The sequence below is a fragment of the Pseudoalteromonas aurantia genome (genome assembly GCF_005886875.1).
GTDB classification, from domain to species: domain Bacteria; phylum Pseudomonadota; class Gammaproteobacteria; order Enterobacterales; family Alteromonadaceae; genus Pseudoalteromonas; species Pseudoalteromonas aurantia_A.
This window is the reverse complement of the sequence record NZ_PNBY01000015.1, coordinates 1-57671: the sequence shown is the minus strand read 5'-3', so window position 1 is coordinate 57671 and position 57671 is coordinate 1. Positions and strand designations below refer to the sequence as shown.

Annotated in this window: 46 protein-coding genes and 1 tRNA gene (1 of these 47 running past the window's edge); 15 read left to right on the top strand and 32 right to left on the bottom strand. The window is 41.6% G+C overall.

What is annotated here, in order from left to right:
- Window positions 1–273, bottom strand: partial view of an efflux RND transporter permease subunit gene (locus CWC18_RS03620; RefSeq protein WP_138674726.1) — the 5' end (the start) only. 2868 nt of this gene lie to the left of the window's left edge; the window shows 273 of its 3141 coding nt (coding positions 1–273); it begins with the start codon at window positions 271–273; its stop codon lies off the left edge, out of view.
- 1 nt (window position 274) lies between these two features.
- The gene (locus tag CWC18_RS03615) at window positions 275–1462 is read right to left on the bottom strand and encodes an efflux RND transporter periplasmic adaptor subunit (RefSeq protein ID WP_138592768.1); all 1188 of its coding nucleotides are present in this window, start codon (window positions 1460–1462) and stop codon (window positions 275–277) included.
- Between the two features lie 118 nt (window positions 1463–1580).
- Between CWC18_RS03615 and CWC18_RS03610 the strand changes: the two genes are divergently transcribed.
- Window positions 1581–2552, top strand: a complete 972-nt coding sequence (locus tag CWC18_RS03610) for a LysR family transcriptional regulator (protein ID WP_138592767.1) — start codon at window positions 1581–1583, stop codon at window positions 2550–2552.
- Between the two features lie 460 nt (window positions 2553–3012).
- On the opposite strand, the gene CWC18_RS03605 is transcribed toward CWC18_RS03610, so the two are convergent.
- The 3 genes from CWC18_RS03605 to glk all read right to left on the bottom strand — a co-directional run bounded on the left by CWC18_RS03605 (window position 3013) and on the right by glk (window position 7177).
- Window positions 3013–4617: a putative bifunctional diguanylate cyclase/phosphodiesterase gene (locus tag CWC18_RS03605; RefSeq protein ID WP_171041025.1), complete on the bottom strand. Its 1605-nt coding sequence runs from the start codon at window positions 4615–4617 to the stop codon at window positions 3013–3015.
- A 535-nt stretch (window positions 4618–5152) separates the two neighbouring features.
- On the bottom strand, window positions 5153–6163 hold the full coding sequence (locus CWC18_RS03595) for a LacI family DNA-binding transcriptional regulator (protein WP_138592766.1): 1011 nt from the start codon (window positions 6161–6163) through the stop codon (window positions 5153–5155).
- A gap of 12 nt (window positions 6164–6175) precedes the next feature.
- Window positions 6176–7177, bottom strand: a complete 1002-nt coding sequence (gene glk / locus CWC18_RS03590; protein ID WP_138674725.1) for a glucokinase — start codon at window positions 7175–7177, stop codon at window positions 6176–6178.
- A gap of 297 nt (window positions 7178–7474) precedes the next feature.
- On the opposite strand from glk, the gene CWC18_RS03585 reads away from it, so the two are divergent.
- A complete protein-coding gene (locus tag CWC18_RS03585) occupies window positions 7475–8500 on the top strand; it encodes a LacI family DNA-binding transcriptional regulator (protein WP_138674724.1) in 1026 nt (341 codons plus the stop codon).
- A gap of 69 nt (window positions 8501–8569) precedes the next feature.
- On the opposite strand, the gene CWC18_RS03580 is transcribed toward CWC18_RS03585, so the two are convergent.
- The 6 genes from CWC18_RS03580 to CWC18_RS03555 all read right to left on the bottom strand — a co-directional run bounded on the left by CWC18_RS03580 (window position 8570) and on the right by CWC18_RS03555 (window position 20839).
- Entirely contained in the window at window positions 8570–10219 is a 1650-nt protein-coding gene (locus CWC18_RS03580) for a tannase/feruloyl esterase family alpha/beta hydrolase (RefSeq protein WP_138674723.1), read from the bottom strand.
- A 255-nt stretch (window positions 10220–10474) separates the two neighbouring features.
- Window positions 10475–12919, bottom strand: a complete 2445-nt coding sequence (locus CWC18_RS03575; RefSeq protein ID WP_138674722.1) for a glycoside hydrolase family 15 protein — start codon at window positions 12917–12919, stop codon at window positions 10475–10477.
- Window positions 12920–12928: 9 nt separating this feature from the next.
- The gene (locus tag CWC18_RS03570) at window positions 12929–14422 is read right to left on the bottom strand and encodes an MFS transporter (protein ID WP_138674721.1); all 1494 of its coding nucleotides are present in this window, start codon (window positions 14420–14422) and stop codon (window positions 12929–12931) included.
- A 2-nt stretch (window positions 14423–14424) separates the two neighbouring features.
- Window positions 14425–16299: an alpha-amylase family glycosyl hydrolase gene (locus CWC18_RS03565; protein WP_434059911.1), complete on the bottom strand. Its 1875-nt coding sequence runs from the start codon at window positions 16297–16299 to the stop codon at window positions 14425–14427.
- A gap of 150 nt (window positions 16300–16449) precedes the next feature.
- On the bottom strand, window positions 16450–17943 hold the full coding sequence (locus CWC18_RS03560) for a tryptophan halogenase family protein (RefSeq protein WP_138591466.1): 1494 nt from the start codon (window positions 17941–17943) through the stop codon (window positions 16450–16452).
- Window positions 17944–18046: 103 nt separating this feature from the next.
- On the bottom strand, window positions 18047–20839 hold the full coding sequence (locus CWC18_RS03555) for a TonB-dependent receptor (RefSeq protein ID WP_138674720.1): 2793 nt from the start codon (window positions 20837–20839) through the stop codon (window positions 18047–18049).
- Window positions 20840–21496: 657 nt separating this feature from the next.
- On the opposite strand from CWC18_RS03555, the gene CWC18_RS03550 reads away from it, so the two are divergent.
- Window positions 21497–23116: an alpha-glucosidase family protein gene (locus tag CWC18_RS03550; protein WP_138591468.1), complete on the top strand. Its 1620-nt coding sequence runs from the start codon at window positions 21497–21499 to the stop codon at window positions 23114–23116.
- Window positions 23117–23235: 119 nt separating this feature from the next.
- Here the strand turns inward: CWC18_RS03550 and CWC18_RS03545 are convergent, their stop codons facing one another.
- The 3 genes from CWC18_RS03545 to CWC18_RS21690 all read right to left on the bottom strand — a co-directional run bounded on the left by CWC18_RS03545 (window position 23236) and on the right by CWC18_RS21690 (window position 26048).
- A complete protein-coding gene (locus tag CWC18_RS03545; protein ID WP_138591469.1) occupies window positions 23236–23649 on the bottom strand; it encodes a GNAT family N-acetyltransferase in 414 nt (137 codons plus the stop codon).
- A gap of 119 nt (window positions 23650–23768) precedes the next feature.
- Window positions 23769–25427: an EAL domain-containing protein gene (locus tag CWC18_RS03540; RefSeq protein ID WP_249348276.1), complete on the bottom strand. Its 1659-nt coding sequence runs from the start codon at window positions 25425–25427 to the stop codon at window positions 23769–23771.
- Between the two features lie 492 nt (window positions 25428–25919).
- Window positions 25920–26048 carry a hypothetical protein gene (locus tag CWC18_RS21690; protein ID WP_283235313.1) on the bottom strand — a complete coding sequence of 43 codons (129 nt, stop codon included), beginning with the start codon at window positions 26046–26048 and terminating at the stop codon, window positions 25920–25922.
- A 67-nt stretch (window positions 26049–26115) separates the two neighbouring features.
- Between CWC18_RS21690 and ftnA the strand changes: the two genes are divergently transcribed.
- The 3 genes from ftnA (at window position 26116) to CWC18_RS03525 (ending at window position 27352) form a co-directional block, all read left to right on the top strand.
- Window positions 26116–26640, top strand: a complete 525-nt coding sequence (gene ftnA / locus CWC18_RS03535) for a non-heme ferritin (protein WP_138591470.1) — start codon at window positions 26116–26118, stop codon at window positions 26638–26640.
- A gap of 319 nt (window positions 26641–26959) precedes the next feature.
- Window positions 26960–27145 carry a hypothetical protein gene (locus tag CWC18_RS03530; RefSeq protein WP_138674719.1) on the top strand — a complete coding sequence of 62 codons (186 nt, stop codon included), beginning with the start codon at window positions 26960–26962 and terminating at the stop codon, window positions 27143–27145.
- A 12-nt stretch (window positions 27146–27157) separates the two neighbouring features.
- Window positions 27158–27352 (top strand): hypothetical protein, encoded by a 195-nt coding sequence (locus tag CWC18_RS03525; protein ID WP_138674718.1) that lies wholly within the window; start codon window positions 27158–27160, stop codon window positions 27350–27352.
- A gap of 210 nt (window positions 27353–27562) precedes the next feature.
- Here the strand turns inward: CWC18_RS03525 and CWC18_RS03520 are convergent, their stop codons facing one another.
- From CWC18_RS03520 to CWC18_RS03475, 10 genes are all read right to left on the bottom strand, one after another.
- Window positions 27563–27922, bottom strand: a complete 360-nt coding sequence (locus CWC18_RS03520; protein ID WP_138591472.1) for a ribonuclease E inhibitor RraB — start codon at window positions 27920–27922, stop codon at window positions 27563–27565.
- Between the two features lie 258 nt (window positions 27923–28180).
- Window positions 28181–29428: a glutamate-5-semialdehyde dehydrogenase gene (locus CWC18_RS03515; RefSeq protein WP_138591473.1), complete on the bottom strand. Its 1248-nt coding sequence runs from the start codon at window positions 29426–29428 to the stop codon at window positions 28181–28183.
- 2 nt (window positions 29429–29430) lie between these two features.
- Window positions 29431–30543: a glutamate 5-kinase gene (proB, locus tag CWC18_RS03510; protein ID WP_138591474.1), complete on the bottom strand. Its 1113-nt coding sequence runs from the start codon at window positions 30541–30543 to the stop codon at window positions 29431–29433.
- Between the two features lie 692 nt (window positions 30544–31235).
- Window positions 31236–32102, bottom strand: a complete 867-nt coding sequence (locus CWC18_RS03505) for a PhzF family phenazine biosynthesis protein (RefSeq protein WP_249348277.1) — start codon at window positions 32100–32102, stop codon at window positions 31236–31238.
- A gap of 527 nt (window positions 32103–32629) precedes the next feature.
- A complete protein-coding gene (gene ihfA, locus CWC18_RS03500) occupies window positions 32630–32929 on the bottom strand; it encodes an integration host factor subunit alpha (protein ID WP_010362644.1) in 300 nt (99 codons plus the stop codon).
- 2 nt (window positions 32930–32931) lie between these two features.
- Entirely contained in the window at window positions 32932–35319 is a 2388-nt protein-coding gene (gene pheT / locus CWC18_RS03495; protein ID WP_138674716.1) for a phenylalanine--tRNA ligase subunit beta, read from the bottom strand.
- Window positions 35320–35332: 13 nt separating this feature from the next.
- A complete protein-coding gene (gene pheS, locus CWC18_RS03490; protein ID WP_119861948.1) occupies window positions 35333–36313 on the bottom strand; it encodes a phenylalanine--tRNA ligase subunit alpha in 981 nt (326 codons plus the stop codon).
- Window positions 36314–36514: 201 nt separating this feature from the next.
- Window positions 36515–37225, bottom strand: coding sequence for a DnaA inactivator Hda (gene hda / locus CWC18_RS03485; RefSeq protein ID WP_138591476.1), 711 nt, complete (start codon window positions 37223–37225; stop codon window positions 36515–36517).
- Window positions 37222–38283, bottom strand: coding sequence for a DUF2066 domain-containing protein (locus CWC18_RS03480; protein WP_138674715.1), 1062 nt, complete (start codon window positions 38281–38283; stop codon window positions 37222–37224). The genes hda and CWC18_RS03480 overlap by 4 nt, the downstream gene beginning before the upstream one ends.
- A gap of 65 nt (window positions 38284–38348) precedes the next feature.
- Window positions 38349–39533, bottom strand: a complete 1185-nt coding sequence (locus CWC18_RS03475; RefSeq protein WP_138591478.1) for a sensor domain-containing diguanylate cyclase — start codon at window positions 39531–39533, stop codon at window positions 38349–38351.
- Between the two features lie 752 nt (window positions 39534–40285).
- Between CWC18_RS03475 and CWC18_RS21375 the strand changes: the two genes are divergently transcribed.
- The 4 genes from CWC18_RS21375 to CWC18_RS03455 all read left to right on the top strand — a co-directional run bounded on the left by CWC18_RS21375 (window position 40286) and on the right by CWC18_RS03455 (window position 44393).
- Complete coding sequence (locus CWC18_RS21375; protein ID WP_249348278.1) at window positions 40286–41215, top strand: ethylbenzene dehydrogenase-related protein; 930 nt, start codon at window positions 40286–40288, stop codon at window positions 41213–41215.
- On the top strand, window positions 41212–41910 hold the full coding sequence (locus CWC18_RS03465) for a DUF1566 domain-containing protein (protein WP_138591480.1): 699 nt from the start codon (window positions 41212–41214) through the stop codon (window positions 41908–41910). Before CWC18_RS21375 ends, CWC18_RS03465 begins: the two co-directional genes overlap by 4 nt.
- Complete coding sequence (locus CWC18_RS03460; protein WP_138674714.1) at window positions 41907–43874, top strand: pre-peptidase C-terminal domain-containing protein; 1968 nt, start codon at window positions 41907–41909, stop codon at window positions 43872–43874. Before CWC18_RS03465 ends, CWC18_RS03460 begins: the two co-directional genes overlap by 4 nt.
- A gap of 78 nt (window positions 43875–43952) precedes the next feature.
- Window positions 43953–44393 carry a VOC family protein gene (locus CWC18_RS03455; RefSeq protein ID WP_138591482.1) on the top strand — a complete coding sequence of 147 codons (441 nt, stop codon included), beginning with the start codon at window positions 43953–43955 and terminating at the stop codon, window positions 44391–44393.
- Between the two features lie 64 nt (window positions 44394–44457).
- Here the strand turns inward: CWC18_RS03455 and CWC18_RS03450 are convergent, their stop codons facing one another.
- The 6 genes from CWC18_RS03450 to cysB form a co-directional block, all read right to left on the bottom strand.
- Entirely contained in the window at window positions 44458–45273 is an 816-nt protein-coding gene (locus CWC18_RS03450; protein ID WP_138591483.1) for an HvfC/BufC N-terminal domain-containing protein, read from the bottom strand.
- A gap of 1 nt (window position 45274) precedes the next feature.
- Window positions 45275–46096 (bottom strand): MNIO family bufferin maturase, encoded by an 822-nt coding sequence (bufB, locus tag CWC18_RS03445; RefSeq protein ID WP_119861939.1) that lies wholly within the window; start codon window positions 46094–46096, stop codon window positions 45275–45277.
- A gap of 69 nt (window positions 46097–46165) precedes the next feature.
- Entirely contained in the window at window positions 46166–46636 is a 471-nt protein-coding gene (gene bufA2 / locus CWC18_RS03440; RefSeq protein ID WP_138591484.1) for a BufA2 family periplasmic bufferin-type metallophore, read from the bottom strand.
- Between the two features lie 156 nt (window positions 46637–46792).
- The gene (locus tag CWC18_RS03435; protein WP_138591485.1) at window positions 46793–49570 is read right to left on the bottom strand and encodes a collagenase; all 2778 of its coding nucleotides are present in this window, start codon (window positions 49568–49570) and stop codon (window positions 46793–46795) included.
- Window positions 49571–49893: 323 nt separating this feature from the next.
- Window positions 49894–51357: an amidohydrolase family protein gene (locus CWC18_RS03430; protein ID WP_138674713.1), complete on the bottom strand. Its 1464-nt coding sequence runs from the start codon at window positions 51355–51357 to the stop codon at window positions 49894–49896.
- A 206-nt stretch (window positions 51358–51563) separates the two neighbouring features.
- Window positions 51564–52541 (bottom strand): HTH-type transcriptional regulator CysB, encoded by a 978-nt coding sequence (gene cysB, locus CWC18_RS03425; protein WP_138591487.1) that lies wholly within the window; start codon window positions 52539–52541, stop codon window positions 51564–51566.
- 281 nt (window positions 52542–52822) lie between these two features.
- On the opposite strand from cysB, the gene CWC18_RS03420 reads away from it, so the two are divergent.
- Window positions 52823–53584 (top strand): hypothetical protein, encoded by a 762-nt coding sequence (locus CWC18_RS03420; protein ID WP_138591488.1) that lies wholly within the window; start codon window positions 52823–52825, stop codon window positions 53582–53584.
- 31 nt (window positions 53585–53615) lie between these two features.
- Here the strand turns inward: CWC18_RS03420 and CWC18_RS03415 are convergent, their stop codons facing one another.
- Entirely contained in the window at window positions 53616–54905 is a 1290-nt protein-coding gene (locus CWC18_RS03415) for an NCS2 family permease (protein WP_138674712.1), read from the bottom strand.
- A gap of 121 nt (window positions 54906–55026) precedes the next feature.
- Between CWC18_RS03415 and CWC18_RS03410 the strand changes: the two genes are divergently transcribed.
- From CWC18_RS03410 to CWC18_RS03400, 3 genes are all read left to right on the top strand, one after another.
- Window positions 55027–55479 carry a sel1 repeat family protein gene (locus tag CWC18_RS03410; RefSeq protein WP_138591490.1) on the top strand — a complete coding sequence of 151 codons (453 nt, stop codon included), beginning with the start codon at window positions 55027–55029 and terminating at the stop codon, window positions 55477–55479.
- Window positions 55480–55969: 490 nt separating this feature from the next.
- The gene (locus CWC18_RS03405) at window positions 55970–56404 is read left to right on the top strand and encodes a hypothetical protein (RefSeq protein WP_138591491.1); all 435 of its coding nucleotides are present in this window, start codon (window positions 55970–55972) and stop codon (window positions 56402–56404) included.
- Window positions 56405–56418: 14 nt separating this feature from the next.
- Complete coding sequence (locus CWC18_RS03400) at window positions 56419–56874, top strand: YchJ family protein (RefSeq protein WP_249348279.1); 456 nt, start codon at window positions 56419–56421, stop codon at window positions 56872–56874.
- Window positions 56875–56910: 36 nt separating this feature from the next.
- Here the strand turns inward: CWC18_RS03400 and CWC18_RS03395 are convergent, their stop codons facing one another.
- Entirely contained in the window at window positions 56911–57432 is a 522-nt protein-coding gene (locus tag CWC18_RS03395; protein WP_138674711.1) for a VC2046/SO_2500 family protein, read from the bottom strand.
- A 112-nt stretch (window positions 57433–57544) separates the two neighbouring features.
- On the opposite strand from CWC18_RS03395, the gene CWC18_RS03390 reads away from it, so the two are divergent.
- A tRNA-Tyr gene (locus CWC18_RS03390) sits at window positions 57545–57629 on the top strand.
- Window positions 57630–57671 lie beyond the last annotated feature (42 nt).

The following is a 57671-nucleotide window of genomic DNA, read 5'->3' as shown; positions in this document are numbered from 1 at the left end:
TGTCATACGGCCGTCACTTGTTGCCTGTGAAAACATATAAAGCATGTTTTCTGTGCCATTGATCTCTTGCTCTAATGGCGTTGCCACTGTTTCAGCAATAACCTTAGGGTTTGCACCCGGATAATTTGCCGTAACCACAACAGTCGGAGGCACAACTTCAGGGTATTCACTCACAGGGAGTTGGAACAAACTGATTGCACCTGCAATGAGTATGACCAACGATAACATGGCAGCAAAAATAGGCCGTTTAATAAAAAAGTGAGAAAAAGACATGCTATTCACCTTGCTGCATTGTGATCACAGGGACCGTATATTTTGTTGTATCAAGTACTAACAACTGCCCTTGTGTATCTATTTCAACCATTTTAGGTGCAATCGGCATCCCAGGTCCAACCCTAGCAGGCCCATTAACGGCTACTTTGTCGCCAACCGATAAACCAGATACAACACTTCGCAATGAGCCATAGCGTTCGCCCAACGTCACTAGCCTATACTGCAAAATATCATGCTCATCAGTGACCAATACAAACCTATTTTTAAGATCTGTACCAATTGACTTTTCAGGAATTAAAATTTGCGGCTTAGCCTCACTAGAAGCGAGACGAATACGAGTAAATGCGCCAGGTTTTAAGCTATTTTCAGCATCAAATACGGCACGCACTCTGAGTGTACCTGTCTGAGCATTAATGGTGTTGTCTATAAAGTCGATAGCTCCTTGATATGAAAACGTGGACTGGCCAGTGAGCTGCATTAGTACTTGCGTCTTTTTATCGCCACGAAGATCAGAAAACTTACGCTGCCACGTGCGCTCGTTAATATCAAAGTAAGCGTATAGATGAGAGTCAGAGACAATTTTAGTTAATTCACTTTGTCCTGCTTGAACGGTGTTTCCGGCCGTGATCTGCGCACGTGAAACAATGCCATTAATCGGTGCTTTAACCTCTGTAAAGTTTAAATCAAGTTGCGCGGCATCTAATTTTGCTTGCATTGCTAATACATCAGCTCGACGTTGTGCTAATACTGAACGGCGACTTTCGAGTTGCTCTTGTGCTATCGAATCGCTATTCGATAAACGTTCTGCTCGCTTAGACGCATTTTTAGCTTGCGCTAGTGCGGCATTCGCACTAGCTAATTGAGCAGTAAGCTCTGATACTTTTGCTTTAAAAGGTCGTTGATCCAAAATAAACAGAGTATCTCCCGCATTTACCTGCTGGCCTTCTTTAAAGTTTAATGACTCAACAACACCCGAAACCCTAGGACGTAAGTGTACTGTTTCTACAGCTTCTAACCGGCTGGTATAGGTAAACCATGATTGCACTGGGTAGCTCTGAACTTGTGCAACGTCAATGGGCTGCTTAAAAGCTTGCACTGCAGGTTGTTCACCTTGCGCTTGCAACTCTGTACAACCTGAGAGGTAAGCTAACCCTGCTAAAATTGATAGAACGATAAATGGTTTTTTCATTTTGGACCCCTTTCTCATAATACGGTACAGTGTAACTATGAGATAAGAGACAAAAAAGCATCGATTTTTAAATTCATTAGTGCCAAAATAACACCAATAACATTATATAGAGAAAAGAATGGATATTAGTACCCGTTTACTTATGTTTTTAGATGTCGTGGAACGCGGATCATTTGCCAAAGCGGCTCAAATCAGAAATATTGACCGATCAGTGATATCAAAACAAATTGGTAGACTGGAGGATGAACTGAGCGTACGCCTACTTAACAGAACAACCCGCTCATTTTCACTCACCGCCGCGGGTGCAGAAATGGTAAAAAAAGCACAAGAATTACGTAAATTACTGAGTGAAACTCAATTGTTAGCTGAGAACTACCACACAGAGCCCAAGGGGTTACTGCGTATTACCAGCTCCACCATTGTTGGGCGCCGCTATGTGCAGCCCGTTATAAATGAATTCCAAAAGCGCTTCCCACAAGTGGAAGTTGAGCTGCGCTTAGAAGATCGACTGGTCGACATTGTGGGTGAAGGGTTTGATTTGGCCTTTCGTGTTGGCGAACCAAAAGACTCCTCTTTAATTGCACGAAAAATCGCGAGAAATAGATTACTTATGCTTGCCACTCCGCAATTTTTGGCCACCTATGGCACACCTAAGTCAATTGATGAACTCACTAACATGCCGGCAGCAACGTATGCCAGTGATGGCTTGCGCTTTAATGGGGTAAGTTACTTCAATACCAGTGGCATCACCCAAGAAGTGCCCATTAAAAGTGTATTCCGCTCAAACGATGGAGAGCTCATCCTCCTTAAAGTACTTTCAGATACGGCTTTTTGTGTCGTGCCTGCATTTTTAGTCGACCAAGAGGTTAAACGCGGAGAATTGATCCCTTTTCTAACCGATGTAAAACTTATGGATTACAGTGCCATGTATGCCGTATACCCACACAGAGACTTACCCGTAAGAACACGGTTATTCTTTGACGCCATAAGAGAATACATTGGAAAAGATACCCCTATATGGGAAAATAACATTCCCAACTTTTCAAGCATGTATGGCTTTAAAGCCCCTACCGCCATACCACGCTTTTAGCGACAAAGTCTTAAAAAGTATGTGTATATACACCGCCATAAATATTGAGAGGTGTATGATGCATTCATGGTTTTAGTTTTTCGTTGTGACTACGCGCGTCGCTCTGCAGCCGCATTTTCGACAAGTGCATAGCGCGCTCTTTCACTCGGTGTCATCGGGTTGATGTTTACATTAGATGCTTTTATTTATGCGCCAACTCGGCTTCACTGAACCACACATTCATGTGCTCTCATCTTATACTCATATTGAATAAGACCTGAGGATGTAATATTCACTTTAACATATGATCACAATAATACGAGTGACAGCAGTATTGACTGTGTTTTACGTTAACTCCATTAGATCAAGGCGGGCCATGAGACATTGTTAGACAAGGCTAGGTTTGCTTGACACGAGTGACAGAAAGACACCATAACTGAGTCTCTTGCCTTGTTCTGATAAAGCCCCCTTCCCACTCACTTTAATATTTGCGAAGTACAGTTTTAACCATACCAGAAGACTCTATCCAATTAATACATGCCGTTAAGGGTAACGCCTCGCTTATTTTAAATCCTTGGAAATAATCACAGTTAAGAGAATTTAAATACTCTATCACCCGATCACTATCGACTCCTTCTGCTACAACACTACACCCTAACCTTTTAGCTAAAAACACAGCGGTTTCCACAATAACGCGATCTTTTTCGTTGCTAATACACTCATCGATAAATGATCGGTCTATTTTGATTTGCGCTATCGACAATTCTTTAAGTAGTGAAAATGAGGAAAAGCCCGTACCAAAATCGTCAATACTGACTGCAAAACCCATTTCTATTAACGTTTCCACCAAGTCATGTGCCTGTGCTAAATCAGTCATCATCATGCTTTCTGTTAGCTCGAACATAACATGGCGTGCATCTACTTGTGCATTGTTAACATGAGAGGCGAGTAACCTGATTAAATCTTTTCCTAAGAAATCTTGGCTTGATAAATTCACGTGCACAATCAAGCAAGGGTCAGCTAGCAGCAATCGAGGTAAATCTTGAAACACCCGATTGATCACAAATAAACTCACCTGACGGATCATATTATTGTTCTCTGCAATGCCGATAAAACTCTCTGGCATGATCACTGAACCATCTTTCTGCGGCCACCTCAATAACGCTTCTGCGCCATGGATTTCTCCTGACTGTGCACACACAATTGGTTGATAATAAACCGTCAGTTCCCCACCATTTAACGCGGTTTTCAATCGGCTAATTAAATGAAATTCTTCGTCTGAATCTTGATGTAAATACTCATCAAAAATAACTAAGCTTTGTTTGGTACGTTTGGCACTGTACATGGCAATATCGGCTTGTTTGAGAAGGTCAATGGCATCTTTTGGCTCCTCACAGTTATAAATACTCGTACCCGCACTGTAATGAATGTCTACGCTAAGTTCATCAACTACTAAAGGTGTATGGAGCTCACTCAGCAGTGCATTATTTTGCCCATAAATATCGCTTTCTCGGTTGCCGTTTATAACGATAATAAATTCATCACCTCCCATTCGATACAAACTGTTATGTGGTAAAAGCGCACGCGAAAACCGTTCTGCCAAATGAATTAAAATTTTATCACCAAACAAATGTCCAATAGCATCATTCATCTGCTTAAAATTATTTAAATCAATCAACATAACTGAAAAATCGGTATTTGAATTTTGTAATGCCGAGATTTTTGCCATGCATTGCTGGCGATTTTCGAGCTGAGTTAAAAAGTCATGATGCGCATTAAAACGCTCTTTTTCAACAACTTGAGAAAGCTCAACCAAGCTATCTTTACTCATATTAATAATAATAATAACAAATACAGCGCCAAAAAATAGAATGAGCGACACACCTAAATCAAGCATGTTATCCACGTTTTTATCGAGCAGATAGGTAGCAAAAGCAACGTAACCAATTACAAAGAAAAGAATTAAAATTAACAGGACACGCCAACCCAAACGTGGTGAAATTTGGCACAGTTTAATCGCAGGCTTAAGTGATACACATAGACCTAAGGCACCCAATAAAACAAGAACTAATGCGAGTACATTCACAAACCATACCTATGCTTTCAATATGCATTGAGTATAGTTTAAATTTATCAAATTGCTGCTTACGTACTTAACTCAGAAGGCCTTTACAAGATAACCTCATTAAGGTCCTGCAAACTTGTTTAAGCTATTTCACATTAGCTGTTGCAAAGAATATGGTAGAGCTGATTTTTTTAATTATAGTTGTTACTTTTTAAGTGATTCCAAATAAGCATCTAAAGTATTTTCGATGCTATCTTCTACCCGTATCACCGCATGATCAATGATCATCATCAAGCAAGCGCACAAAATAGCGGTCATTCATTTTTAGCGTATGAATTTTATCTTTAAATTCAGATAATTATTTAGCGATGCTATGACATTCTATATTCATTCTGATGTCCTATTATTTCGTTTTAAGAATACCAGTTTGGTTAGCTGGCCACTCACTTCATCTTACGTAAGATGAGAGCAGACAAGTTGATCTAGAGCGGATTAAAGGCTCAAAAATCAATCATTGAGCCACTCATAGAATGTGTGAAATACACGGTAATAAGCGCTACGGTTTAGAGGTTGATTCTCTGGTGATGAGCTTAGCTTCGAGGGTCGTTTGCCTAACTTGCGCCTGTGTACCACCAATTTGTTCGATTAGTAAGTCTACCGCTTGACGCGTCATTTCTTCCACAGGCTGAGCAATGGTCGTTAACCCAGGCCAAATATGACGTGCAATTGGCGCATTATCAAAACCCGCGATTGAAATGTCCTCTGGTACTTTTAGTTGTCGTTGTGTCGCCAACTTTAATACCGCTGCGGCCATGTAATCATTTGAGGCAAACACTGCACTTGGTCGCGGATTAATATCCAAAATGGCCTTGGCGCTATCAGCTCCAGAATGGTAACTAAAGTTACCTTCAGCCACTAATTTATCGTCAAAAGTTAAGTTATGAGTGCTCAACGCGCGTTGATACCCTGAAAAACGTTGCTCCGTGGCACTGTGATCGGGGTGACCTTTAATAAAGGCAATATGGCTGTGGCCCAATTCAATTAAATGCTCCGTGATCTCAAATGCGCCCTGCTCATCGTTACTTCTTACTGAAATCGACTCGTCACCTTCAATTGCAGAGGCCACACGTGCATAATTAACATTCTTTTTCTTCAAAAATTCAATCAATTCAAGCGAGTCTGAAAACGGGGGCGTTAACACCAAGCCATCAAGTCGAGAGGTCATTAATAAATTTTCTATATTTGCGATTAATGCGTCGCCTCGTAACTCACATGGGTGGATCAAAAGATTATAATTGTGCTTATGACACGCTTCTAGCGCACCACTTTGAACTCGAGTGATATAACTCTTACTCGGATTATCGTACAAACACCCAATAATAAAGCTACGATTGCGGGCTAACCCTCTTGCGATTGGATTTGGCGTATAGTCGAGCTCTTTAAAGACTTTAAGTACTTTTTCACGTGTTGCCGGACTCACATTGGGTTCGTTATTGAGTACGCGAGAAACGGTCTTTTTAGACACTCCTGCATACGTGGCAACACTGTTAATCGTAACTTTTTTCATTCGGTCTAAGTCCTAGCCCTGATAACGCTCATGAATGCAGGCTGCTGCACCAATCAGAGGTATATTGTCTTGTACTACTAATGTCACCGGAATCTGTCCGGCATATTGCGACATCAGTCCTTTTTCGGTAAATCTTTCAACAAAGCGACTTGATAGTAATCTATCTGACATGCGCGGTAAAATACCCCCGCCAATAAATACGCCGCCCAATGCGCCAAAAGTAAGCGCTAAATCGCCTGAAACGCTACCAATCCAATCACAAAAATGATTGAGCGTTGCATCACAAATATCACACTCATCAGCCATTTCACTGACTTGTGCTGCGGTCAGGTTTTGTGGCGTAACCCCTCTCACTTTTGCCATTGTGCGATAAAGCCGTGCTAAACCTCGGCCTGAAAATACATCTTCAATTGACACATGCTTTAGCTCTGTACGCATTTCATCAATAAGCGCTTGATCTAAATCTGTCACTGAAGCCAACGAAATATGACCGGCTTCACAACTCATCACCGCACATCCGCCGGCATCTCTTACCAAACAGGCAGCACCAAACCCCGTACCAGGACCCATTACTGCAATATTCGCGGTTTGCTCTGCCTGCCCTGACTTAATAATAATATTTTGCTCAGGATCTAAATAAGGTGCAGCGTACGCAAACGCAGCAAAATCATTAATCACCGATAATTCATCAAAGCGCATTAAATCTTTCAACTCTTGAGAGTTAAAGTGCCACCCTAAATTTGTCAGATACACTTGATTTGCTTTAATTGGCCCAGCTACGGCTAAACAGGCACGTTTCGGTGTGTCTATCGTCAGCTGTTCTAAATAACAGTGTAAAGCAGCTTCAAATGATTGAAATTGGGCGCTATGAAAAGTCGCTTGATAAGATATGCTAAATTGATTGGTGTTTACGTCATAGTCCGTGATCACGGCAAAACGTGCATTTGTTCCCCCGATATCGGCAACGATGATGGGATCAAAATGAGTAAGTTGAAAGCTTGTTGTCTGGCTCATGTCGTTTTCTCTTTTGTCATTGCGCTGTAGCGCTTTGTTATTATGCCCAGAGCTATCACTCTCTAAACACTTTATTCCATTCGTCATTCAGTTAATTTTGCACGTTAACCGGCGTAAAAAAATGCTGCCCACACTCATGTGGACAGCGAATACGTTTTGACAACAAAATGATAAAACGGTGACATTATGACACCGGTGTCACAGATCATCAATAAAAATTTAGTAGAATAACGAAATTGGTTGAAATATTTATGTAATCCCCGACAATGTCTGAGTTACGTTGATTTGAGACCCAGAATGAAAAACAAAGCCAAAGCTACTTCTTTTGATATTGCACATTATGCAGGTGTATCACAATCAACCGTTTCGCGGGCCTTACGAAATAGTCCATTAGTTAATGATGAAACAAAACGTCGCGTGCATGAAATTGCTGAGCAACTCAATTATAAAGTAGACAAAAATGCCAGTAATTTACGCACCCAACAAAGTAGCACCTTGGCATTATTACTGTTTGAAGACCCAACCACAGACGAGTCACAAATAAACCCCTTCTTTTTAAGTATGCTCGGGAGCATTACCCGCGCCTGTGCAAAAGAAGGCTATGATTTATTGGTTTCTTTTCAATCAAGTAGTTCAGATTGGCGTGCAGATTACGAAGACAGCCATCGAGCTGATGGTATCATTTTATTAGGCTATGGTGATTATTTAGATTACCAAGCCCGATTACAAGAGCTACTTGACCAAGACACTAAGTTTGTCTGCTGGGGTGCCACAGTAGATAACCACCCCGATCTCACCGTTAGCTGCGATAATTACGGTGGCGGACAACTCGCCGCAGAGCACCTTTTTGCCTTAAATCGCACAGACTGCGCATTTATAGGCGACGCATCCAATCATAGCCCTGAATTTTTTGCGCGTTATAAAGGATTTAAAGACGCTTTTGAAGCGCGAGGTGTGACCCTTAATGACAGAAAAATAGCCAATGCAATTTCAACTGAAGACTCTGGGTACCACGCCACAAAATCTCTCATTGCCAATAACATCTCGTTTGACGCATTATTTGCAGCCAGTGATTTAATTGCCATTGGGGCAATTCGTGCATTATTAGAAGCGGGTATTAACGTGCCGGAAAATGTTCATGTTGTCGGCTTTGACGATATTCCTGCCGCCAGTTATGTGTCACCCACACTCACCACAGTGCAACAAAACACCACGTTAGCTGGGCAAATGTTAGTTAAAAACCTACTCTCATTAATTAAAAATGAGCCTGTAGAATCTACCTTGCTTCCCCCGTCATTGATTGTGAGAGGGTCATCCGATTAAAGTGCTGACCTTGTTCAATCAGCACGAGTCATTATGTCTCAATAACACATAGGTTTTGGCACATATAAATTAATCATCATCCGCATAAAAACTGCTGGCTTTATTAATATCTCCTTTACCATCATATTTCACGGTAAGCGGATAAGGAAAAACAGGTCGAGTACGAATAACCGTACCAGTTTGATCTTCCTTTTTGGTAAGTAAACTGTCTGGCGTCACTCCCCCGACAACCCAGTTTTCTAGTGCGGCCAACGCATCAAACGTGCTCGGCCCGGGTCCTTCAATTCCACAGTGCACAACCCCTGGCAATAAAAAGAGTCGAGCAAAATCTCTTACATTTTCTTTATTCTGCGCCATGAACTCTTCGACTTTCTCATACCAATCAATGGTCGCGTAAGCAGGAATTGCGGCATCAGACCAACCGTGTAAGATCAGCATTTTTCCGCCAGCTTGTTTAAATGCACGTAAATCAGGGTCATCTGCATTCATAAACTGACTCACTTCAGCCAAATTATCCTGCTCATTTTCATAAGAGAAATCACGCCAATCATAATTTATATCGAGCGCTTTAGGGTAAGCAATATACTTCAAATACTCTGTCGCAGCATAATAGTGGAACGGTTTAAGCGCCGATATTTGCGGCGCTACCCACCCCACCCACTCAGCCTCTGAGCCATAAGGTAGCCCGCCATAAATTACATCACCCTGACTGTTCAACGAAGCCGCATATAATGCTTCAACAGCGGCGACTTTGCCTTCAGATAAACACCCCTGTGTTTTGCCAGCTTCACACTGCAATGAAGTAGGCTTGAACGCACAAACACGCGGATCGCCAATCACGCCATCAATAATGCCATCTGTACCATCACATTCACGCATCACCTCTTCTGAAATCATCGCCACATCAAGCGGATTTAAAATGGGTTGGTCATTGTGGTCTAAAATGGCTTTGGCGTTATCCATACAATTCACTAAGTTGACGTCGGTATAGTTAATCGTTGGGCCTCGTGCAATTACCCCATCAAAGTCGTTCGGGTATCGCTTAGCCGCCATCAACCCCGCATGCCCACCTTTTGAGCACCCAGTAATAAACGAGTATTGCGCCTTAGTGTGGCAATACTTTTCCATAATGTCTTTGGCAACCACCGCCACAACATGGTTAGCACGATACGCAAAATCAACTTTCAGCTGTTCATTGTTCCTTGCCCATTTTCCATCAAACCCATAAGCAGTATGACCCCCATCATGACTCATCGTCGCATATTCTCGAAGAATGCCCGCCATGGTCGGGTAAGGGCTTACCTCACCACAAAACCCCATACATGCATTCAGCAGGTATTTTTGGTTCCATAGCGCCCTTGCGGGTAGCCTCAACTGAAAACGAATTGTGGGCGATACATAGCCCTCAACTAGACAATGGCTGGGTAAGTCTTTTATCGATTTGTCGACTGGCGCCCCCATTAAGCGGCTATATTTATACGCCCAATCAGCTTCTTCATCACTCATTGTATGGTTTTGTACAAACCGTGCCTTAATCACATTTGCCGCCGCTTCCCCTTCTTCTAGTTTAGAAAAATCAGCAAATTGTAAAGCGGCACATGCGCGTATTTCAGCTTGGTTAACGCCAGAAGCAGCCTGTGAAAATGGGGTGTAAGCTAATGCTGCCAAAACCGCTACAGACATAAAGCTATACACACCTTTATGTAACGAATTCATCATATCCCTTTATCTCCTTTAAATATGGGAAAAGTCATAACCGATAACTCAGTTATAGTGATATGACGATAATGAAAAAGTTTACTTTAATGGGTTATAGTAAGAAATAAGAATGGGTAACTTAGAGTGAATCGCCACGGATACGGAATCCCATTCATTTATCAATTCCACGGGTCCTTAGCCTTTTTCACCCGTCCCAAAAGTAAACACTTAGCCATATAAAAAAGCCCCTAAATAGGGGCCTATTACTTCTATATTCTAGTGACTTAACTCTTTCTCAACCACAGGATAATGATCCCATACTTGTTTATCTGCCAACGAGCGTACTAACTTGATGTATTCAGCATGTGTCCACGCTAATGGCGTAGCAGAGTTAGTGCCTTCACCAAATTTATAACCGTGTGGGTTAACCCCTACATTGTCCCAAACTTGTTCTGGCAGCATCATGCCTTCATTGGCAAATAGCTCCATGCCTTTGACATACGTGTGCTTGATTTTATCGGCTGTTTTAGCGTTCAAAGTATTATTTTGCGCTGCTCGCGCAATATCATAGTGACCACGTTCACCTGTAAAGAATGGCCAAACTCGACCGCGTTGTCCGGCGCTGTTTTTGCCGCCTTCCGCATAGTTTGTACCGCTGACTTTATCTTCGCCGTAGCCATCATTACCATAGCGACGATAGCCTGGATAAGTGCCCGACTCACCTTCAAAGGTAAAACTGTATTTTACTCTCAGCTCATCGGTCATGGTTTCATCATCATATTCAGGCAGTGTTGCTATGATACTCGGGGCATCTGCGCCACGCACACCATAACGAACTAACTCTAAAAATCCGCCATCAATAATGGCTTTTTTATTCATGCCCACTCGGCCGTTATTGCTGTTTACTGTGCTGTTACTACTGGGGTTTGAATCTTGCCCAATACGGAAGAAGTACTGCCCATCGCTCACTTGGCTGCCAGCTTGCTCAGCTAATACACCGTCACGGGTGAACATGAGCGCCTCAACTTGCATGTCGTATTTTTTTGCAGTCTCTAAATAGCGCTTTGCTGCGACACTATCACCGCTGTGCTTGGCGATATCCGCAGCAGTCACTAAACCTGAAATAACCGCTGCGGTAGTCGAAGGAGAATAACCGTTTTGCTCTTCCCAACGCTCTTGCTGTGTAGCCGGCGGCGTGATCTGCGTGTCATTCCATAGTATTTTTGCTTTACCACCATCAACTAAGAATTCAGCCGCCGGTTTCAGCATTTTTTTATACCAATACTGTAACTCTTGATCGCTCAGCACCTTCGCTTGATGCAGCTTCCACGCGAGCATAATCGGCATCGCGGTTTGGTCAAGCTGTACGCCAACCCACTCAAGTACGCCATCTACATGCGTTTTTTGTAAAAACCACCCTGTGTCACCTTGGTTGCCCGGTGTTTGCTTACTCACCTGCACTTTTTCTAAATATTCAAATGCGGTTTTAGCCGTAGCTGTATCGCCCATGGCCATAAATGCCATGGCAACTTGGTAAAAGTCCCTTACCCATACCGCTTTATAACCAGTATGACCTTTAATCGCAGGTACGGTATCGCCCCATGGATTCGATAACGAAGCAATAAGGGCACCTGCATGGGTTTTATCTTCTTGTGCTTTTAACACCAAGGCACTGGTAAATAATAACTTACCGCTGTCGGCACTGTGTTCAGATAGCTGCTCAATGGGCGCAAGTGAAGCGATATAATCTTCCCAACCAATGGCTTCGCCTTTGCCATTGTAGGCATCTAAAACCGCTTGATATCCTCTTGATAACGTCTGCTTCGCCTGCGCTGCACTGGTGGTTTGTGTATCAGCAAAGCTCAACACTACGTCAAAAGTGGCTGACTTTTCTACCTTACCTAACTCAGCTAGCAAGCTCACATTGCCATTACTTGTGCCTGTCGATGTATACTTTTGTGCTATTTTTTGCTGCTGTTGCAGTGCCACTAAGTTATCACTTTGCCCCGTAAAACCAACCGATGCCGCACTGAAGCCATTGTTGGCTTGCAGGGTTAAATAGTTATCACCTTCAAACGCCACTAACCCTTGCTCGGTCACTTTGGCACTGTCTCCTACACCATTGTTATTGATGTACGGATTAGCAGACACATACGTATTTAAGGTCGGCACATTTGATTTAACAACAGCGCGCACAAACAAACTTTGCCCGTCAGGGTCGGTAAATACGTGCTTTTCGAGACTAAAACGCCCTTGCTTGTCTTTACTGGTAATTTTATAAGCCAATGACAATGGCCTACCCTGCGCGTCTTTATGAAGATAATCTACAGAGACATCGAGTTCTTCAACATTACTTTCTTGTACGGTAAACCCAACACCTGAGCTATCCACTCCTGCCACAATAAATTGCATGTCTTTTAGTTGTGCTTGATGAATTAAACCAAACATGGTTTCAGTGATCATCCCCTGCGCGATAGAGAACCACACTTTTGATACGTCTTTTGTGCTCGCGTCGTCGCGATACTTACCCTCTAAATAAGCTTCATAAGAGGTGCCAATGCCGGTTTTTCCTGCAAAGGCCCAATAGGGGGAATCACCTGGTGCACCGGGCGCGATAGTGTCTGTCTTATTTTGCATATCGGCATGTTGACAACCTGCCAGCGACGCAGCCAATACGGTGCCTGTCATACTAGCAATCAGACGCTTACTAAAGTGTTTCATGATATTCCTCTAAGCAGTTGTTGTTTTTATACGCAGCACAGATACAGCAGCCAATAAGAATGACACACCACCAATCACTAATGCATAAATTGGTTGGTTCTCAAATAAATGGCGTAAAATCAGCCCTAAAATGCTGGCTGCAAGTAGCTGGGGTATTACAATAAAAAAGTTAAATATGCCCATAAACACGCCCATTTTATGACTCGGGATTGAATTACTTAACATGGCATATGGAAGCGATAAAATAGATGCCCAAGCAAAGCCAATACCCACCATAGGCAGCCATAACAAAGCAGGATCTGTAATAAATAAAAAGCTAATTAGTGCAATTGCACCCAAGACCAAGTTAAGCCCATGAGCGCCTTTTAAACCAATGCGCTTAACCATAACCGGAATGCATATCGCTGCTAAGGCTGCAAAACCATTATAAGCAGCAAACAATATCCCCACCCAATCAGCGCCATTGTTGTATGCTTGGCTGGTTGGATCGGTTGTACCATAGTGAAAGCTCGTCACGGCTGATGTGGTGTAAATCCACATCGCAAACAGTGAAAACCAACTAAAAAACTGTACAACGGCCAATTGGCGCATGGTATTTGGCATGGTAAATACATCATAAATGACTTCGTAAAATCCACCCGTAACCTGCTGATTATTTTGCAATACGCCCGCCACAAGCTGCACAACCGCAAAGCTCAATAGCAACCCAGCCAACAAATAGAGTTCTTTTTCTAGTGTAAAAGTCATAACACACCCAAGCAGGCTACCGCCGATGATGCCAAAAATGAGCGCGCCTTTAGCAAAGTTAATCGTTTTTAATGGCGCACGCTCTCTTAAATCGGCTGCATGTGCATTATCAAACTGCGCAAGTTCGTGTGGGCTATATTCTTTGGTTTTGAGAATGGTCCACATCACTGCAATAAATAAAATACCTCCCCCAAAATAGAACGCATATTTTACTGACTCAGGTATTTCTCCCGCCGCAGCGGTATTACTAACATCAAACCAATTTGTCATCATCCAAGGTAGTGCAGAAGCCACAACCGCCCCAACCCCAATGAAAAAGCTTTGCATTGAGTACCCTGTAGCACGTTGTTTTTCATTAAGATTATCGCCTACTAAAGCACGAAACGGTTCCATGGTGACATTAATGGACGCATCCATGATCCATAACACCCCCGCAGCAATCCAAAGCGTCGGTGAGTTTGGCATTATAAATAAGCACAATGTGGTAAAGAGTGCGCCATATAAAAAGAACGGCCTACGTCGACCAAGCTTGCCCCATGTTTTATCACTCCAATAGCCGATGATGGGCTGTACAATTAAACCAGTGAGAGGTGCCGCAACCCATAGGATCGGAATATCATCCACCGAGGCACCGAGCGTTTGAAAAATACGGCTCACATTGCCGTTTTGCAGTGCAAAACCAAATTGGATCCCTAAAAATCCAAAACACATATTCCAGATCTGCCAAAAGCTTAAATTGGGTTTTTGTTGTTGCATGGCTACTTCTCTTTTTGATAAACCACGCTTTCACGCGGGGCTAGCGTTAAGGTGATAGACCCTGAGGCATCTATCTGATGATTAGCTCTGGTATGAAGCAAATCTGTGACGGTAACGCCTGAATGACTGTGCCAGCTTTTTGGGAGTTTCAGAGTCACTGTATGACTTTGCTTTGCATCAAAGTTACTCACCACCAGCAATTGCTGCTGAGTATGCTCTCTAGTAAAAGCGATTATACGCTGCTTTGCAGGTTCTGAAGCACTATGTAATTTAAGTTCAGTAAGCTGTCCATAAGCAACCGCGGGAGCATTGTTTAATGGCATAAGCGTTTCATAAAATGCGCGTAATGAGCGCTGCTCTTGCGATAATAGTCCGCCATCAAAGGCACCATGATTCATCCACGCTTGGTGTGCGGGAACACCGATATAATCAAAAATACTGGTTCTACTCGGTTGGCCAAAACCAGCGTTTTCTGAACCATCTTCACCAACAGTTTGACCAAAGTACAGCATACTGGGCGATTGGCTGATTAAATGTGACACGACCATCGCCGGTTTTCCCATTCGCGCATCACCCACAAATTCAGGACTCGCTATGCGCTGCTCGTCGTGGTTTTCTAAAAAATGCAGCATATGAGGGGCGATATCTTGTACGCTGCGATGTGCAGACATCACTTGTTTTGCACTGCCAGTTTGTTGCATCAGCGCCTTTAAACTGTCATAAAAACCTACTTTATCATACAGATAATCCATTTTACCTTGGTGAATATAAGGTCGGTATAAACTTGGGTTATATACCTCAGCTAACAAAAAGGCATGGGAGTTTTTGGTCTTGATTGAGGAATTTAAAAAACTCCAGAATTCAACTGGCACCATTTCTGCCATATCGTAGCGAAACCCATCAACCCCTTTATCTAACCAAAAATAAACAATTTCTCTAAATTTATACCAACTATTGGGTAAATTCTGCTGCTGCCAAAAAGCATAGTGCTCGCTAACCTCTTTATCTGCAAAATTTGCGGGGAGCCTTGGAAAGTCATAACTGCCATCGGGTTTAACGCCATAGTTTACTTTTACAGTTTCATACCAATCATCAATGCTCGGCTGCGCTGCACGAGCGCCATTGCCCGTCCATTTCGCTGGAAATTCAGAAAAATTGCCATCTGATAAATAATGAGGTTGCCCGCCTAAGGGCTGATAATTATCACTTTTTGGCACCGAGAAGGCTTTGTCTGTCACATAATAAAAGTTATTGTCTCGTGCGTATTCAACAGCGACATTATCTCCTTCACCAAAATTTGTAACGCCGTCAGGGGGTGAGATAGAGTGATAATTACGTGCCACATGGTTAGGCACAATATCGATAATCACTTTCATACCAGCTTGATGAGTACGCGTGATCAACTGGGAAAACTCATTCAAACGCTGCTGTGGATTAAGCGCCAAATCAGGGTTTACATTGTAATAGTCTTTAATCGCATACGGCGAACCCGCACGGCCTTTTACCACATCGGGATCATCACTTTGCATCTCAGTTAACTTATTTTGAGATACCATGGCGTGGTGTAAGACACCGGTATACCACATATGTGTTACGCCTAGCTTTTTAATCTCTGTAAGGGCCTTTGGTGTGAAGTCTTTAAACTTACCTACGCCATTTTGAGTGACGCTGCCCCAAGGAATATTAGCAGTTTGCGTATTTCCGAATAAACGGGTGAATACTTGATACACAACAGGTTTCCCGTCTAAAGGTGATGTAGCATTAACAGCATGCGTATTCGCCTGTTGCTTTTTTTCCTCAAATTCAGATGTATAGTGAGTACATGCACCCAGCAGTAAACACGTCATCATGCCAGATACCAAACGCCTTCTTTTCATCACGCTTACGTGCATACTTGTTGTCATAATTGTTTCATTGTTATTAATTATCTATTTCAGTCTACCTTGGCATACCCACCGGACTGAACCGCCTGCATACGTATTCAGCCGACTAATTCATTGTTAACACATACTTTAAATGGCACATTTTTATAATGAAGCCAAAAATACCCCATGTTTTGGTAACGCCGATGCCGTTTTATCAATTAAGAGTCTAAGGCTACTAAGTAACTCCTCACGCTGCTCTGCAGTTAACGTGTCAACTAAAGGATGTTGCTGCTGCGGGTTCACACCTTGACCTAGCATCACCTGCTGCCAAGCAACTGAACTAAATAAGTCTGTTACCTCGCTATGGATGACTCCGGTTCCTTTGAATAACGCAATTTTACGCTTGAGGCTGTCTGGAATAGGCATAGTGTGACACAAACGCCAAAAGTCACTATCGGCACGGTCATTGAGCTTATAATGCAAAATAACAAAGTCACGTATCTGTTCAAGTTCTTGTTGAGTTTCTCTATTAAATATATCTCTGCTTTGTTGTGTTATGTCATTTTGTGGAAATAGCTTTAATAAACGCACCGCCGCAGTTTGAATAAGGTGAATGCTGGTTGACTCTAAAGGTTCTAAAAAACCGCTAGATAGCCCAATAGCCACGACATTTTTACACCAAGGTGTAAGCCGTCTACCAGTACGAAAACGTAGATGCTTTGGTTTGCCTAATGTATCGCCAGATAGACCGGCTAAGAGGATCGCTTGGGCCGCTTCGTCACTCATGTGTTTACTTGAATACACAAGGCCATTGCCAATGCGGTGTTGTAATGGAATTTCCCACCGCCAACCCGCCGGATGTGTTATAGAACGTGTGAAAGGTGCAATATCATCACTTAACGGGTTGCTTTGTACCGCAATCGCTCTGTCACATGGCAACCAATGCGACCAGTCTTCAAAACCACAATTCAGTGCTTTTTCGATTAATAGCCCGTGCATGCCGGTACAGTCAATAAATAAGTTTCCTGAAACCCGTTGGCCGTCGGCTAAGTCTAGTTGCTCAATAAATCCACTCTCTTCATTCACACGCACTGAACTTACCGTACCCGCTATACGTCTTACCCCCAAGGTTTGCGCATGCTGACTTAAAAATACCGCATATTGCTGCGCATCAAAATGATAGGCATAAGCAAGGCCTTTGAGCTGTGTATTAGGAATAGTGTGCAGTTTGGCGAACTTATGCTGCTTGGCAGCTTGATAATTTAATGAAAAATCCCAAAAGTTGCTTTGATCACCCTGTGATTTAGCCGCTAGCCAATGATGGTAAAATTCACAAAAAGGAAAGTCTTTACCGATTGTGCCAAAGGCATGCATATAACTGGGTACGTCTTTACTCCAGCCTTCAAACTGGATCCCTAACTTTATCGTGGCGCTTGTAGCCTTAATAAATGCTTTTTCATCGATACCCAGTGCACCATTGAACGGTAAAATCGGTGGGATCGTTGCTTCACCGACTCCTACCGTCGCAATATCGTCTGATTCAATAAGCGTAATATTTAACTGTTTCCCCATGACTTTGGCAAACAATGAGGCTGTTAACCACCCTGCGGTGCCTCCGCCAACAATGGTGAGGTTTTTTATTCTTTGCTCTGCCATGTGTGCCTCCTGTGATCCACTCTCGAGCTTGCAAAAAACACAAAAGCCCTTGCTGCATATACAACAAGGGCTTTGTTAGTGTGAACGATTCATCGGTTAATCACTAAAACTTATAGCTAAAACCCAATAAATACGTGCGGCCGTAGTCTTGGTAATCTCGTACCTGTAACGGATTGTCACCCGACAATGCTGTGAAAGGCTCTTCTGTGATATTCTGCACCTGAAGACTCATCGATAATCCTGCGAGTTGATCAAATCCACCTTCAGCGAAATCATATCCTAACTGAGCATCCCAAATGGTTTCACCTAAAATATCCACTTGCACAGTATCAAAGCCTAGACCATAAACATCACCTTTAAATGCACTGCGTTTGCGCATACTTGCTCTGGCTTGAAAACCATTATTTTCATAATATAGTGTAAAGCTTTGAATGCGATCAGATAACCCTGGTAAGTCGTATTCATTGCCATTTTGATCTTCAATATCTGATTTAACACTGGTATGGCTCGCCATCAAGCCAACACCCTCTAAGCTGTCATGAAACATGTTAAATGGCAGTGTTAATGCCACCTCATAGCCCCAAAGATCTCCACCACCGCCATTGACTTTACCTGAACCACTTCCGGTTGAATTTGGAGGAAGCTCTCCTGAGATTGGATCAACGACGCCTGTCATATCAATTTCGTAAGTACCATCAAAAACCCATTGTTTCAGGTCTTTTTGAAACACAGCGACCGAGAAATACCCTTCCGCACTAAAGTAATTCTCATACGTTAAATCTAACCCTACAGACTCTTTCGGCTCCAGTGTTGGATTACCACCATTAACTTCCCAGTAGTTACCATTTTCATCAGGTCGTTGATTATAGGTGGCGTTTATTGATGCATTCATTTCATCCAAACGCGGACGAGAAATCGTTTTAGCAACCCCGAAACGTATCGTTTGAGTTTCATCAAGCGCAATTGATAAATTTAAACTTGGTAATACATGTGAATAATCGTGCTCAACCATCGTTGGTGAAGTAACAACTTTGCCGTCAACACTATTAAATGCGTTGCCTTTACCCGTTTGTTTTGTTTTTACATACCGCAAACCAGCGTTACCCGTTAACGGTAACCCTGCAATATCAGCATCGATATTCGCTTGAATATATGCAGCAGTCACTTCTTCATCAACAGACCAAGACTTGGTGGCATGACTTGGATTAGTGAGACTTTCGGCTAACAAATCAAACTTTCCGTCAGCAACCATGCGCCTTGAATCATAGGCTATCATGTTACCCATACCGATAAAGTCGAGATTTGCGCTACCTAAACGATACTCTTCAGGCACCATCATCATCCCCGGATTATTCGGATACGAGAATTCTCCTGATGTCATAAAGTACCCTTCTGATACTTTCGTTTTTTCTCGCTCTCGGCGAGAAATACCAAACTCAATACTGTCTACAAAATCATTCTCTAGTGCTTGCTTTGCTGCCAGCTTTATTGCATTTAGTTCATCATCTATAGTTGGGGCATTAATAAAACCATCTTGCAATTGGTTTTCGTAATCAGTGCCTACTACACCATATTTTTCATTGAGCGCGGAGCTCCAGCCCCAAGACAGCGGACCACCAATTTGAATTAAATTATAATCACTGTAATCTAGCTGGTGAGAAAATTGTGCCCCAGTATTACTGTCTAAAAACGTATACCCTAAGTTATCAGCAACGCCACGCGCATCCCCTCGCCCTGTCCCTGAGTAACTTTCTAAACTCCATACTTTTCTGTCGACACTGGAATGACTCACATCTAATTCAACTGAGAGCGTTTCACTCACATTATAATTTGCGTTAAAGCCAAATGATGTGAGCTCTGCATCGCGATCTTCATAATCATTACGCACCACAACGCGTTGCCCCTGCGTGACTGCACTGCTGATAAACCCAGATTCAGAGTCGATCGTCGCACTAGACGCGGCAATAGCGCCTTGCCCCCATGCAAATGGAATTTCAATCCCTCTTAGGATCTTTTCATCTTTAAAATCAACATAAAGTGCATCAAATACCATAGATAGTTGATCATTTGGTGACGCTTCTAATACCAGCATAGCTGAGTCACGTTCAAGCGTTGAAGAGCGCACAAAAGGTTTAGCACCACCCAAAATTGAATACTGTTTACCGTCAGAACCTTCAAACTCTGGGTAACCCCACGAATTCCAGCGTTTTTCTTGGTTCGGCGATGTCATCGTTGACAGAGCAACCGCCACCCCTATGGTGTCATCAGCAAATTTATCTATATACGAAACCGTGCCGCGAAAGCCGTCATCATTGCCATCAGGGTTTAACTTGTCAAAGCTTGTTTGCTCATATTGGCCATTCACTTGCACAACACGGTCATCCACACTCAATGGCTTGACTGTTTGCATATCAATGACACCCGCTATCCCTTCAGCTTCTAAACTGGCACTCGGCGTTTTGTACACCGTAACGCCACTCATGATCTCTGACGGATACAAATCAAATTCCACACCCCGGTTGTCTGAAATAGACACCTGCTCACGGCCGTTAAATGTAGTGGCACTTTCGTTTTCACCAAAGCCGCGAATACTGACTTTACTAGCACGACCATCAAGACGCTGTGCTGTTAAACCTGGTAACCGCGCTATTGATTCTGCAATAGAAGAATCAGGTAATTTCCCTATGTCTTCAGCTGAAATAGATTCAACAACTTCAGAAGAAAAGCGTTTGGTATTGATAGATTCAATCACGCTTGCTCTAAAGCCTTTAACTTCGATAACTTCGACTTTCTTGTCTGAATCGACTTTCTTTTCTTGTGCTGCATAAGCAGTATGAGAACTAACGCCGGCTCCGATTAGAGCAAGTGTTAACATACTTGGTTTGAACATAGACATAGTGTTTTATCCCAATTACCCAATTTTTATTGCCAGAGTATATGTCGTGATAGGCGCTTGTTTGGCACAAGCAGACGTATCTCTAACTTCTTTTGTTGTCAGGATGAATAGTAGCGCCCTCTTAATTTCATAAACAACTTTATGCATACGTATTCAACACCTATTACACCTTAAAATATTTACATCCTACTCACAGCAAAAACCACTAAGCTCATGTATTATATTGAAATATTAAATAATACATGGGGGATTATATTATTACAGCAATTTTTCGATTCCTTACTAAAAAATTAACTTCAATCTAATATAAACGGTCCAACAGGTGTTCTTCACATACTTAACCTACATCACAGCACCCAAAAGTGTAAATTGGTCTTACCAAAATTACATAGGTAACCCTTACTAATTATGGCGCCTTTACTTTACTAAACCCCATGCCTACAAAAATTGGTTAACTTAACTGACAATATACAATCGTGCGCAATAACCCATGATCGCAACAGGTTAAGTATGGCTATTTTTGCTGCATACGTATGCAACCTTTTTACAGCTTTTAGCGCATCACGTATGCTTTTAACCATTATTGCACTGCACTTACATCACCTTTACTGAGTTCTTGTGAGTAAGCTGCATCGAGCACAAATTTGGAGAAAGTGCATGGCTCAACATCCGTGGTGGCAAGGGGCGGTGATTTATCAGATCTACCCTCGCAGTTTTCAAGATACAAATGGTGATGGTATTGGTGATCTAAAAGGGATCATTAACAAGTTAGATTACATTCAGTCTTTAGGCATAGACGCAATTTGGATCTCTCCTTTTTTCAAATCTCCCATGAAAGACTTTGGCTATGACATTAGTGACTATCGAGATATCGACCCCATGTTTGGGAGCCTGGACGACTTTGATACTTTAATAGCACAAGCACACCAACGTGATATAAAAGTCATTATTGACCAAGTACTCAGTCACACGTCTAACGAACATGACTGGTTTAATGAAAGTCGTACTGATAAAAACAACAATAAAGCAGATTGGTACGTATGGGCAGATGCTGAACCAGATGGCAGTGCACCAAATAATTGGCTGTCTATTTTTGGCGGTTCAGCGTGGCAATGGGAACCAAGACGTTGCCAGTACTACTTGCATAACTTCTTGACTGAACAACCCGATCTGAACTTTCATAATCCAGAAGTACGACAAGCGGTATTAGACAATGTGGAGTTTTGGTTAAAAAGAGGGGTAGATGGCTTCCGCCTTGATGCCATTAACTTTTGTTATCATGATGCGCAACTGAGAGACAACCCAGCAAAGCCAAAAGAATTACGCCAAGGCCGCGGGTTCAGTGAAGATAACCCATATGCATTCCAGTATCACCACTATAATAATACCCAACCTGAAAATTTAGCATTTATGCAAGAAATTCGTCAGTTACTTGACCGCTACCCAGGCGCTGTTAGCTTAGGAGAAATTTCTTCTGAAGATTCGCTAAAGACCATGGCAGAGTATACCTCAGGTGGGAACAAGTTGCATATGGGCTATAGTTTTGAGCTGCTTACAAATGACTACAGCGCAGCCTACATTCGTGAAACCGTCACCAAGCTTGAGCAAGAAATGACACAAGGCTGGCCTTGCTGGGCTTTTAGCAATCACGATGTAGAGCGTGTTGCGAGTCGTTGGAGCCTGAATGATACAACCGACCCAAAACAAGCAGCAATGTTGTCTGCGTTACTCGCATCACTGCGCGGCAGTATTTGTGTATATCAAGGAGAAGAGCTTGGCCTTGGTGAGGCTGATGTTGCATTTGATGATTTACAAGACCCTTATGGTATTACCTTTTGGCCTACCTTTAAAGGCCGTGACGGGTGTCGTACTCCCATGCCTTGGCGTAACAATGGCGAGTTTGCAGGATTTAGCACACATACGCCTTGGCTACCTCTTTGCCAAGAACACGCGGCTTATTCAGTTGAACAACAGCTCGCAGAGCCCGATTCAACTTTACAGTTATTTAGCCATTTTATGGCATGGCGAAAAACAATGCCGACTTTATTGTTTGGTAATATTGAATTTATAGACACGCAAGAACCCATACTGGCATTTTATCGCCGCTATCAAAGCGAGCGCACTCTGTGCGTATTTAACCTCAGTGATCAAGCCCAGTTACTCAGGTTAACACTCACAGCGCCGAGTAAACACACTGAGTTACGCCACAATGTGGGTCACTATGACGACGGTAGTATTACACTTGAAAGCCACGGCTGTTTTATCGCGAATGTATAGTGTATAGCTACATTCAAACAATGACTTTACAATAGCAGTGGTTTTTTTAAGAAAAAAGGTGCCTTAATGGCACCTTTTTCAATCGTGGCTTAACATAAGCTTCCAGCCTAACGTAACGTTTATCTATTTTCGGCTTTAAATTTTTTCGTCATGCCTTGGCTTGCGGGAGAAACCAATCTATATCCCAACTTTTCATAAAAGACAGGCTCATCAGCTATCATTGAAACGTAAGAGCCTTCTAACGCAACGGATGCTAGATAATCATCAATGTAATTCATAATTTTTCGACCAAGTCCCTGCCCTTGATAGCCCGGGTCGACTGCAATATCAACCACTTCAAAGTTACAGGCGCCATCACCTATCACTCGGCCCATACCAATCAGCTCTAAACCATCTCTCACAGAGACAGCATACAAGGAATTTGGCAACCCGATTTTTGCTGCTTCTAATGATTTTGCAGACAAGCCTGCCGTAACGCGAAGCGCGCAAAACTCGTCTGGTGAGGGGGGTTTTTCTTCAAACGTATAGGTCATTGTGTATTCTCCCATGTTTATATGCGGGTAGAATACACAAAACAACTGTATATAAAAACAGATTTCCGGTTGTTCACGCATTGCAAAATAGAAGACACTCTGCAAAGTTGGTATGCTCATTACCCAGCTTGACGTTGAACTGATGAAAATTGGCTATGATCTGAGAGTAACTCAAACAGCGAGTCGATTTTTTGTGCCTTTTCATATAGCCAGCCCTGATGAATAGTGACGCCATGCGCAATCAGGTAATTTGCTTGGGTTTGAGTTTCGACACCTTCTGCAATCAACTTCTTATTGAGATTGCCTGCCATGTCAATCATTGCGTTTAAAACTGGCGACTGGAGGTTATCTAAACCTATTGATGCAACAAAGCTCTGATCAATTTTCAATAAATCAATGGAAAAGCTTTGTAAGTAATGCAGGCCACTGTAGCCTGTACCAAAATCATCAATGGCCACTTCTACACCCCATGTTTTAATATTTTCAAGTATGCTTTTCACCTCAGACTGTGAAAGCACATCTCTTTCGGTGAGCTCTATGGTGAGGTTTTGGATCTCTTGACTGGCTAAATGCAGTATACCTAAATAACCGCTATTGCTAAGAAGCTGCCCATTTACATTAAAAGAAACTTTAAACAATGGGTTTGTTACTAAGATGGGCGCGAGTTCCCGTAACGCTTGTTTTATTTGTGCTATCGAAATCTGTACGATCGCCCCACTACGCTCAGCTTCAGGAATAAACAACGCAGGGTTCAATTCGCCTTCAACGGGGTGTAACCATCGGATCAACACTTCAACACCCACAACATTCCGCGTTGTCGCGTCGATGAGTGGCTGATAAACATTAAATAACTCATGCTGCGATATAGCGCGTCTTAATTGCGACTTTAGCCCCATTTGTCTTTTGTCGTAATAATTTAGAAGAATACATAGCATCAACCACGACAGGGTATAAAACACTGTTATGACTATTAAAAGTTGCGTATCAAGCTTAAATAAATCCGTGTTGTTACTCGCCACTAAAAGCGAAATTTGCGGAAGAGCGGTGAGTGGTTTCGCAAAAATATATTTATTGCGGCCGTCATCGAATAACCCCGAACCTTTGTACTCTTCCTGCAATGGAAACAGCGAAGTGTCTAATGGTAAACTGTACTGCCCCTTTAGAATGATAGGGACTCCCGTTAACGAGTCAACCAATGCCACAAAATCCAAATATGAATACTGTGCTAGATTGAGTGATCCGCGCAACCATGTAGATGGCAATAAAACGTTAATCTCATATCCATCAGTCCGTGTTCTCGCTAATACAAACGCCGACATTTCTAAATAGTCGCTAATTATCGGGCCATGATACCTTAGCCCAGCCGCCTTGATAGGCTCTGTGGTTTGAATCGCAGGCACCACTGCACCAAATGAGTTACACGCCAGTAGCCCAGATGAATTAACAATACCAATTTCACTGACCGCTGGGTTTTTAAATACTTGTTGTCGTAATAGCTTTAAGGTACTCGAGTTACATGCTGTCTGTATTGTCTCTGCCTCACGTAAAAACTGATCAACAAGGTGTATTTGTGAGTTAAGCTCAAGCTGAATTTTATGCGCTATATGCTGTAAGTGCTGTTTAGAAGACTGCTTTTTTTGAATGTAAAGAACTGAAGAAATAACCCCAAAAACAAAGCTACACGCTAACCAAGCATAAAATATATTTTTGATCTGCTTGTTCAATGCACGTTTACCTTTTTTTGGCATGGCTATTTCTTCTCCGCTGACCTCTTTCATTAGCTGAGTCAGTGTAAGTCACAAATGAGTCATTTAGATGACTAACAATCCTAAAAGAGGACAGCGCTAAAAACAGATTTATGAAGGCAGTACAGATCCATAAAACTCTTGTATCCATAGTCAGGTAGCGCTTTCCATCTTTCCCACATGATAATTATCAGTCGACGAGCCAAATCAGAAACCACGCATAACCAGTTCTTCCACCAGATCACAAATTAAAGTACTGGAATTCTTAAAACATTTAAGTAAAAATGCAGACCAAGCACGAGATGCTAATAATGCTAATTTGTATTTAATGAATTTTGGTAAGTTGTATGAGCAAAACCCTGTGTGAATGGAAACGAAAAGACATCGAGAGTAAAGCGTCTCAACTCGTTGAAATTCTCTCACCGAGTCGTTTCTTTTGTAAAAAGTGTGTGCGTTCCGCCAGCGATAAAAAGTACCTATGTAAAGGGACTAAACTAAAATAATCATTCGTATTTGCACTTAAATTTATACCTGCGCCATCGTTAACGCAAAAATATAGCCGGTAAGCTTTAATGAGAGTGATTGCGCTTTTTGCTTCAGGCAAAAACCACTACTTTTTTCATCTAAAGCATTATTTTTCTTTGATTTTTTCACTTAGCTACTTGTATTTACAAGCAGATTAAAGAACAATGCATACATAATTTTTTTGAGGAGTTTCCCGATGCTAGCCGCAGAAATGGTAGAAAAGTTAAACGAACAAATTAACCTAGAGTTTTATTCTTCAAACCTTTATTTGCAGATGAGTGCATGGTGTGAAGATCGTGGTTTTGAAGGTGCCGCTGAGTTCTTAAGAAAACATGCTATTGAAGAAATGGAACACATGAATCGCCTTTTCACCTACGTGAGTGAAACGGGTGCATTGCCAATTTTAGGCGCAATTGACGCACCTCCTCACAATTTTGAGTCTCTAGGTGATATTTTCCGTAATACATATGAGCACGAATGCTTAATTACAAAGCGCATTAATGCATTAACACACGTTGCATTTACAACACATGACTATTCAACATTTAATTTTTTACAGTGGTACGTTGCTGAGCAGCATGAAGAAGAAAAACTGTTCAAAGGTATTTTAGATAAGCTTGAATTAGTTGGTGAAGACGGTAAGTCATTATTCTGGATTGACAAAGATCTTGCTGAACTGGCTAAGACTGGCAGCACATCTATAATGGAAAGTGGTGCATAATAAGTCCAACCGACTTGTACTGAAAAAGGTAGCCATATTCGCTACCTTTTTTGTGTGCTGCGATCTGTAAATCAAATCCAACTCAGTACATAGTAGTTATACAAGTTTCCGCAAGCTTGACTACGATCCACATTAAAAGTTAGGGCCTATTGGTAAACGACAATTTAATTGTAATTTACACACCACATGAAAAACCAGATATCTTGATAGTCAGCCTCCCTTTCAAAAGATAAAAACGAGTATCTATCGCCAAAAAATGATCTCAGTGTTGCATTAAATTACAATTTGATGGATGTAACCTTTCAAGTAAGAAGCGGATATGAATAAAGTAATATTTTTTGCTGTGATTACATTTGTGATTGCTGCGATAGCCTTAAACAATAATTTTACCTCTATACATCATAGCGAAGCCTCATTTGTATATGATGCTTCAAGTATTGATGAAACCGTAGCACAACAAGTACACCAACATTTGATAGATGAAAACGTGTATGCAGGTAAATGAGGTGAAGTGTTAATGCTCAAAAAGACGCAAGAAGGTGTATGGGTCGTGAAGTTCCCTGTTTATCAAGGTGGCGATGTCCCTTCCAAACTACTTCAAGAATTAGAGAAAATGAGTTTGAATTTACAAAAAGCAGTTTTAAATAGCGAATCTCTTGAGGTACATATCACCAATGCTGGCTATCAAAGCGTACAGTTTTTTCGAGTCTAGTACCGAAATACACAAACACGATAACACGTATTTCGTGCGAATAATGTGTCAAACACAACTATATACACCAACTCTGGGACGCGCTTAAATTTCGAAGCAGCGTCCGCAAATATCTACCTTACTAACTGATCTTTCACTAATTATGTAGTCATCAATTATCTCGAACATAAAAGATGATGAATTTCCCTAACACTCCTGCTTGATTGGCGCTTATCCTCCACACGGGCTAAGCACACCCCATGAGTTACAAAAACCACCTATGTCAGAAAAAAGCTCACCTAGCCTTTCTTGCTCTTGAGTTATAAACTCATAAGTCACTTTGCTTTTTACTGAAAATGATACATAACCAGACTCATCTCCTTCTGCAATCGAGTCTTCATCTGGGTCTACAAAGTTAGCATCAGGCAACTGTGTTAAAACTATCTCTCGCTGCTCTTTGTTTAGTGGCCAAGATTGAAAGTCAATATTAAACTCGACATTGTGCTCAACATTAAAATCAAAACTTCTTTCCTCTAATAAACGTAATACATCACCGTCAGAGTCGGTTGGCCAACTATTTTTTTCTGTCATCAATTGGTTCTCTTTTTTACTGTGCAAATTCACTAATGCAAATATACATGAAAACAATTACCATTAACAACAATAAGCATTTACACCTATTCCCCTTTTAATCTAAAAGTTCAAAAGCGTGTTTTATTATTCAAAGCAACAGTATATGGAGCAAAGGCTATTCAGATAACAACAAAGCATTGCTTACCCCGTAATATCGAGAGCAACCGGAAAGCGAAGGGGGAGCCCCACACTTTCTCGATCGACTAGTAGCAACCTTTAATCCCTCACCTGCCCTGTGCCATTGACTAAGTACTTCTCAGTCGTCAGCGACTCTAATCCCATAGGCCCATAAGCGTGTAATTTTGTTGTCGCAATGCCAATTTCTGCACCTAGCCCTAATTGACCGCCATCGCTAAACCTTGATGAGGCATTTACCATCACCACAGACGCATCGACACTTCGTTGAAACAAGACGCCCGTCTCTGCGTTAGTTGTACAGATCACCTCGGTGTGGTGGCTGCCAAATTGGTCAATATGCTCAATAGCCCCCGAAAAATCACTCACAATGCGGATCGCTATTTCTAGAGCTAAATATTCTTCACCAAATTCATCCTCGTTTAACACGGTCACGTCGTCAAAATACGGAGCTGCGTGTTGGCAACAATTCACTTTGACGTTTGCAGCGCGAAAAATAGGCGCTATTTGATTTAAAAAGTTATGAGCAACGTCTTTATGGACAATCAAGCCTTCAAGCGCATTACAAACGCCTGTGCGCTGAGTTTTACCATTTAATAAAAGTAATTCAGCAACTTTTAAGTCTGCATCTTTATCAACATATAAATGGCAAACGCCTTTGAAGTGCTGGATCACAGGCACTGTGCTATTTTCAGTCACAAAATTAATAAGCCCTTCTCCACCTCGAGGAATGATCAGATCAATGTATTCTTTTTGCTGCATTAACTCCATCATAAGTGCCCTATCAGGGTCAGGGACAACCGAAATAAGCGCCTCGGGTAAATTAAACTCAGTTAACACCTGATGTAGTACGTTAGCTATGGCCATTGAACTGGCCAACGCTTCTTTACCGCCACGTAATATTACGCCATTGCCCGATTTGAAGCACAGTGCGCCAGCATCGGCTGTTACATTTGGTCTGGCTTCGTAGATCATGCACACCACACCCAGTGGCACTCGCATTTTATTGATTTCAATGCCATTTGGCCGAACTCCCAGTGAACGAGTTTGGCCGACAGGGTCCGCCAACGAAACAATCGTCTCTATCCCTTGTGCCATATCTTCAATACGCGCAGTGGTTAGCGTAAGACGATCAATCATGGCAGGGCTTAAACTATGCAGCTGAGCGTTGGCCAAGTCTTCTTTATTCGCATGTAGGATGTGCTCTGTTTGCGCTCGTAATGCATCAGCCATAGCCTGTAACACTTGGTTTTTTTGTTCCGTTGACAATAATGCCAACACTTTTGCCGCTTTCGCTGCATTTTTAGATAGGTTGGTAATTAATCCCATAATTATTTTTTCTCCAGCACAGCAATGTCGTTATTAGAAATAATGGGGCCCATGCTCCGTTGCATTTGACTCGTATTGACGCCCACTGTATTTTGGGTCACAAAGTGCAACAAGCAACTACTATAATTGCTACTGGCTTTAGCCAAACGCTGCCCTTTAGTATTTTTTATAAGTACGGTTTCACCGGCTGAAAACTCACCTTCAATTGATAAAATCTCTTTACAATTGAGTTCGTCAGTTTTATCTATACGCTCTGATTCAACCACTAATTCACCATACTCAGCGGCAGTATGTGTCATCCAATGTTGCGATTCTTCCATTGGTTTATCAAACGGCGTGAACAATGTACCAGGGTTGTCACCTTGCAACAGTGCACTAAATGTTGTTTCATCAAAACCATTAATAATGTATGTCATAATACCGTGAGAAGTCGCCTTTTCAGCTGCTTCTAGCTTAGTTTTCATCCCTCCGGTGCCTACACCACTAACAGGGCCACTCGTCATAGCATAAATCTCAGGTGTAATGCTGTTTACTTCCTTAATGAGCTTTGCGTCATTATGTGTGTTTGGGTTCTTATCAAATAAACCATCAACATCAGAACAAATTACTAAGGTATCAGCATCGGCAGCAGCAGCCACCATCGCAGATAAATTATCATTATCACCCACCCGTAAGTCATCCGTTGTAACCGCATCATTTTCATTAATAATGGGTAAAATACCTTCATCTAACAAACTAAATAGCGTAAGCCGAATGCTATTGTAACGCTCTTTATCACGCAGATCGGCGTGCGTCATTAATAACTGAGCTGAGGGGAAATCGAAAAAGCGGTCCCATGTTGACATCATATCCATTTGACCAGCGGCCGCCATCGCTTTTTTTATCGCTATATTATTTCTATCAGGGTTTTTAAAGTGGTGTGCTCCAGCAGCGACTGAGCCAGAAGATACGAGTAATACCTCAATGCCTTGCGATCTCGCATGCACAATAAACTGGGCAATATCGAGTAAATAACGAGTCTTACAACCATCTTCTCGCGGTGCAATAAGTGCACTGCCTACTTTGATGACTAATCGTTTTGTGTTGTGTAAACTCACGGTTTTTATTTTCCCCATTATTGCTGTTCATAAACAATAATTAAACTTAAGCGAAGTAGTAACATGACACGAACGTAGACGACTATTAAGGCACGCGAAGGCCTATCATACACGCTGCAAAACAAGGTTTAAATAAAGCATACAGGTGCTCAAAGTGACAACACAATGCTGCGTGTATATTTAAATGCAGTGCTAGCACACGGCTTAGGTTAAATTATTAAGTGTAATTTGATTGTGATCCCCACTAAAAGTGAGGTACCGAACCGTTTTCGACAGGCGTATCATGGTTTGATAAAGCCGAAAAGGTCATGTCGCAATGAATAATTGCGTAACGGATTTTTTGACAAGCAGTAATTGCTCGATGAATTAGTTACTACAACATAGCTCTTTAACACTTTAAAAATCAAGCAACACAGTCATAAAATATTTTCACGTTACATTTTAACGTTATTAATTAGTAATAACATACTGTATTTATTGAGTTATTTTGCTTTTTAGGCAAACGTGAAAAATATCAATCATTTGAATATTTACTATTCTTAAATTGAATATAGGGTGAAACTAAACTTTATAGGAACCGGTATACTCAGTACCATGCTCCAATCTTTGAATATCTTTAACATACTGATAGGTATCTCGCACATGCAGGTCTGTAAGAGTTAATCTGATAAAACGCCACTCTGAATAGCTTTATAGACCAACTACACCTATTAAATAGGTACGGTCATCCAGCCTTTACTTTTGGCAAATCCTCCAACTTTTACGCTATTTACTAATGATCTTTGTGCTTCAATTGATACTGTGATGAGCGACGAGCAATTCATTGCCCTGCCTTGTTCAAAACTATATTCACCGTCGAGTGCTAAATGCTCATGCAGGTAGCATGCTAGCGCGCCGCTGGCACTGCCTGTTGCTGATTCTTCAGGGATCCCAAACAGGGGGGCAAAATTACGACAACTGGCAGTAACTGGGCTGTTTGAATCACATAGCTCAAATACATGAAAACCAATAATGTCATGCGCTTTACAAAACTGTGCAATTTTCTCGTGATCTGGTACGAGTATGTCTAAATAGCCGCTCGAAACCGGAATGATCAAATCTGGCAGCCCCGTTGAAATGACTTCAATTGGCAATTCGGTACTACCTAACACATTACTTTCAATACCAAGGTAACTTGCAATTTCTTGATAAGAAAAACGAGCAAGCTTTTGTGGTAATTGTTGTTCCATAACGACTCTACCATTAGATTCAATAACCACCGGCAATATGCCCGCTTTCGTGTGTTGAGTATAAATCCCAGATTTCAGTAAACCTTTTTGAAACATAATCGAAAACGTTGCTAAAGTAGCATGGCCGCAAAAATCCACCTCTCCAGCGGTTGTAAAGAAAGAAACAGCATAATCAGCTATGTCATCTTCACAAACAAACGCAGTTTCTGAATACCCCACGGTTTGTGCTATGGTTAGCTTCTGCTCATCAGACAGTTGCGCCGCGTTTAAAACAACACCTGCTGGGTTACCACCTTGCCCTTTAGCCGTGAATGCGTTGACCAACTCCACTGTAATATTTTTCAACAACTTCCCATCCCTTAACTATTGTCTAAAACGTGAAAAACTGAATAACCATGCGACGTTCATATAAACAAAAATTTTCAAAATTAAAATTTAAGCGACAACTTTGCAAGAGACAAACGTGATTAAATGGACACGATTGTACTTGAGCTCACCAATTATGATTGATAAATAGCGTAGTATAGTAATGTTTTAGCGTTGTAATGTAATAAAGTAAACTCTGTACACTAGGCATAAAAACACTGCTCGCACGTTTTTTATATAGCCGAATTCACTAAAAATATGCTGTATATTAAACATATTACGACTGATACACCACATGGTTGTTATCTATAGATAAGTAATTTAGCTCGGCTACTAAGCTGGAATTTGCAAGTCATTTACTTCGTGCAAGTGGATAAAATTAAGTCACATCATGACTATTTATGTTACACAACCTAACCTATATCGTCACGGTCATTTAAAAAGCAAAAGACCTTGAATATGAAACATACCCAAGGTCTTCAAGTTCTTTAATCGCTCCGTGCGATCTGCTAGCTTTCTTTGCTGGTTCCGACTTCGACTCGCGTCTTCAGTTTTTGCCCAGGGCGGAAAGTAACAACGCGACGCGCAGAGATAGGAATATCTTCACCCGTTTTCGGGTTTCTGCCTGGTCTCTCTTTTTTGTCACGAAGATCAAAGTTACCAAATCCAGAGAGCTTAACCTGCTCCCCTTTTTCGAGCGCTGAGCGGATTTCTTCAAAAAACGCTTCAACTAAGTCTTTGGCATCCTTTTTATTTATCCCCAATTTCTCAAATAGGTGTTCAGCTATGTCGGCTTTAGTAAGCGCCATATCTAGTCCCTCAACGTTGCATTAAATTGTTTGGCCAATTCGGCCACTACGTTGTCTACAACTTGATTGATATCTTTCTCTTCGAGTGTTCTATCAACCGCTTGTAATGTAAGAGCAATCGCCAAACTCTTAAAATCTGGCTCAATACCTTTGCCCCTATACACATCGAATAAGTTTAGGTCAACTAATTGATTTCCGCCAACTTTCTCGATGCTATTTAAAATATCGCCTATTTTTACGTCATCTGCAACTAAAATAGCAATATCTCTGCGATTTGATGGAAATTTAGACACAATTACCGCTTCTGGGAGCTTTCTTGTTTCTAAAGCAGAAACCTCCACTTCAAATACGTACGCTGTACTGTTTAAGCCAAGCGACTTTTGTAATTGTGGATGAACAGCACCAATAAAGCCAACTTTTACTCCATCAACATAAATTGCTGCTGATTGTCCTGGGTGTAGCCCTTCGCTTGGCTCCGCTTTAAAGCTAAAGCGTGCAGTATCATTAGTCAGTGCGAGCAGTGCTTCAACATCACCTTTCACATCGAAGAAATCAGCTGGACGAGATGCAACTGACCAGTGCTCGTTATGCGTGTTACCAAAAACCACCCCACCAAGCACCGGCACTTGTGCTACACCATTTTCTGCCGTGTCATCTTTAACGAACTTCAAACCATGTTCAAACAAACGAATACGTGATTGCTGACGGTTTTGGTTATAAACAACCGCATTTATAAGCCCTGGCATCAAGCTTACACGCATCGCTGACATTTCAACCGAAATCGGGTGAGGCAATACCAATGCATCTGCGCTTGGGTGAAGTAGCTGTTGTACTTTAGGGTCAACAAAACTATATGTGATAGCTTCTTGGAAACCACGAGCCACTAATTCATTACGAAAACGTGCGACAGGTAAATTAGCTTCAACATGTGTCGTCATTTTCAATGCAGCAGTAGGTGCCACATTTGGAATATTGTTATAGCCAAATACCCGAGCGACCTCTTCAATTAAATCTTCTTCAATACGAATATCAAAACGGTAACTTGGTACAAACGCTTGCCACGTATCATCGCCAACAGTTACGTCAAAGCCTAGACGGGTTAAAATATCAGTAACTTTTTCATCTTCAATATGATAGCCAATAACGCGGTCTAAACGCGCACGGCGTAAGGTCACTGTTTTAACAGTAGGTAGATCTGCTCCTGATACAGCTTCAACAACTGGGCCAGCTTGCCCACCAACAATGTCTAGTAGCAAAGCCGTAGCACGCTCCATAGCATCATGTTGTAACGTATAATCAACACCACGCTCATATCTATGAGACGCATCTGTGTGCAAGCCGTATTTACGTGCTTGTCCGGCTATTGCCAGCGGTGCAAAGAAAGCACTTTCAAGTAAGATATCTTGAGTTCCCTCTTTAACACCCGACGCTTCACCGCCAAAAATACCTGCCATTGCCAATGCTTTGTTATCATCGGCAATCAGTAATGTTGATGAGTTTAACTTTGCAGTGTTGCCATCAAGTAATACCAATTCTTCATTTTCATTGGCGTTACGTACTTTAATACCGCCCTCAATTGCGCTCAAATCAAACGCATGCATTGGGTGACCTAGTTCTAATAGCACATAGTTTGTAACATCAACAACCGGATCAATTGAACGTACACCTGAGCGGCGCAAATTCTCTACCATCCACAGTGGCGTTGTCGCACCAAGGTTAATCCCTTTAATGACACGACCCAAATAGCGCGGGCACGACGCACTGTTAACCAATTCAATATCAATTTTGTCATCAATTGTTGGTTGAACAGGTGTGATCTCTACTTCAGTTACATCTAAAGAGTTTAAAACGCCAACTTCACGTGCAAGGCCTTTGATCCCTAAACAGTCACTGCGGTTTGCAGTCAAGTCAACATCAATCGTCACATCATCTAATGCAAAGTATTCACGAATACATTGACCAATAGGAGCGTCACTTGGCAACTCTAAAATACCTTCAGAACTTTCAGCCATACCAAGCTCTTCAAACGCACACAACATCCCATGTGAAGGTTGGCCACGTAGCTTAGCTTTCTTAATTTTAAAATCGCCAGGCAATACTGCCCCCACTTGTGCAACAGCCACTTTAATACCCGTACGGCAGTTTGCGGCACCACACACGATATCAAGTAGTTCGTCTTTGCCAACATTAATCTTTGTTACGCGCAACTTATCCGCATCTGGGTGTTGACCACACTCAACAACTTCACCAATGACAACACCAGAGAAATCACCAGCAACAGACTCTAAACCATCAACCTCTAAACCAGCCATAGAAAGCTGTTCAGATAGAGCCTCAGTTTCAATGGCTGGATTAACCCACTCACGTAACCACTTTTCACTAAATTTCATATTTACTTCGCTCTTATCTGAATTGGTTTAGGAATTTTAAATCGTTTTCGAAAAATGCACGCAGGTCGTTAACACCATAACGTAGCATTGTTAGGCGCTCTACTCCCATACCAAATGCAAATCCAGTGTATTTCTCTGGGTCGATACCAACAGAGCGTAATACGTTAGGGTGAACCATGCCGCAGCCAAGCACTTCTAGCCACTTACCATTTTTACCCATAACGTCTACTTCAGCCGAAGGCTCAGTAAATGGGAAATAAGAAGGACGGAAACGAATTTCCATATCTTCTTCAAAGAAATTACGTAAGAAATCGTGCAAAATACCTTTTAACTCAGTAAAGCTCACATCAGTGTCGACCATAAGGCCTTCAACTTGATGAAACATGGGTGTGTGAGTTTGATCGTAATCATTTCGGTATACGCGGCCAGGCGAAATAATACGCAACGGCGGTTGCTCTGCTTCCATCGTACGAATTTGTACGCCACTGGTTTGCGTGCGCAATACCAATTTCGGATTAAAATAGAATGTGTCATGATCAGCACGTGCAGGGTGGTGCTCAGGAATATTTAGCGCATCAAAGTTATGAAAATCGTCTTCAATTTCAGGCCCTGATTTTACTTCAAAGCCTAGCTCACCAAAGAATGACTGAATTCGTTCGATTGTGCGAGTCACTGGATGCACACCGCCTACAGGCATAACACGCCCAGGTAAAGTCACATCGATGGTTTCAGCGGCTAGTTTTTTTTCTAGGGCTTGTTGCGTTAATAACTCTCGCTTTTCGTTGATCGCGTTTTGTACTTGAGTCTTCGCTTGGTTGATCACTGCACCAGCTTCTTTACGCTCTTCAGGCGCCAAAGTACCTAGTGTTTTTAATAATCCAGTGATCTCACCTTTTTTACCAAGGTAGTTTACTCGGACGTCCTCAAGGTGCGCGATTTCACTTGCGCCATTCACGGCTTCAAGCGCTTGCGCTAAAATATTCTCTAAGTTCATTCTATACCTGATCTTTATTGAGGTAACTTGCTGTGTGTTGACTAGGTATGATAACTGAAAGCATAGGTCAGATTCTAGCCCTAACAGGGCTCTGTTTGCCTTTCAATCAGATTATTTTTATAAACATGCTAAATTTTAATCGCAAACCTCGCTTTCGAGGCGTAATTTGCGATTTTTAGAGAATCTTAGGCTGAAAATCAATCACAATTGCAGCGTGGCTTTTATAAAAGGAATGGTTAATTTGCGCTGTGCTGCCATAGAGGCATGATCTAATTTGTCTAATACATCGAGTAATGCGCGCATATCTCGGCTTAAACGGGTCAACAAAAAACGCGCACACTCATCAGTCAGTTCAAGTCCACGCATATTGGCACGTTTAACCAAAGCTTCAGCTTTGTCATCATCACTCATCGAACGTATTTGAAAGGTGGTACCCCATGCTAAACGAGACTCAAGATCAGGCAGTGAAATGTTTAACATACTGGGTAATAAATCAGCAGTAACAACTAAACATTTACCCAACTCGTTAAAGCGGTTATAAAAATTAAATAACGCTTTTTCCCAGCTTTCTATGCCCGCAACTAGATGCACATCATCAATACAGACAACATCTAAATTTTCTAATCCATCTAATACCGCAGGGCCAAAATCAATCACTTCTCTTAAGCTTAAAAGAATGGTTGATAAACCTAACTCTTGAGAATGAATGCACGTTGCATATAATAAATGAGACTTGCCAGAGTCAGCCAGACCACATAAGTATGTAAAATGAAAACCCTGTTGAATCGTCGCCAAAGTCGTCTTTAAATGCGTCACTTCTAATGACGCTTCACCGCCAAAATAAGAGGTGAACGTTTCATCATCAGGCAGCGTAACGGGCAACGCCATTTGCAATGGTTCCATTTCCATCATGGTCCAACCCAACTATATTTCAAACTTTCTGCATCAGCGGCATGATAAAACGCACGGGGGTCAATATATTCCGAAAATGCTTGCTCAAGCTTAAGTGCTTTGATCAAATCTTCTAAGCTCGATGTATGCTCTACTTCAAATTTAACTACATCTTTTGAACGATAAATAACGTCTACCCCAGCGACTGTACTGATACTCTTTAATTGGCGTTTAGCCTGCTCAATATGGGTAAAATCGTTTAACTTATCTACTGTAAAAACGGTGCTAGTTGTCGCATAGGATACCGTCGGATCAATCACATAATTGGCCACTAAAACAGAGGATAGATCATTAACCATTTGGATCAATACTTGTTGTTTGTCACCCACTAGCTGATTAGACTCAAATAATTCTGCATCAGTATATCGCCACTCTAATTGCCATCGACTACTGTGTGGTTGTTTAAACATACGTGCTGTAATAACTCGCTCAGCATTATAACGAATAGACGCTTGCTCTACGGGTTCAGAAAAATTTCCCCACACTTCGGCAATACCTACACTGGCTCTATCTTGCAAGTCCAATAAAGGCACAACCACCGGGACGCCCCACTCAGCGGCTGTATCATAAATTAAACGCCCCAATTGCGGGTAACGCTCTTGGGTAACAAAGTCACGCTGTAAATTGTCTTCAATGGCCAACCAAATAGCAATCATCGGCCTGCGATTACCCCAAAATGGTAATTGCGCATCACGTACCAACGTTTCTACTTTGCTCGCCTCAAATTTAATACGGATTTTAAGCTCATCGTCGTCATCATCTAGATTTAAGTACTCATATTTGAGCATATAGTCAGAAATAGAACGCTTGGCTTTTTTAACAAGGGCATGATCAACATTTTCGTATCGACCGGTCAGCTTTTTGATCACGTTCATTAATGCTTGTTGGCTGGCTTTTACGCGAGTCGCGCGAGTCTTGTCCGCAACAGCCAGCGTGCTTTGGTAAAGGTCTGTTACTTCTATCGCGAAATTTGGCGCAGAAAAAAACGCGCAGATAAATAATAAAACTCTGATTAACATAGCACTAACGATAAAGTTCTTTAAGTACTTTGATCCTAAAGCAAACGGAGAAAAAGTACAAAGGCCTATTCACCCTCTTGGAAATGAATTTGGTTTTTCCCCTTATTTTTTGCCACATACAAGGCTTCATCTGCCGCATGGATCAGCTCTTCAGCATTAAAAGTGCGTTCATAGCTACCAGCAATCCCTACACTGCATCCACAGCTCACTTGGATATTGTTTTCAAGTTCAATAGGTGCTTGAATACTTTTTAGTAATCGTTCGCACACTTGTAGTAATACACTTTTTTCTAATGGTTCAGTCATCACAACAACAAACTCATCGCCCCCTAATCGCGACACAATATCGTAACTGCGAACCTCTTTAAGTAAACGTTTTGCCACGCTAAGTAGCACTATGTCACCACTTTTATGACCATATTGATCGTTGATTGGTTTAAAGTCATCTAAGTCTAAATACAACACATAAACGTCTACCGATGAACGTGATGATTTAGCTGCTAGTCGAGTCAACTCACTAAATAAATATTTACGATTTGCCAACCCTGTTAAATGGTCATGTAATGATTCATACTCAAGTAACTGTTGTAATTCTTCTCGTTTCTTTACCTCTTTTTTAAGCTCTTCTAAACTATTTTGGAGCTCCTTTGTGCGCTCTTCAACTCGCAGTTCAAGTTCACTTTGATAGTTTTGTAGCGAGTGGTTGGCTTCTAGTAATGCTTGTTGGTTATTAAATGCATCAAGCGCTGACGAAATAACGTGACTAATGGTATACAACAGCTCAACAATAACCCCTGAATACTCTTGCTCTCGTCGATAAGACTGAATTATAAATGCACCAAGAAAAACGTCCCGATTTAACAGCGGAAAACACAACCACTGTTTAGGTAACGACCCTAGCACCTCTAGCGTCCCTTGGGAGATTAACGCTTCTATATCATCACAGGTAAAGTTACAGACCTGCTTTTTGGTGAGGGCATACGCTGTTAATGACTTGGATATTTCAGCAACATCTAAATCTTCTAGGTCTTCTGCACGTAAATCATCTTTGACATCATGAAAATAAGGGAAACTTAGCCGACCATCCTGCTTAAATAGCACAACGTAAAAATTATCCGCATAGGTAATTTTTTGCAAAATACAGTGAATATCTAATAGGAAGCGCTGGATTGAATCACTAGTACTTAAGCACGCCACAATGTCAGCCATGCTATCAATTACATTTTCACTATCGAGTATGAGTTTAGCCATTATTTCCCTGTTTCATTTCAGACGTATATCACTTCATTAATATTAGCCAATAAAAGTTACCGTTCCATAACCAAAGCACCTGACACTTTCTAACTTGCAGTATTTCTTATAATAAATTCTTCACACAAAGTAATCAAAATGTAAATTTAAATAAACCATTTTCAAAAATGAGTCGCTAAATTTTGTACCGGTCTACGTTTTTGCTATTACACCTATTTATAATCATCACAGTTTTCACAAGTTTATTCAGTGGCTTAAGAATCGCTACAGTGACCCATGATAATTTTTTATTGCTGAGCCCCATTTTACCAGAAGGTAGAGTTCACTTTTGGCACATGTTAAGCGCCTGTACGCTTACCATACTGAGTTTTAGCTATCTTATTTACAAAAAGAAAAATAAATCACCTCCCACGGGGAGTAAATATCATATTTTCATTAACCAATTTGGATACTTTGTATTCTTCGCGAGTCTTATTACTGGCTGGTGTGTCTATTTTAATCTAACTCAATTTAATGCGCACACAATACATCTTATCTCAGCCTTGCTGATCATTGTTTACCTGATCCTGCACAGTTGGGTATACGTTATACAATATGGTAAGAAGTTGATAAAAAGGCTACTCTTTATTCCTAAACGTCAGTTTCCTTGGGTATGCCTTTTAGCCCTTTTACTGGCAACCCCCCTCTTTTTTTACCTCACACTACACAATCAAACATTTCTGCAGGTAACCTCCCTAAAGCCACAAACTTTAATGGAGGTTGATGGATTAGATACTGAAGAGGCATGGCAAAATACACCCAGTATTAAAGTTCATACCATCGGTGGTGCAAACTTTATTGATGGCCAAACTACGGTCACTATTAAGGCATTACATAACCAACACGAAACCTTCTTTCTGTTTAAATGGCAAGATCCAACGCACAGCTTAGCGCACCTCCCATTAGAAAAAACGCAAGATGGTTGGAAAGTTAAAGAAAATGGATTTGTAAATTTTGATGAAAGAAAGCACTACGAAGACAAGTTTGCCGTTATGCTCTCTCACACATGCAGCAGTGGCGCCGACGGAACAACCCATTTAGGAAAAAAGCCACTTGATAATAAACCCAGTAATTGGCATGGCAAAGGCTACCATGCCAGTGTAGATGGCAATATAAGAGATTTATGGCACTGGAAAGCCGTACGTACCAATGACATGGTGCTTGCCGATGATAACTTTATAGGCCCTCCCGCCCAACCTTTACATGGTCAAAGGCGCTACAGTGCAGGCTACTTACCAGACGGAAAAGAAAGTGGTGCATACGTCATGAATTGGCAATGGTATAGCAAAAAAGGCGTCGTACCAAAACGATTGCCCGACACCGTGACGGCGCCAAACCAAGTTGTTCCTTGGTTTGGCTCTTCTGCGTATCAATCAGCCAAAGATAATTACCCAATCGGCAGTCAGATCCCCTCCGTGCTCTACCGATCCAACCGCTTCGAAGGAGATCGTGCTGATGTGCGCGCTCGCGGACATTGGAAAGATGGGATATGGACATTAGAGCTCGTTCGTAAAAACCAGACAAATTCAGACCATGACGTTGCACTACAAAATGGGGTTTGTATGTGGGTATCCGCGTTTGATCATAGCCAAATAGCACATACCAGACACAATGCAGCCATTGCGCTGAGGTACTCGCTATGAAAGCCAGAATAGTGAGTTCATTCTCAATACTTTCAGCCATTACTCTCTATTGTTCAATAGAGCAGGCAGCAGATCCCAGTCATGAACACCCTCGTTATACGAAAATATCGGCCGATGGTGAACCCCTAAAGCCATGGCAAGGGCCGTGGGCATGTGTGCTAGATCACCAAAATAACCTTCTGTGGGAAGTTAAAACAGATAACGAGTCTATCCATGATGGATATTGGACTTATTCGTGGTTCAACAACCATACCGGTGAAGAAAACCTCGGCGATTGCTATTTTGAACCAGCGCGATGTGATACTCAGGATCTAGTACGCCGTACTAACCGCGATGGACTATGTGGCGTAAAGAACTGGCGCTTGCCTACGCACACAGAACTGCAAAGCTTAGTTGAAGCCCCAACACGCCCAAGCAGTACACACATAGCACATGACTACTTTATTCATATCAAACATGGCGATTATTGGACGTCAGACAGCGATGATCAGTTACCTGCGCATTTCGAGCAATTTCAAATGGGCGGCAAAGCCGTTAACTTTCATACAGGCCAGAGCATGACATTACCTTATCGCAATGCTGCCTTTACCATGTTGGTTAGCGCTGCGCCCAATTTAACTGCATTTAAATTAAACACTCCGCGGTTATCCAACCGCACCTCTGTCATTACACAACCAAAGGAAAATGATAAATGAAACAACCCATTGTGAGTCTAGCTATCGGGCTAGCACTCGCCAGCAGTGCAGCCCATGCTGGTAGCCAATACCATCGACTAGTCTGGGATAGTAACCCTAGCCAACAAGCCACGATCGGATTTACTCCAACCTCGGGCAGCAATCACTTGGTAAAGTACGGGACCTCTACCAACGAACAAACATGGCAGACTAAACAAGTATCTGCATCGCATACTTTCGCGAGCAGTTTACAGAGCAAGTTTGTCACATTAACTGGACTGTCGGCCAATAGTAATATTTATTATCGCGTGTGCGACAGTGAAGGCTGTGGTGAGCGTTTGTGGTTTAAAACTGCGCCAACAACAAGTAACGGATTTACCGTGGTTGCTGGCGGAGATACAAGAACAGGCTGGACAAACCGACGAAAAGGCAACCAGCTAATCGCCAAAATTCGACCGCTCTTTATTATGCATGGTGGAGACTACACTAACGCTAATTCATCATCTGAAATGAAAGAGTACCTCAAAGATTGGCAGCTAACTTTCTCGAGTGACCAAATCGATGGCATAAGTTACAAACGTATCTATCCATTTGTTGCAACGCATGGTAATCACGAAGATGGTAACTATAAAACGTTATGTCAGGTATTCGGGGTAGATTTTAATAAAGATGGCAGCTGTACCAGCTCAGATACCTATGGAGCATTTAATGTCAGTCAATTGTTGCGTGTCTACACACTGAATAGCCAGTACAAAAATAGTGGTTGGTCAAACTATGCAACCACCATGAATAATTGGCTAAAACAAGACCTTACATCTCAAGGTTCAAGCGCTAAATGGCGCGTTGCGCAATACCATAAACCTATGTACCCACATTACTCAGGTAAATCGGATAATACGATTTTGCATACTTGGTGGGCGCAAACATTCTATGATAAAAAAATGAACCTGGTTGTTGAATCTGATACACATATCAACAAAATTACCGAAGCATTGCAGCCCTCAGGTAATAATTTTGTGAAAACAACCACAGGTGGCACAGTCTATGTGGGTGAAGGTAGCTGGGGCGCACCTGCGAGATCTGCCAATGATCCGAAGTCTTGGACCATTGACCTTGCCAGTATTCAACAGTTTAAGGTAATAAGTGTTACCAATAACAACTTAACAGTGAGAACGGCTCAGTTTGACAGTACAGCAAGTACATTAACTAAAGCCCAGCGTGACGCTGATCCACTCGCATTACCCACAAATATCAATTGGTGGTATGCAAACGGTTTGGGAGAAGAGCTGGTATTAAAACAAAGCGCATCAGGGTTAAGTATTATAGATAACACAACGGATCCCGTTGACCCACCAGCAGATACGCCACTGTCTAATAATACGCCGGCTTCCGGGCAATCTGGCAACAAAGGCAGTCAAGCCTATTACGTTTTAGATGTGCCAGCTGGCGCAAAAACACTCTCATTTAAAACCTCTGGTGGTTCAGGCGATGTTGATATGTATGTTAAACATGCGACTAAGCCGACAGCTAGCAGCTACGATTGCCGCCCTTACAAATCCGGTAATAACGAAACCTGTGATATTAGCCCAATTCAAACGGGTAAATATTACGTCATGTTATCTGGTTATGCAGCATACAGTGGCGTTAGCTTAGTCGCGAGTTTTGACTCAACAACTCCCCCAGATAATGGAGGTTCTGAGCAATGGCCAAACCTTAGTGCGAATAAAGATCAATGGGTATACAAAACACTCACGCTACCAAGTGGCGTAAATACCTTAACGGTTAATTCAGCATCTGGGACAGGTGATGCTGACCTTTACGTTCGCTTTGGCAGCCAGCCAACGTCATCAAGCTATCACTGTCGACCATACAAAGATGGTAATGTAGAAAATTGTGTATTATCTAATCCACAAGCAGGTACATGGCATATCGCCTTGCGCGCATATAGTACGTTTAGTGGCGTCACGGTCACAGCAAAATATTAATTAAGCACCTACTTTTCCCCTTGTTATCCGGTAATTTAGCCATACAATGACTGCTACAAGATAATAAGGGGCATTTTTATGGAATTTTTACACACAATGGTACGCGTTGAAGACTTAAACGCGTCGATGCATTTTTACTGTGACTTACTAGGCTTAATTGAGGTAAAACGATACGACAGCGAAAGTGGACGATTTACACTGGTTTATCTCGCAGCACCTGGGCAACTTGAAGAGGCCAAAAGCAGCTTCAAGCCAACCATTGAATTAACCTATAATTGGGATAAAGAACAATACAACGGCGGAAGAAACTTTGGTCATTTAGCTTTCTCAGTCGACAATATTTATGACGCCTGTAATACACTCATGTCTGCCGGTGTCGTTATTAATCGCCCACCTCGTTGTGGCCACATGGCATTTGTGCAATCGCCCGATGGTATTTCAATTGAGCTCCTGCAAAAAGGCGAAGCATTACCAGCTCAAGAGCCTTGGTGTTCGATGAAAAATACGGGAAGCTGGTAAAAAAAGACTGGGTTGTAGAGCTTTCCTCGCTCTACAATTTACCCCTAATCAACGCCAAACACTGTTACGTTAACGCCTTCGAGACAGACTGACCGTGGAGCAAATGCACATCACTAAACCAGCCTTGTTGAATACCTAATTGCAAAACACCAATAACAAACATTGAGCCGGCTTGCTCATCATCAAATTCCCCTATCACTGACTGACACACCATACTAAATGGCATCCCTTGCGCAATACTCTGCATACATCGCCACTGTAATGGTGCTAACGGATGGAACCCTGTTCGCAGGGTCACTTCTCGAGCAATTAACCAATAATGGCTTCCATCAATGTCTGCCTCTGGCGGTATCTTTTTTTCTTTTAACGCTTGCCAACTTTCCACGCTGGCATAATCACATACAAAAAAGTGTACACTCGGGTGCAATACCAAAATCATGTTAGGCCATTGACTCATATCAATCGCTTGTAACTCAGGCCAGCTCAAGCGGGCAGCATCCGCACTGTCAAAAGCCCGCAGTAAAATACGTTCAAACTCGGCAATTTCTGCCAAAATGCCATGCTCTGAGAATGGCGCAGTCTCCTTTAAAAATGCCGGTAACCGTTCACCAAATTGACGCAAGGAGCGATCCTGCGAAGGGTAATGAGCAATATATTGGAAAAGCATAAGATCAAATAGCTCATCGCCTAAATAAAACCCTAAAGTTTCATGGTCCTGCTCGAGTACACCGCGTAATCTTATCTTGTAAGCATTTTGATAAATTTCTAAACGTTGCATCGCTGAAAGAGGTGCTTGATCTTCAATCTCATGTATTAACTCCTGGCTGCCTGTATGTAACATAGCGACAAAGGCATCTTGTAATTTTGCGAGTTCTCCCACACTACCCCCAATGCGCTTTAGTTAATGCTTTAGCCTGTTCAAGCTCAGACAATAACGCTGATAAAGGCGGAAAATTATCATCTCTCTCAATCATGGTACTAATCGCGGGCAGTTGTTTACTAAATTGTGAGAATAATGACCACACTGCATCACACACAGGTTGGTCATGCGTATCTATAATATGGCTTTCACAATCTTGATGACCCGCTAAATGTATTTGTGCAATGCTTTGCTTAGGCAATGCATTTAGATATTCCATCGCTGAAAAGCCATGATTTCGAGCACTGACATAAACATTATTTATATCTAGCAAAAACTGACATCCCGTTTGTTTATGTAACTGAGTCAAAAATTCCCATTCAGTCATGTGCGACTGTTTATAAGTCAAGTAACTCGATACATTCTCAAATATCATTGGCCTTTCTAAGTAATCTTGTACTTGCGAAATACGCTGTGTTAGATGGTCAAGCGCTTCTTCAGTGTAGGGCATAGGCAACAAATCGTGACTATTAAACTCACCTAGCGCGCTAAAACAAATGTGATCTGAGACCCACATAGGGTTAACCCGCTCAATCGTGTTTTTCAATTGTTTTAAGTAATCAAAATTAAGCGCATCAGTGCTACCAATCGACATAGACACACCGTGCATAACTATAGGGTATTGCTCTTTGATTTGTGAAAGGTAGTGCCATGGCTTGCCACCTGAGACAAAGTAGTTTTCTGAAATAATTTCAAACCAATCTACAGCTGGTTGCTCAGTGAGAATTTGTTCGAAGTAGCATGTACGCAACCCCATTCCAAAACCTAAATACGGTACTGACATAGACTTCCTAATGAATAAGGCCATCCATAGCCTTTTGTGGACTAATAATCTGTAATGGGTTAAATCAAATTAGCTTTTTACTTTACCGCCAATATCACCACATGACTTAGCAGGCATTGAAACAAAACCCGTACCTTTACACGATGCATGACCGGCACATGCATTACTTGCCGTTTTACAATCATTGTGACCACCACAAATATTCACGTCATGACAATGCACTAATGCCGCTTTCGCGATCTCTCCAACCCACGCATCTTTTATTTTACCGCCTACATCACCACATGCTTTTTTAGGCATTGCGACAAAACCAGTGCCTTTACATGATGCTTGACCTGCACACGCATTACTGGCAGTTTTACAATCATTGTGGCCACCGCATACGTTTACATCGTAACAATGAACAAGGTCAGTCGAACTTGCACTCGCAGCAGCACTGGCTGTCGCCGAGCCTACTGATGAATTTGTCGTATTTGTACTATTACATCCAACTAACCCGGCAACCATCATTGCCATTGCTGCGCCTGTAAGTGCTTTCATGTGAATTTCCTCTTTGTTTTATAAGCTTGGTAGTTGACCTAATTAATCCAAGATATATTTCAGTTTAGGTGAGGTTTTTGTTTTTGCCGCGTTCCAAAAATAAAAAAAGGCAGCAAAGCTACCTTCTTATACAAGTACTTAGTTAGAATAAAAAAACTAACAACCGCCGTCGTTATAACTTACTTTTAATGTGCTACCAGTACCCGCACCAGATACTTTTAAGTAGCCCCAGTATTGCGATTGACCACTTAAACTGATGCACTCGTTATTGCCTGAATTAGTCGAGCTTGCTTCTACATTTGTCTCGTTTGGCCACCCTGAATTACTGTATTCAAGGGATAAGTCCCCAGAACCATATGCGGTTTCAATACGAATTTGATTTTGCCCACTCATGTTTTCCATACTAAACCACATGGGTGTTTGGTTTGCCAAGCACACAGCTTGCCCAGACAATACTCGCCCGCCAGTTACCACACCTTGAGTTTGACAACTATCAGGTAAACGTGACGCTGCTGACACATAATCAGCCAATAAACTGACATCGGCATATCGGTTATAGCCTCTCGTCATCACGTAATAGGTACCTACTTGAGGTGCGACTATGTCACATTGTTCCGCATTACCACCTTTATATGGCCGACAATCATACTCGGTTAAGGTCGGTTTACTGCCAAACCGAACATATAAATCAACGTCTCCCGTTCCTTGTTCAGTCAATATTTTTAAATCGGTCGCCCCAGCAGGCACGTCAAAAGTGTAATAAAATAACGAATCCTGCTCAGCCGAGATAATGCGTGGTAGCCCTTTGGTAAGTGCTGGAGTGGAAGAATTATTCTCTGTAATAGACGCACTTGATGTAACTGAAGTACTTACTCCCTTGTTATCCGTTACCGTCAAGCTCACAACGTAATCACCCGCATTAACGTAACGATGACTTGGGTTTTCACTATTGCTTTGAGTACCATCACCAAATTGCCATAAATAAGCGCTGATTTGTCCATCGCTATCACCGCTACCTTGACTTGAAAACCGAATATCTTGGTTTACCACTGCTTGATAAGGGCCATTGATAACCGCTACGGGTGCATCATTAACAGCCCCACTTGCTAACTCGAGTGTCCAAGCGGTAAACTCATTCTCATACTGGTTGCGCCAACTCGATAACAACGCTTTGTATCCGGCCCAGTCTCCAACTCGTGTGCGAGCCAACATAACATTTAATTCATCATTATGGCGTTCAAACATAAACCGTACCGCTAAATAACCCCAACGATATATCCTATCCTGATCAAACCCTGCATACGTTGTCGCAAATATTTGTGCAAGCGAGTAAGTAGAGCCATCTTTAATCGTATCAATGGCCGCTTGATTATCGTCCAAGTTAGCAATGTATTCAGCAACCCCTTCGCTCCACCACACGATGGCTTCTGTTGGCGCATTAAAATCACCATATAAATCAAATCTGCCATCTAAATAGTGCACATATTCATGCTCAAGGTTCCAAACAAAATGCTCTGGCTTAGCGTACGTCGCTTCATATGCGATAAAGTTTGCTTGGTTACCAACTTTGCTAGGATCGCCCTCTAGGTACATGCCCCCATTATTGGTGTCTATTTTAAAAATTGCTTTGGCGTATTTTTTATAATCGTCGCTGCTATTGAAAATGTTGACCTGTAAAAATGTATTATTATCATCTGCTACAGGAGTTTGGCCTGTTGCTAAACGGGTATGAAAGCGGGTTTCTTCGACAGCCATAGTGCTACATGCAGCAACATGCTGTGCTGCAGTCATGTCTTGTGAGCGAATTTTAACGGTGTCACTACATTGATAGGTTTGTGACAAAGCTTGTGCCGTTAACTGAGTTTCAAAGCCACATATATTAAATTGGCTACAATCAGCATAATATGTCGCTACATCAGCCGCGTTTAGCCAAATAGCATCACCATACCCATAACTTTTATAGGCTGCAAAAAGCTGTATAAGCGCGGTATCAACTTTAGTTTGAATCGGCGTGTTTTTGTACGCTTTTAATCTGGCTAATTCACCCGCCGCGTTAACCATTAAGTATTCAGCATCGGCCCCAATCAGCCATGTTTGTTTGGTAAAGTCACTGAGCAACTGAACGAGTTGAGTGTCTGATTTGATTAAAGCTTTAAAGTTATCATTCCACTGTCCACGGTATAATACTGTAAAAATGCCATTGATAGCCCGATGCATATTCCGACTATTCGCATAATTTTGATCAAACCGACTCAACCATTGTTTAATAACTGGCAAATACACATCTTGCTGTTCCGAGCTATCCATTGTCGTAATAACTTCTTTTAATAACTGACCATGTGCCTCATTGTTGTCATAAAAGTGATTATTATTGACGAACGCATCTATGGCATTTTTTACTGCAGGCTTTAACCAACTGTCAAATTGAACGCCATCGTTATAAAACTCTACATAATACCCAGCGCGAATATATAAAAATAGCGCCTCTAGTTCGCTGTCGCCTTGCCCACTGTAACTGGATGCAAGTACTTTCGCACGGTTTGCTGCAGCAAACATTTTATCTGATGTAAATACTTGCTGTTGAATAACGTCATTTGCACTAAACAGTTCATTGATGCATGTACGCCCTTGTTGCTTAATTTCAGTCAATAATTGTGATGAGTTAGCCATTGCCAACGCATTTAAATCACAGTCAGATAAGACTTGAAATGTGCCATAAGATGGTTGTTTTAACACAGTGAAAGTCGGTGACTGTAAAGAAGCGGCATTCGGGGCTCGTTCATGACCTTCTGAACTATGATGACCATGGAACTGAGTATTTGTTACATCAGAGGCGATCGGTTTTATTGCACGGTGTTGTTCTTGATGATGGGCTACTGCATTGAAATTTAATCCAATGACAGGTAATACCACCATAAGCGCTGATAGTTTCATAATGTACCTTTTAAATGTTGTCTATCCACAACTCAAGTTGAGGAATTATATTTTTTACATTTAAATTACAAGATATACAATATATTTTATATAATTTAAGGTAATAAAAACTGTCATAACTCACTGTTCAAGTTCTTAAGGGATTAAGTTGAATAACAAAGAGGGGTTTTCAGTTCATGGCATAAAAAGCCAATGAAAACCGTATAATCGCGGGCGTATCTTATTAAAAATTAGATACCTAAGCATAAGAAAAGATATGCTTTAAGGGTGAACTTAACACAATCGTTTTTACAAGTACCGCCGAGATGCGTCAAGTAAATGATTTAACTCACTGAACTATGCTTGACTTGAATGTGTCTCATTTCTACATCAGAACACTGTAGTGGATCGTTTGACAGAACCAAATAATTAGCCTGTCCGCCTACGAATAAATGTCCTGCTTGGGGGGATATTTTTAAATGAGATGCAGCCGCACTTGAAATACTTTTCAAAGATTGCAAACGCGTAAGGCATCGTTTTTTATCCAAAGGAGCATATTCCATCTCTTTAGACGTTGCTTGCTGTGCAGTCTTAAGTGGCGATAAAGGTAACAGAGGAAAACCGGATTGCAAACACACATTAACACCTTGATTAAAGAGTGATTGACAAAGCTGTAATGTCTGCACGCCATGATAACTTTGTACCCAATCAAACCCTAAATAACCAATATTCAACGCGATAGAGTTATCGATAATAGACTTACTTGTATCAGTTAACCCCAATTCAAAACCACACTTGCATGACGCATTAATCCATGTCGTCGTAGCATTAATTAAGTTTACTTTAGGTTGTTGTTGTGAATAAGCACTCAATAAGCTGAGCGCAACAGGGTGACTATCAACATACCCTAGGTGTGTGATCCCTTGGTTTTTGGCATGTGTGAGTACATCATCAATGTTTTGAATGAGTGCAGTACTGAGCTGCTGAAATTGACGTACTGGTAGCACTTCTAAAATCCAAAGTAATTGCTCACCTTTTAAGCCCCCTTGCTCTGCTATGGTTGTGAAAAAATCTTGTTTACTTTTCAACAAACCAACTTGGTTCAGCACCAAATATTTATACAGTTGCTCTAAAGCCGCCCGATTAGCAAATGCCAATGGTTGCTGAGCATCAAAAATGACAACAGGCCGACTGATTGATAAGGTTTGCAATGAATTATGTACGTCGTGCGTGTCTAATACATCATCAGACATTAAGAGACTACTGAAAAGCCCATACCCCAAAAGCCACTGTGTATCCTGAAGTGCCTTATCTAAATAAACAACAGACCGCAATACATAAGACATATTATAATCGGTCATGAATTTATCTGTTCTACCGTCAAAGCCAAAGGGCCCAAAGTGGAACAACTGTTGTAAAACAGCAGAAGTAACCAAATGGCAATGAGGCTCTATAAAACCAGGTGTGACAACTTCACTCGACTTTAAGCGGTAATATGTCGCCATAAAACCCATTTGATAAACACAATGACGGACCTCATCTAGTGGACCCAATGCCAACACTTTGCCATTATAAACCGCCATTGCGTCTTCATAATGGGCTTGCTCGTCAAAATCACTGTAGACTTTTCCGCCATAAATGATAAGTACCAGCTGATGCTGGCAACTTTGAGCACATCTGTCTTTGTAATTATCAGAAGAAATAGCGATGAGGGCCTTTTGCAAATGATCACCAAGCTTGTCTAGCAGTCCATCAAAGAATACATGGTCTAAGGAAAAGCTTAGTTGCTTATGCTGAATATCATCCATCACATACCTCCACCCTATTTTTATATAGCTTAGGTGAAGCTAAATGAAATGCTATTACACGATATTACAGTGGCCGAAAAGTAATGTAACAAAATAAGAAACATATTTAAAACTGCGGCATTACAGCCAATTTTTGAACGCTAGTTACTATTAAATGAATATTGAATAGCCATTCACACTACACAATATTCATTTAAACCGTTCAGTTATTTGATAGGAAGTTTTACATCTGCAAACAGTGCATCTACATCATCCTGATTGCGTAATAAACTTGCACGTTCAACAACATCTTTTGTTAAATGTGGCGCAAATCGCTCGATAAAGTCATACATATAACCACGTAAAAAGCTACCTTTCCTGAACCCAATTTTCGTGGTGCTGGCTTCAAATAAATGACTTGCATCTATACAGACTAAATCTTGATCCGTTTCAACATCAATCGCCATTGACGCTACAACGCCTACACCTAGGCCTAAGCGAACATACGTTTTTATCACATCAGCGTCTGTCGCGGTAAATACAATATGTGGTTCTAAACCATGCGCGTTAAATGCTTTATCTAATTCAGAACGACCAGTAAAGCCAAAAACATAGGTGATTAAGGGGTATTGGGCAACATCCTGAACAGTTAAGTTAGAGGCTTTTTGTGCCAATGGGTGGTCTTTTGCCACTACAATGCTGCGATTCCAGTGATAACAGGGCAACATAACCAAATCAGAATATAAATGTAATGCTTCAGTGGCAATTGCAAAATCTGCATCCCCGCGTGCTGCAGCATCTGAGATTTGTTGTGGTGTGCCCTGATGCATGTGTAATGATACCGCAGGATATTTTTGCATAAAGCCCTGGATCACACCTGGCAATGCGTATCGTGCTTGCGTGTGCGTCGTTGCAATATTTAATTTACCTTGATCAGGTAAGGTATGCTCATTGGCAACCGCTTTTATCCCTTCAACTTTGGATAGGATCTCACGGGCAATATTAATAATCTCAGTACCCGCACTTGTCACGTGCGTCAAATGCTTGCCACTTCGACCAAAAATTTGAACACCTAGTTCATCTTCTAGCATTCTTACTTGCTTTGAGATACCAGGCTGAGAAGTATAAAGACTTTCAGCGGTAGCAGAGACGTTTAGGTTGTGGTTTAACACTTCTACAATATATTTAAGTTGTTGTAATTTCATAGCTTGTTTTGTTCTTATTAATTATAAGTCGGCACTGACTTTCCGTGACATCGAACAGAGTAATCTCATCATCATCATTTAGGCTAGCATATTTAACTAGAACGAGATAGCAATTGCCTATTTTGTTTGTTTATCGGCCAAAAATGAATCATGGTCTATAATGAAAAATAATGAATTACAAAAGTTTTTACAGACTTATGAACGTAATACTGTTCAGAATGCAATTAATTGATGTAAGATAAAAAATCATCTTCTTGGGTCGTGGTCAAAGAGAATTCATTATGTTTGTTTCTATTATTATTATGTTGATTGTTGCACTGATAGTTATTGCCGTGTGGGTAAGTGCTATCCAACAGCACAGAGAGAAACAGGAAGCTGAACGTCGTAAAGAGTTAACCAAGCAAAAAAAAGTGATTGAAGAATCCGATGACGTTTTAGTGAACAGCTCCAACATCCCTATGTCTGAAATGTTAACGCGCGTATTGCAGCGTCGCATTCATGACGCACTGGCAACAATGGTCGAGTTATCTCCTACTTCTAGAGAACTTAAAAATCGATTGCTCGAGTCAAAAGAACGACTTGGAACCACTGTTGAGTCAAACGAAAGAGGCGATTCATTATCACTACCCGACAATGATAAACAGCTTATAGTGCTTGTGCAGGGCATTAAGAAATTACGTAATGTGCTTCGTTCAGAACATTCAAAAGGCAAAGTAGATACGCAACAATTTGTGGCTGAAGACCGCCGTTTAGAGAAGTTGCAGCTCAAAATAAATGTCGAAAGCCAAATTAAAAGAGGTGTGTCGGCACGAACGGCGAATATGGTCGGCTCTGCAAGGCAATATTTTGAAAAAGCTTACGCTACAATTTGCGCGGTAAGTTACTCTGACGATTATGTCACCGAAAAAAAGACATTACTTGAAACGTATTTGAATGAGATCAGTACTGAGCTTAAAGCATCAAACGCGTCTGCTGTGAAAAAGAAAAACGAGCAAGAACAAGACGATTTGGATATTCTATTTGCGCCAAAGAAAAAGTGGTAAGCCACTTTTTCTTTGCTCCTACCGATACACCTTAACTGAACGTAAATTTCACGACAAATAATATCGTTAACACCCAAACACTTAGCGACACCTCTTCTCGCTTATTGCAAAGCACTTTAACCGCTGTATATGCGATAAACCCAAGCGCAATACCATGAGCAATAGAAAAGGTCAGTGGCGTCATCAGCAACACGACACTCACAGGAATGGCATCACTCATATCATCCCAGTTGACGAACTTCAGATTTTGCAGCATCAAGACCGCAACATATAAAATCGCACCCGCAGTCGCATAAGCGGGCACCATTTGTGCCAAGGGGGCAAAAAACATCATCAGTAAAAAACAAATACCCACTACGACGGCTGTTAAACCTGTTTTTCCTCCAACAGACACGCCAGAAACAGACTCAATGTATGAGGTCGTCGTCGACGTGCCTAATATTGAACCTGCGATTGTAGCTGTACTATCAGCTGACAAAGCACGACCTAAACGTGGCATTTTTCCTTTTTCATCGGCCAATCCCGCTTTTTGCGTAACGGCAACTAAAGTACCTGACGTGTCGAACAAATCGACAAATAAAAATGCAAATACAACACTTAGCATCGATAACTCTAACGCAGCGGCTATGTCTAACTGCATCACAGTTGGCATGATACTCGGTGGGGCCGACACAATGCCATGATACTCTACTAAGTCGAGCCCCCAAGCACATACCGTGACAATAAATATACTGAGTAGCACTGCACTTTTAACATCCCTAAACATTAATGCTGCAATAATAAAAAAACTAAAAATAGCTAACAAAGGTCCCGCCGACGTAATATCACCTAACTGAACCAAAGTCGCTGGACTCGCTACAATAATGCCAGCATTTTTTAAGGCGATAAGCGCTAAAAATGCCCCAATACCTGTTGCAATAGCTTGTTTAAGGACCACAGGGATAGCTTGGATCACCCACTCTCGAACTTTAAAAAGACTAAGTAATAAAAATAGACAACCAGATAAGAATACAGCGCCCAGCGCTGACTGCCACGAGTGCCCCATACCGAGCACAACACCGTAAGTAAAAAAAGCATTGAGGCCCATACCTGGCGCGAGTGCTAATGGGTAGTTAGCCCAAAAACCCATAATAAAACAGCCTATTGCAGCAGCAATGCAGGTCGCAACAAATGCAGCCCCTAAATCCATACCCGCTTCAGATAGCATTGCAGGATTTACAAATACGATATAAACCATTGTGACGAAGGTTGTTAAACCTGCAATGACTTCCGTTTTAATAGTCGTTCCCTGACGAGAGAGAGAAAATAGACGTTCCAGCATAATGTTTGGTATTTAAATTAGAAACAAGTGCTTGGATTTTAACACAAAGCACTGACTTAATCGGACAAAAACGTTAGAATTCGGCTACACTAAATAGTGCATAAATAAACACGGTTGTAATATGGAAAAATCTCAGTTAGACAATTCAGCAAGTCATGATCTCGAACAACAATTACTAAATGTGCTTGAGTTTGTCACCGCGCCAATTAATAGTGAAGCGCGTTTACCTGAAACAACAGACACAGCACAAGCATATAAAAAAGGGCTATATTATTTAAAAGAGCAATCTTATCCACTGGCTGCTAAGTGGATCAGGCTTGCCGCGATGTCCGGTGATCATAAAGCGCAATTTTACCTTGGATTATTATTTGTGAAAGGTCAAGGTGTGCCTCAAAGTGCTTTCCATGGCATGGCTTGGCTCGTTTTGGCAAATAGCCAGGGTGTGAGTGCCGCGCAAGAAATGATTGAGCAAATAAAGCCACACCTTTCAACAAAACGTATAAAAGATGCGCAATGTTATGCTGCAACGTTATATGAACAAATCCACCAGCTTCAGTTTTTAAGCCCAGCGTGAAGCACCTACTGCAATTAAAGGTACAACCCTGAATGTAGCATACAGTCCTAAAAGATTATAGCCCCCCAAAAAGTGAACAAATTTAACCTCGCGCTATCATTATCTATTTTAGTTCAAGGCGAAAGCGTAACAGTATTGGTTGATAAAAGTTGTACGTTCAACATCACAACTTCCAAAAGCTGTGTTGATGTCATTCGCCTGCTCCAACTTCACGTCATTTACCAACCGCCATAGTGCTTGCCTATAACGGACGCTTCATTACATACAGTTTAAGTAGGGTATAAATCAACACAATTACACACTTTGTGCAACACACATTTATTATATTTTTCGCACAGACACTTTAAAATCAGCTATTTATAAAAAGCTTAACCCTTAACAACCTAAACCCTGTCTGCTTTTCGTACAAAATAAATGATATTTATCTTGCTTTGAAAAACTGTATGAACTACTGTATATAAATACTGTATATAACACCAGTGAGTTGATTATGTTGCATACTAATACCGATACCCCTATTTTATTGAGTCACACAGCCCAGCGCGCTCATGTGACCCTTGTTCGCACAGCCGATGACATAAATGCTAATTTAGAGTTACTTAAGATCATCCATTTGTGTAACAAAAGGCATGGCTGGACCTTATTAATTGCACCTGAAAATATACCAAATAAGGCTGTACTCGATAGTTGTTCTATTGACTCAAGTAAGTTGTTAGTTATAAGACAAAAACATATTTCAGACTTGCAATATGTTTTAAACGCGGCGTTAAGTAATGGTAATTTTGCTGCGATTATTACATGGACTAATATCGCTACCGCCACTCAGTTAGAGAATATGAACTTAAACCTCTCTGATACAGAATTATTTTGCTTTTCAAAAGTACTGGGCAAAGATCAGTGTACAATAGGCAATATGATTTCATAAGTAACGAAACAACCATGTGTTATTGTAATAACCTTGCTGTATTTGATGAGTGCTGCAAGCAAGTCATTACTGGTGTAAAACCAGCAGCATCAGCAGAGCAGCTAATGCGTTCAAGATACAGCGCCTACTGTGTAAAAGACGCTGAATATATTTTAAATACTTATGCGTCGTCACAACGTTCAATGCATACCACAGCAGACATATTGCAGTTTGCGAATGATGTTAACTTTATCAAGCTAGATATAATTGATGCACACAGTGATAACGAAGACAACTACGTAGAGTTTAAAGCGCACTATTTAGTCGATGATAAACATTACCAGCTTCATGAGCGCTCACGCTTTGTTCTAGAAGATAAAAAGTGGAAATACTTAGGGGGAGACTTATTCGAGTCACCAGTGGTTAAAATTGGCCGAAATGACCCTTGTCCTTGTAACAGCGGTAAAAAGTTTAAAAAGTGTCATGGTTAAGCTACTGTAAATAAGCAAATCATAGTAACGTACAAACTACGCACTGAGTTGCAACGCACTCTGCATTTCACCACTATTTAATTGGTCGTACATAGCTGCTGCATCCATTTTTGGTTTATCAGCAGTTCCTTCACCTTTTTTGTCCGAATCTAAACGGTTTCTTACTGCAAGCTCACAATTATCCACCACAACCAGCGGGATGTGTTTGTGATCATCTCGCACCGCAAGCGGTTCTGGGTTTAAACACTGCGACAATCGTAAACTTGTCATACTGCTTTGAGATAAGCGCTCTGCATTGTTTTGCCCAATTAACATATCAAAATCAGCGGGCGCCAAAACTTGCTCTGGCCCTATCTGTAATTCTTTCTTTAACGCAGATTCACTTTTGTCACTTTCTTGTTGTTCCTCTTCCGGTAAATGAAACTGACTAAAATCGAGCGCATCTTGAGACAACATTGCCAATAGCATAGAAAAATCAGCACGTCGCTGATCGCTGACACATACCGCCAACGCACCGCCTAACTGATCTTCTCTGGTTAAAATATTATCTATTTGCATAGAGTTTCACCGATTGTGTATGAATCTTCATTTATATCGGCATTTTTTAATTTTTCTTTAGGAGTTTTCTTTACTTAATTAGAAACTTTGATATTATCAGCGCCGTTGTTTAGGAGGGGTTCCCGAGCGGCCAAAGGGATCAGACTGTAAATCTGACGGCACTGCCTTCGCTGGTTCGAATCCAGCCCCCTCCACCATAACAACACTGCAAATACAATTTGGAGGGGTTCCCGAGCGGC

Coding starts and splice junctions, on each gene's coding strand:
- CWC18_RS03410 (WP_138591490.1), top strand. CDS start 55,027: ATGGAAAAATCTCAGTTAGACAATTCAGCAAGTCATGATCTCGAACAA.
- CWC18_RS03580 (WP_138674723.1), bottom strand. CDS start 10,219: ATGATGAATTCGTTACATAAAGGTGTGTATAGCTTTATGTCTGTAGCG.
- CWC18_RS03435 (WP_138591485.1), bottom strand. CDS start 49,570: ATGAAACTATCAGCGCTTATGGTGGTATTACCTGTCATTGGATTAAAT.
- cysB (WP_138591487.1), bottom strand. CDS start 52,541: ATGAAATTACAACAACTTAAATATATTGTAGAAGTGTTAAACCACAAC.
- ihfA (WP_010362644.1), bottom strand. CDS start 32,929: ATGGCGCTTACTAAAGCCGACATAGCTGAACACCTATTTGAGAAATTG.
- CWC18_RS03570 (WP_138674721.1), bottom strand. CDS start 14,422: ATGCAACAACAAAAACCCAATTTAAGCTTTTGGCAGATCTGGAATATG.
- pheT (WP_138674716.1), bottom strand. CDS start 35,319: ATGAAATTTAGTGAAAAGTGGTTACGTGAGTGGGTTAATCCAGCCATT.
- glk (WP_138674725.1), bottom strand. CDS start 7,177: ATGAGCCAGACAACAAGCTTTCAACTTACTCATTTTGATCCCATCATC.
- CWC18_RS03610 (WP_138592767.1), top strand. CDS start 1,581: ATGGATATTAGTACCCGTTTACTTATGTTTTTAGATGTCGTGGAACGC.
- CWC18_RS03565 (WP_434059911.1), bottom strand. CDS start 16,299: ATGAAAAGAAGGCGTTTGGTATCTGGCATGATGACGTGTTTACTGCTG.
- CWC18_RS03480 (WP_138674715.1), bottom strand. CDS start 38,283: ATGTTAATCAGAGTTTTATTATTTATCTGCGCGTTTTTTTCTGCGCCA.
- bufA2 (WP_138591484.1), bottom strand. CDS start 46,636: ATGAAAGCACTTACAGGCGCAGCAATGGCAATGATGGTTGCCGGGTTA.
- CWC18_RS03520 (WP_138591472.1), bottom strand. CDS start 27,922: ATGACAGAAAAAAATAGTTGGCCAACCGACTCTGACGGTGATGTATTA.
- proB (WP_138591474.1), bottom strand. CDS start 30,543: ATGGGGAAAATAAAAACCGTGAGTTTACACAACACAAAACGATTAGTC.
- CWC18_RS03430 (WP_138674713.1), bottom strand. CDS start 51,357: ATGGATGATATTCAGCATAAGCAACTAAGCTTTTCCTTAGACCATGTA.
- CWC18_RS03405 (WP_138591491.1), top strand. CDS start 55,970: ATGTTGCATACTAATACCGATACCCCTATTTTATTGAGTCACACAGCC.
- CWC18_RS03515 (WP_138591473.1), bottom strand. CDS start 29,428: ATGGGATTAATTACCAACCTATCTAAAAATGCAGCGAAAGCGGCAAAA.
- CWC18_RS03415 (WP_138674712.1), bottom strand. CDS start 54,905: ATGCTGGAACGTCTATTTTCTCTCTCTCGTCAGGGAACGACTATTAAA.
- CWC18_RS03595 (WP_138592766.1), bottom strand. CDS start 6,163: ATGAAAAAAGTTACGATTAACAGTGTTGCCACGTATGCAGGAGTGTCT.
- CWC18_RS03460 (WP_138674714.1), top strand. CDS start 41,907: ATGAAACAACCCATTGTGAGTCTAGCTATCGGGCTAGCACTCGCCAGC.
- CWC18_RS03550 (WP_138591468.1), top strand. CDS start 21,497: ATGGCTCAACATCCGTGGTGGCAAGGGGCGGTGATTTATCAGATCTAC.
- CWC18_RS03525 (WP_138674718.1), top strand. CDS start 27,158: ATGCTCAAAAAGACGCAAGAAGGTGTATGGGTCGTGAAGTTCCCTGTT.
- CWC18_RS03560 (WP_138591466.1), bottom strand. CDS start 17,943: ATGGCAGAGCAAAGAATAAAAAACCTCACCATTGTTGGCGGAGGCACC.
- CWC18_RS03575 (WP_138674722.1), bottom strand. CDS start 12,919: ATGAAACACTTTAGTAAGCGTCTGATTGCTAGTATGACAGGCACCGTA.
- CWC18_RS03545 (WP_138591469.1), bottom strand. CDS start 23,649: ATGACCTATACGTTTGAAGAAAAACCCCCCTCACCAGACGAGTTTTGC.
- ftnA (WP_138591470.1), top strand. CDS start 26,116: ATGCTAGCCGCAGAAATGGTAGAAAAGTTAAACGAACAAATTAACCTA.
- CWC18_RS21375 (WP_249348278.1), top strand. CDS start 40,286: ATGGAGGTTGATGGATTAGATACTGAAGAGGCATGGCAAAATACACCC.
- CWC18_RS03395 (WP_138674711.1), bottom strand. CDS start 57,432: ATGCAAATAGATAATATTTTAACCAGAGAAGATCAGTTAGGCGGTGCG.
- pheS (WP_119861948.1), bottom strand. CDS start 36,313: ATGAACTTAGAGAATATTTTAGCGCAAGCGCTTGAAGCCGTGAATGGC.
- CWC18_RS03475 (WP_138591478.1), bottom strand. CDS start 39,533: ATGGCTAAACTCATACTCGATAGTGAAAATGTAATTGATAGCATGGCT.
- CWC18_RS03615 (WP_138592768.1), bottom strand. CDS start 1,462: ATGAAAAAACCATTTATCGTTCTATCAATTTTAGCAGGGTTAGCTTAC.
- CWC18_RS03420 (WP_138591488.1), top strand. CDS start 52,823: ATGTTTGTTTCTATTATTATTATGTTGATTGTTGCACTGATAGTTATT.
- CWC18_RS03585 (WP_138674724.1), top strand. CDS start 7,475: ATGAAAAACAAAGCCAAAGCTACTTCTTTTGATATTGCACATTATGCA.
- CWC18_RS03540 (WP_249348276.1), bottom strand. CDS start 25,427: ATGAAAGAGGTCAGCGGAGAAGAAATAGCCATGCCAAAAAAAGGTAAA.
- CWC18_RS03530 (WP_138674719.1), top strand. CDS start 26,960: ATGAATAAAGTAATATTTTTTGCTGTGATTACATTTGTGATTGCTGCG.
- CWC18_RS03555 (WP_138674720.1), bottom strand. CDS start 20,839: ATGTCTATGTTCAAACCAAGTATGTTAACACTTGCTCTAATCGGAGCC.
- hda (WP_138591476.1), bottom strand. CDS start 37,225: ATGATGGAAATGGAACCATTGCAAATGGCGTTGCCCGTTACGCTGCCT.
- CWC18_RS03455 (WP_138591482.1), top strand. CDS start 43,953: ATGGAATTTTTACACACAATGGTACGCGTTGAAGACTTAAACGCGTCG.
- bufB (WP_119861939.1), bottom strand. CDS start 46,096: ATGTCAGTACCGTATTTAGGTTTTGGAATGGGGTTGCGTACATGCTAC.
- CWC18_RS03400 (WP_249348279.1), top strand. CDS start 56,419: ATGTGTTATTGTAATAACCTTGCTGTATTTGATGAGTGCTGCAAGCAA.
- CWC18_RS03465 (WP_138591480.1), top strand. CDS start 41,212: ATGAAAGCCAGAATAGTGAGTTCATTCTCAATACTTTCAGCCATTACT.